The following is a 43,248-nucleotide window of genomic DNA, read 5'->3' as shown; positions in this document are numbered from 1 at the left end:
TTTTTGTGTAAACCTATTTTAGGACAAGACATTTTGACCCCCTTAATCCCCCAAAGGGGGACTTTGTTGCTACAAATAGTTAATAGTCTGGCTCCTCCCCGTTGGGGAGGTTGGGAGGGATGCTCTTTGTTGCTTTATCTGACAATTTCATTTTTCAATTTTTCCTTATCAGTTAGTTCATATTTGATCTCTACGAAAGGTTCAGTTTTTTTGACCCCTAAATTCCCGCAAGGGGGACTTTGTCGTAACAAGTGGTTAGCTGCCAATCTCCTCCCCGTTGGGGAGGTTGGGAGAAGTCAATAATTCAATATTTAATTTTATTTTTCTGATAACTTCATCGATATCGCTTTCGACTTCTTCGTTGGTAAACCGGATCACTTTGTATCCCATCATTTCCAAAAATTCTGTTCGTTCTTTGTCTCTGTGTTTTTGTTTTAAATGGATTTTACCATCCACTTCAACGATTAATTTAATAGACAAAGCTACAAAATCGGGTATAAACGTTTCAATTACATGTTGCCGTCTGAATTTTACTCCTAACTTTTTGCCCCTAAGTTGCTGCCATAGCAATTTTTCCGAAGAAGTCATAGACAATAGCAAGTATCTTCTTGCATCACTGTATTGTCGATAGAAATCAGCATTTGCAGTATGCCAGCCTGGTCGTTTATTTTTATCGTTGTTGTCCATTCATAATGTTGTTGACGCCCTAAATCCCCCAAAGGGGGACTTTGTCGTAACAAGTGGTTAGCTGCCAATCTCCTCCCCGTTGGGGAGGTTGGGAGGGGTCTTAAATCTACATCCTTTGTGTTTTATCATGGTACTCACTTCCTAAAACGTAATATGATCCGGGTGTCCTCCGATGCGCTTGTTCTGGTCGAGTGCATCGATTTTGTCCATGTCTTCGGGCGAAAGCTCAAAACCAAAAATAGCCGCATTGGCAATGATCCGCTCCGGTGTTACGGATTTGGGAATGGTGACCACGCCTTTCTGAATGTCCCAGCGAAGTACGATCTGAACCGGAGTTTTTCCGTATTTGGCCGCCAGCTCTTGCATAAGGGGAACATCGTTTACCCGTCCTTTCATAATGGGCGACCAGGCTTCGAGCTGGATGCCTTTCTTTTGACAGTAAGCCAGCAGATCGGGCTGAATGAGTTCGGGATGAAACTCTACCTGGTTAACCGCTGGCATTACCTTGCAATGTGGCAGAAAATCGTCTAAATGATGCACCAGAAAATTGCTGACACCGATTGCTTTCATTCTGCCTTTTTGATAAAGTTCCTCCATTGCTTTCCAGGTTTCTTTCGATCTTTCTCCCTTGGGCCAGTGAATCAGGTACAGATCGAGGTAATCGGTCTGCAATTTCTCCAGGCTCTCCTCAAAAGCCGCCATGGTGGTGGAATAGCCCTGGTCGGCGTTCCACACTTTGGACGTCAGAAAAATATCTTCGCGCGGAATACCACTTTCGCGGATGGCCTTCCCAACACCCCTTTCATTTTTATAAATAGCTGCGGTGTCAATGCTTTTGTAGCCGTTGGCAAGCGCCACTTTTACTGCATTTTCCACTTCCGTTCCTTCTTTTGATAAAAACACTCCCAGTCCCAGCCAGGGCATTTTCAAGCCGTTGTTCAGTGTTGTTGTGGATGATAAATTCATTTTGCTTAATTTTTGAATGCTACCTAAAATAACTATTTTCCACCGAAAAGAAATCATCGTTTCGGATCGATTCAGAATATGCCCGAAAAAATTAGATTTGCATAAAGATTGCAATGAATCAATCAGTAACTACAAAATAAGAGGTACATGAAACAGGCAGAAAGCAGATTTGAACAGAATAAAAATATTGGACTGCCCGTTTCGATTAAAACCACCGGAAACAAATTAATGTAAGATGAAAGTATTCAAGTTTGGAGGAGCTTCGGTAAAAAGCGCCGGGGCTGTAAGAAATGTTTGTGATATTATTCAGCGTGAACCTGAACAACTGGCTGTGGTAATTTCGGCCATGGGAAACAGCACCAACCTGTTGGAAACGCTGGTGAGAGCGTATTACGATCAAAGCGATCGGAAGTGGGAGATTGCAAAGCAGTTCAAAGAGTATCACATGGAAGTGATCGAAGGACTGTTTGGCGAAAAAGGCATGCCACAGGGAGTGTATGAGTTGTTCAACGAGTTGGAGCACAAACTGAAAACCCGCCCCGCGTACGATTACAACTTTGAATACGACCAGATAATTTGTTACGGTGAACTGATCTCGACCCGCATTGTAAGTGATTATATGAATGCAGCGGGGCAGCCTAACAAATGGATGGATGTGCGCAGCAGCCTGAAAACCAACGATACTTACCGCGATGCCAAAGTGGATTGGGAATGGACCGACGAGCTGGTAAAGGAAGATTTTAATTTCAGCGATACACAGGTGTATATTACACAAGGGTTTATGGCATCGACCAGCACCAACATGACCACTACTCTGGGAAGGGAGGGTTCCGATTTCACTGCCGCTATTTTGGGAAGTGTTCTGGAAGCCGAGAGTGTTTCGATCTGGAAAGATGTACCGGGAATCATGAGTGCCGATCCGAAAAAAATGAAGGATTCGGTGTTTATCAGCGAGTTGTCGTATAAAGAAGCGGTGGAAATGACGCACTCGGGAGCCAAAGTAATTCACCCGAAGACCATGCAGCCCTTGCACAATAAAGGCATCCCCTTGTTGGTACGCTCTTTTGTTTCGCCCGATGATCCAGGAACCGTTATTCACAAAATCGATCACCGGATTGAATTGCCACCGATCTTTATTTTGAAAGAAAACCAGGTGTTGATCACCTTGTCGGCCAAAGATTTTTCGATTATTTCGATCAACGACATCGACCGTGTGGTGAATTTCCTGATCGGAAAACTGATCAAGGTAACGCTGATGCAACAGTCAGCCATCGACCTGAACATTGTAGCCGATGCAACCGACGAAGACCTGGAAGAAGTGTTTGGCGAACTTTCGGAACACTATAAAATCAGGTACAATACCGGGTTAACGCTGGTTACCATACGTCATTACACCGAAGATGTACTCGACTGGATGGTAAAAGAAAAAGATATTTACCTGGAACAACACAGCCGTTTGACTGCCCGGATGCTGATAAAAGAGTAAGCCGGCAAACAGATTCAGGATATTTATTGGCAAGTTGTTTTTTCTTGTAATTTTAGAGACCAATTGCTGACCTATAAAAAAACTACTTCAGAATGAAGCAAAAGAAAATCCTGCCTTATCTTATCGGACTTGTGGTTGTTGCGATTATTTTCCTTGTGATAGGAAAGAAAAAAGGGTGGTTTGGTGAAGACTTTACCATCAGCGTGGCCACACAGAAAGTGGAAAGTAAAACCATTACCGAGTTTATAACTGCCAACGGAAAAATTCAGCCGGAAACCGAGGTGAAGATCAGCCCCGATGTTGCGGGTGAGATCGTGGAATTGTATGTGGAAGAAGGCGATGAAGTTGCCCAGGGCAAACTGCTTTGTGTGATCAAACCCGAGATTTACATTTCGGCAGTAAACCGCTCCGAAGCTGCAGTGAATTCTGCGAAAGCCCGGTTGGCCCAGGCCAAAGCCCAGCTGATTGAACGGGAACTTTCGTACAAACGATCGAAAGAACTTTATGACAAGGGAACCATTCCGGTGGCTGAATTTGAAACCGCAGAAGCTGCTTACAAAGTGGCCGAGTCGGAAGTGATGGCCGCCGAATATTCAGTTCGCAGTGCTGAAGCTTCGTTGTCGGAAGCACAGGAACAGCTGACCAAAACCAAGATTTATGCACCGATTCCGGGAACCATTTCGGCTTTGAACGTTGAAAAAGGCGAACGCGTGGTTGGAACCAGCATGATGTCGGGAACCGATATGATGACGGTGGCCGATCTTGAAAAAATGGAAGTGCAGGTAGAGGTGAACGAAAACGACATTGTAAAGGTAATGAAAGGCGATACCGCGCTGGTGGAAGTGGATGCTTACCTGAACCGCAAGTTCAAAGGGATTGTAACCGAAATCGCCAACTCGGCGAGTACCACTGGAACCACTGCCGACCAGGTGACCAACTTCGATGTAAAGGTGCTGCTTTTGAAGGATTCTTACGCCGATCTGATTAAGCCGGAAGAAGGCAACCGTTATCCGTTCCGTCCCGGAATGTCAGCTACGGTTGATATTTTGACAGAGACCCGCGATAATGTGATTTCGGTGCCGATATCGTCCGTTACCACCCGCATTAAAAAAGAAGGCGGCGGTACCGAAGAGATTGCCGAAGAGACAGAGACCACAACACCCACCGAAACCACCGAAGAAAGTGCAACGCGCGAGGAAAAACAGGAGGTAGTGTTTGTTTTGAACGGCGACCGGGCTAAGAAAGTGGAAGTAACCACCGGTATTCAGGACAACGCTAGCATTGAAATTCTGAAAGGTTTAGCTGAAGGTGATCAGGTTATTACTGCGCCTTACAACGCGATAAACCGTACGCTGAAAGACAGTATGCTGGTAAAAGTGGTAAAAGAAGAAGAGCTCTTCAAAGCTGAAAAGTAAACCTAACAATTCAATTACAATAGAATTGCAACGGAAATGCCGCCAGTCGGTGTTTCCGTTTTTTTATGATAAAAAAAGCCTTCTTTGCACTTTGTCCTTTTGGTACTGCATCTTATCATAATAAATTTTCAGAATAGAAATTCACTTGCTTTCTTTAACTAAAACTTCTAATCAACCTGTTATGAAATATTGGATAATTCTTTTCTTCGCATTTGCATTTCTGTCTACCTCGGCATCTGCACAGAAAGATTTAACTAAAAAAGAGGTAAAAGATATAGTCGAAAAGTATTTTGTTACGAAAGAGGTACCAACCAGGTATTATTCAAATATTCTTATCCGGCTTGATGGAAACCTTACATCGGGCGACTCTGCTTTTGTTCAGCAACTTATAGATAGCCTTAATCTCTATATTGATAAATGGGAGGTGTACCTAATTCAGGAAGGAACTTGCAACCTGATTCTGGAAATAAATAAACCGGATAGTGAAGCCTATCCCCGAGTACGCCTTGGAAATCACAATAACCAGGAAATCATTTTAACAACTCAGCCAATCAATATTCCCGAAGGAGTTAAGGCTGAAGAAAGAAATCAAATTCTGTATTACCATGTAATAAGGAGTTTGGTGAATTACTCTCAAACACCTGAATTAATGACCAAGCTTCCATTAAGTGTTTTTACCGTGACAACACCAGAAAACGTTGTGGTTGATAATTTCGTTGATTTTCATGTTATTCGGGAGGTTTATTCCGCTAAGTATGATGAAAAGTTAAAGACATCCAGATCAAAGAAGGTTGTTGATAAGCGTAAAATTCCCCTAAATCCTGCGAAGTTAAAATATGCAACATCGATAGCACTCCTTACTAATATTCTTTCAATATTGATTACTACTTTGTTTTTTATATTTCTTCTTAATCGAGGAGTTTTCAAACGTCACAATTATGTTTTTTGGGAGTATTTTAAACAAGGTTGTTGGGTATTGTTTACGGCACTTCTTTACCTTTCTTTAAATCTGTTTCTGTCATACTTGATTCCTAATTCTTCTATTATTACCACTTTATATGCAGCTTTGTCGAAGGAGCTTATAAAAGTGCTTTTAATATTCGCGGCGGTTAGTTTTGCTTCAATTGTGATTATATATTTTGCTGAGAAAAAGATACTGGAGGATAATAAATCACTAGTAGTTTCGATTTTGTTTCCGTTTGTGACAACCCTGCTTGTTCCTACAACATTGATATTGATTTTATTCTTACTTTTTGTGGAGACCGATAAATCCAAGAATCCATTTGATGTTGTTACTATTTTACTTTCGACTAAGACTGTATTTATATTGATCGCGATTTTTAGAGTATTCTTCATTTTCTTTAACAGGAAATCAGAAAGTATCATCAACCAAAAAGATGTGGAACTGGCCCGGATGAGTGAGATGCACCGGAAAGCAGAACTGCAGTCGTTGCGGGCGAAGATCAATCCGCATTTTCTGTATAATTCTCTAAATTCAATTGCCAGCCTGGCTTCCATCGATCCAAAGAAAACCGAGCAAATGGCTCTGTCGCTTTCCGATTTTTTCAAATACTCGATCAACCGCGAACAAAAGCAAACCAACCCTCTTTCCGACGAATTAAAAGCCGTTGAGACCTACCTCAATATTGAAAAGGTGCGTTTTGGCGAGCGGCTCGCTTATTCGCTTGAATGCCCGGAAGAGTTGAAATCGGTACAGATACCACAGCTACTGATTCAACCGCTGGTAGAAAATGCAGTAAAGCACGGCGTTTCAAAACTATTGGAAAATGGTGAAGTCCGGATTGTTGTTTTCGAATTGGAATTTAATAAAATCAGCATCCGTGTTTACGACAACGGCCCCAGTTTTCCGGATGGGCCAATGAGTGGTTTTGGTATCCGAAACACCCACGAACGCTTGCAACTGATCTATGGTAGCAAAGCCAGCATTAACTGGCAGAACGACCCGGAAAAGTATATTGAATTTGTTTTACCTAAACACCTCGCATAAAATGAATACAACGACTAAATACCGCACCATTATTGCCGATGACGAACAACTGGCCAGAGAAAGGTTGAAAAAACTGCTTGTGCCTTTTTCTGAAACGATTGAAGTTATTGGCGAAGCAAAAAACGGAGTCGAATGCAAAGCGATGATTGATTCCCTTAAGCCGGATCTGATTTTTCTGGATATTCAAATGCCCGGGTTAAATGGTTTTGAGGTGTTGCAACAAATTGAACATTCGCCGTTGGTTATCTTTTGTACGGCCCACGATGAGTTTGCATTGAAAGCCTTTGAAACGCACAGTGTTGATTACCTGGTGAAGCCGGTAAAAGCAGAGCGGATGGAGCAATCGATCGAAAAACTGGTGTTTTTGCGCCAACGTACCGACCGTCAGCAGTTGCTTGCCCTGATTAATGAAGTCACTGCACAATCATTCCATAATGAAATAACCACGATTCCGGTTAAGTTGGGCGACAGAATGCTGATCCTGAATGTCGAGGATATCTCGTATTTCCAGGCCGAGGAAAAATATGTGACCATTCATTCCATAAACGGGAAACGCTATGTTTCTGACTATTCCCTTAAAGACCTGGAAGATAAACTTACTGGTAATTTTGTCCGCATTCAGCGAGCTTTACTGGTAAACCGTATGCTCGTGAAGGAAGTCGTAAAGCACACCAATTCCCGATGTAAAATACGGATGAACGATTTAAATCAGTCGCTGCTGGTTTCCGGACGAAACTATGTGGATCAAATAAAAAGCCTTACTGTTTTGAAATAGCTATTCTCCCGCGAAATAATTCCGGCTGTTTAGTACCGTCAGGTTATTGGCGTGGGCGCGGTTAACAGTAAGTACAGAATGTTCGGCTACTTCTTTGTTGTTATATATGTATTGTTTGCTTAATGCGATCTTTTTTATCAGCAGATTCTCATAGCTTACGATAAAAACATAGTTTACATTACTGTAAAAGTCAGCATTGGATTTACTGATTCCCAATCCTCTTCCCTGCGTATTGTTTTTGGCTGACTGGACATTGACCGCAATACTTTTTACCGAATAGTCTTCTTTATTAATGAATATGCTTCCATCTAACAAAGTAGCATAAAAATCTCCCGATCCTTCAAGCGTTGGCTTATTCTGAACAAAGCCAATTTCCCAGTATTCTTTCCCATCAATGTTGGGTTGACTTTCCAGTTTCAGTGTGTAGTCGTTCAGAAGGGCAGGATTTAAAATTCCGGATGCAGACCGGACCCAGTCCAGGTTAAGCAACTCGTCGATTCCCAGTTGCGCGGTAGAGAAGGTGTAGTCTTCTTTCCCGGCTGGTTTGGTTACTTTGTATTTACGCGAAAGAAATGCATTTTCGGGAGACGGTGTAGAGTACCCGTTTTTATCATAAATAAGTACCTTGGCACTCACATCTTTCAGAACAGAATCTTCCCTCGATTGTAGGACAGACAGATCGCAGTGCAGGTTAAACGGGCCGGCGCCGTAATTATACCGAATGTTTTCCGAAGCCATTCGCAGGATGCGGATCAACACCATGTTTTGGCCGGCAACATCCACTTTGTCCACATCGTACGATTGCGGCCTGAGCTTTACAATGTTAAACTCTTTGCCAAATAACTCTGTCAATGGAAACTGCCGGTTTTGAAAGCCAACGGCGGAGAAGAAAATATTTTTTGATTTCAGGTCTTCCGGAATTTTTAATTCAAAGTTTCCCTCTTCGTCACTGGCTGTTCCGTATAAAGTTCCTTCCAGTCCAATGTTGGTGTAGGAAACCGGCTGATTGCTTTCTGCATTAATTACTTTTCCTTTTAAAACGTGTGCAACCTTACTCCCTTGCTGGGCAAAAGAGAGAAGCGACAAATGGGCTAGTATGATAAAGCTGAATATTGTTTTCGTTTTCATTGTTCTGAAATTTTATGTTCTGTTTTCCGTGGTCTACAATTTTTGCGCCGTTCAGTCCGAAAGAGGCATTGTTTTTGCTAAAACACCTTAAAAATAAAAAATTAATACCATTCACCTCTTTAAAACGTTATCAATTCAAAATAGTATATGTTAAGGACCGAATATGTTGAAAAAACGGGTGATTATCAATTTAAACTGAAAGCAGCAAGTTCCGGCGTCTTGGCATTAATTATTATATTTGTTTCATTCATCAAAAACAGAAAATTATGAATCGCACATACCTGATCATTTTACTGGCTATACTGGCTGTTTCGGTGTCATCCTGTGTTTCGAAAAAGAAATACGTTGAAATGGAAAACGGTCGTTTAAAAGCTGAAGAGCTTTCGCGAAAGCTTGATGCCGAAAACAAAGACAAAGCTGCCAGAATTAAGGCCCTGATTGCTGATTTTGAAGCGATGAAAAACGAGTTGATGGAAAGTAATGCCATGAAAGATCAATACATCGATTCGTTAAAGGGAGAAATAAGCAATATGATGGCTAATCTGAACAAGCAAACCCGCTCGCTGGAAGAAACCAGTTTTAACCTCGACTTTGAGAAACAGCGGTTAAGCAATGCTTTGGAATCGAAAGAAAAGAACATACAGTCGCTTCAGGCAAAGGTTGACAGACTTGAAAATGAAATGTCGGGAAAAGACCTTCAGCTGGAGGAAAAGAATTTCGAAATCAACAAGTTAAACGACCAGGCAAAAGTATTACAGGGGCAGATCAGTGCCGGACAGTCGAGTGCACAGAACCTGCAGTCGCAACTTGAGAAAGTTAAGTCGGATGCGGCAAAGCTGCAACAGGAAATGGTCGAAAAAGATGCGACCATCACCAAGTTGCAAAACCAGGTGAAGCTTCTGAAAAGTGAGATAGGACAATAGAACTCGTAAGCCAGATAAATCAAAAGCCCTGCAATTTTGCAGGGCTTTTTTGTGCGGAAGAGTCAACCTAACTGCTGTTTATTGTTCTATGAAAAAAACTGCAATGATTATTTGTCGTTGTTTAGAACCACCTGCTGCTCTTTGGCTTTCATAAACCACATGCGGTCGCTTACCTCGTAATAAAGGTCTTTAACTTCCGGGTTGGCGGCCACCTCTGCTTTGGTGTAGGGAAAATAAGGAACAATGTAGTCATCCCCTTGTTCCCAATTGGCCGGGGTGTAAACGTACATGCGGTCGGTCGTTTGAAGTGCCTGCACCAATCGTACAATTTCCTGCATATTTCGTCCAACCTGAACGGGATAGAAGTTAATAGCCCTGACTACGTTTTTGTCGTCGATGATGAATACGCCGCGAATATCGCGGTTGGTGCTGGTGGGTTCATGCAACATACCGTATTTTCGAGAGGCAACACCATCCACATCCTCAATCAGCGGGAAATGAATGTCGATTTTGCCATGGTTTTTGTAGTTAATATCTTCCAGATGAGCTTTCCACATATTGTGCACCGCTACATTGTCGGTGGAAATAACAGCTACTTTGACCCCCATTTTGTTGAACTGGGGTTGTAGATTAGCCAACTCGAGTAACTCAGATGAGCACACAGGAGTGAAATCAGCCGGGTGGCTAAAGAGGACTTTCCAACTGGAGCCAAAATCATCCGGAAATGTAATTTTTCCGTCAGTGGATTGAGCTTTGATGCTGGGAGCTTTAGATCCGATAAGAGGAATTTGGTTGCCTTCTGCCAAGACTGTACCCGCAACAAGGACGACAGCCATTACGGCTAGCATTAATTGTTTCATGACTTTGAGATTTAAATTGTTTAATATGCTTATGCAAGTTACACTAGTGTAAATCTCAAAGTGTGTGTTAAAGAACATCTAAGTGCTGGTCAGATTGTTATAGTTCTAGATATTAATTTGTCATTCTTGAATAGAAATTTCAAATCAATACTATTTAATGCTGTTTTGCTTTGATTCGATATTTTATTTAATGTATTACTTTCGAAATGATATAATCATCCTCTTGAAATAAAATACAAAATAGTATTTTATTAACATCTATTATTGATTTAGTTGAATTATGAATTCAAACATTCAAAAACATTATTTTAACCCATAGTCGATTTTGAAAAGCTGGTAGTATTCAACAATGGAAGCACGAACCTGATACTCGGAAGCGGTGTAGGGAAGTACATTCTGGCCGTTAAACCACACCATAAAGGTGTCGGCATAGGCTTCATTCAGTCCGGTTAGTTTGATCACCATTTCCTTGTTGTAATTCAAGGAGTGCATCTCCCAGTTGCGCATCACGGCCATGTCCTCGCGTACGGCACGTTTCCGTTTTTCCTTTTTACTAAGGTGGTATTGCCAAAATGAAACGGGATTGAAAAAAGCAGCCAGTACCGGAGGCTTTTCATTAAATGCATCTCCGCGTAACTCCGGTGGAATCACCGTTGGTTGTCCGTGTTCAAAATAATCAAGTTGCCGCGATTGCCCTTCCACCGTAACTTCTCCTACACGGTAGAGAACAGGCTCCATGTAGAAGTTGAGTGTTTCGAATCCGGTGTAATAAGATGGTATTTTGAGGACTGTTTTTTTATAGCCAACCGATGTTACTTCGAGACTGTCGATATTCAGCATTTCCAACGAAAAGTAACCATCGTTGTTGGTAATGGTTCCGCTGTGGGTACGATGCAAAACAATGTTGGCATAAGGGACGGCCGAGCTGTCGGCTGTGCTTAATAACCTTGCCTTTAGCTCAATCAACATTGGATCAACAGAAGTATCCTGAGCCTGAATACCGGAAAAAATAGACAGGAAAATTAGTATGGCCAGTATTTTTCGCATAAGAGCAGTTTCGAAACTTCTACAAAACTATGCAAAAGATTGACTTGGGAACTGAAATAACAAATTTTAACCGGCTTTTAACAGAAGTTAAGAAGGTAGTGTGTTCGCAGAAATTAATCATAGCATGACTCGAAGCCATGCTATGATTAATTGGATTTATTTCATCGAAGCAATTCGTTCTTCCAGTACTTTAATTTTTGCCTCGGCATCGGCTTGTTTGGCTTTTTCCTTGGCAACTACTGCTTCGGGTGCCCCACTAACAAAACGCTCGTTACTCAGTTTCTTCATCACCGATGTCAGGAAGCCCTGGGTGTATTTCAGTTCTTCTTCGAGTTTTTTCAGCTCTTCTTCCGCATCAATAAATCCTTCCATCGGAACGTAAAAGTTGGTCGATTTTACGCGGAAGGATGCGGCGCCCTGAACTTCTTCAGTTATCATTTCGAAAGAAGAAAGGTTGGCCATCTTCAATATTACACTGTTGAATTGCGGCTCAAAACCTTTGTCTCCCGCCTGTACTTTTAATTCGAGTGTGTCTTTATTCGGAATGTTTTTATCGGTACGGATTTTACGAATACCGGAGATCGCTTCTTTTACATTTTCAAAAGCGGCGAGTAAAGCTTCGTCGTATTTCTCAGCTTTTGGTAGCTGGCTGATCATAATGCTTTCACCGTCTTTCCTTTCGGTTAGCATTTGCCAGATTTCTTCGGTGATAAACGGCATAAACGGATGCATCAGGCGCAACATCTGGTCGAACAACTCCACCACTTCGTTGTAGGTTTTCGCATCAATCGGCTGTTGATAAGCAGGTTTTACCATTTCGAGCAACCAGCCCGAAAACTCGTCGCGAACAGTGGTGTAAACCGTCATCAATGCTTCTGAAATACGAAACTGATCAAACTGGTTGTTCAAGGTTGCAACCACCTCTCCCAGTTTGTTGTTAAACCACTCAATAGCCAATTTGGAATGTTCCGGCTGTTCGATGTTGGCAGAAACTTCCCAGTTTTTCACCAGGCGGAAAGCATTCCAGATTTTGGTTGCAAAACCGGAGCCCTGTTGCGGCAGGCTTTCGTCAAAAAGTAAATCGCCACCGGCAGGCGAGCAAAGCAGCATGCCCACGCGAACACCATCGGCACCGTACTTGGCAATCAAATCCAGCGGATCGGGTGAGTTACCCAGCGACTTCGACATTTTCCGGCGTTGTGCATCCCGTACCATCCCTGTGAAATACACATTCTTATATGGTAGTTCATTACGGTACTCGTAACCTGCAATAATCATACGGGCCACCCAAAAGAAAATAATATCAGGCGCTGTTACCAGGTCAGAAGTGGGGTAATAATAATTTACCTCTTCGTTTTCTGGATCGCGGATACCATCGAAAACAGAGATGGGCCACAACCAGCTTGAGAACCAGGTATCCAGTGCATCTTCATCCTGTTTCAGGTCAGCAGCTGTTAAACTTGCATTCCCCGATTTTTCACGGGCCAGTTTCAGTGCTTCTTCTGCGGTTTCTGCACAAACAAAAGTTCCGTCGGGCAGATAATACACCGGAATCTGGTGTCCCCACCACAACTGGCGGCTGATACACCAATCCTTGATGTTGCCCATCCAGTGTTTGTATATGTTTTTGAATTTCGCCGGATGGAACTGGATGTTGTCATTCATCACGTTCTCCAGCGCCGGTTTTACCAGTTCGTCCATTTTCAGGAACCACTGTGCCGAAAGTTTTGGCTCGATGATCACATCGGTCCTTTCCGAGAAACCCACCTTATTAGTATAATCCTCCACCTTTGCGAGGTTGCCCGCTTTCTCCAATTCCGGAATAATGATGTTACGGACATCAAAACGATCCTGGCCGATAAACATTTCGGCTTTTTCGCTTAAGGTTCCGTCGTCGTTAAAAATATCGATTGAAGGCAGGTTATGTTTCAACCCGATCTCGTAGTCGTTAATATCGTGTGCCGGTGTAATTTTTAAACAACCGGTACCAAATTCCATGTCCACGTATTCATCCTGAATAATCGGGATTGAACGATTGAGAAGCGGTACTAAAACGCGTTTTCCTTTGAGGTGTGAAAAACGTTCATCTGCCGGATTCACACAAACGGCCGTGTCACCCAAAATTGTTTCAGGGCGTGTGGTTGCAATGGTAACAAAACCATCTTCACCTTCAATTTTGTAGTTTAGGTAATACAGTTTTCCCTGCATTTCCTTGTAGATCACTTCTTCGTCGGAAAGTGCCGTTTTGGCAGCCGGATCCCAGTTAACCATGCGTACGCCTCGATAAACCAGTCCTTTGTTGAACAAGTCGACAAAAACCTTGATCACCGATTCGCTGCGGGCTTCGTCCATGGTAAACGCAGTGCGGTCCCAGTCACACGAAGCACCCAGTTTTTTCAATTGCTCCAGGATGATGCCGCCGTGTTTGTCGGTCCATTCCCAGGCATGTTTTAAGAATTCGTCACGCGAAAGATCGTATTTGTCAATTCCTTCAGCACGCAGTTTGTTTACCACTTTTGCTTCGGTGGCAATTGATGCGTGGTCGGTGCCGGGTACCCAACAGGCATTTTTGCCGGTCATGCGTGCACGACGCACCAAAATATCCTGAATGGTATTGTTCAGCATATGTCCCATGTGCAAAACTCCGGTTACGTTGGGCGGAGGTATTACAATGGTGTAAGGCTCTCTTTCATCGGGGGTAGAATGGAAATATTGGTTGTCCATCCAGTATTTGTACCACTTATCTTCAACCGCTGACGGGTTGTACTTGCTAGGAATTTCCATGTTTTTCTCTTTCAGAATTCTACGAAAAAATTTGAGGTGCAAATGTACAATGAAAAGTTCAGAGTTCAATGTTTGAAAGACAGAGTTTAACTTAGGGTTATGCCTTGTTGATGAGCAACAAACCCCGACTTGGGTGGCAAGCTTAGCTTTCATAAAAGCTTTCAGAGTATGCGACGATGTAAACTCTCCGTAATGCAACATCAATTGATTAAAATTTCTACATTTGATTCTGCTAATTTTAAAGAGCTATTCTTATGTATTTTGTCAGGGTGATACTGGTGGTCGTAGTTATTTTATTACTGATCTTTATCGTTTTAGGCATCCGGGATATTTACCGAAACAACAAATAGGAGGATGTTGGCTGTGACTGCACGGCATACTTTATTTTTCGAACACTCGTTTCTAAAACTTTCTTTGCTATAAAAACAAAAACCCGGCGTTAACGTCGGGCATCACTTAAATTCTGTTGAATATTTTATACTTGATCGCAATGGTAATCTTTACTCTTGCTGCTGTGTGTCAAAGAAAAAAGGGCAGAACATTATGGACGCTTTTTTGAAGATGACTGATAATTACAAACCCCTAAACACAAAACCAATCATAAATACTGTTGTTCTACCCTTATAGTTTATCTTTAATTGTTTTTGTAACCGTCAAATAACAGTTACGTCATGCAAGGTACAAAAAAGAAAAATAAAAACCTAATGGTCTTTTATCCTAAAATCATTCCAATTATTGTCGCACTCATTAATGATGCCAGCGTGCCTGCCAACAGCGCAGGAACCCCGTATTTTGAAAGCAATACCCTTCTTGACGGAGCAAGAGCTCCGATCCCTCCAATCTGGATTCCGATGGAAGAAAAGTTGGCAAAGCCGCATAAAATATAGGTAGCCATTATAATTGATTTGGTCTCGGTAAAGGCACCGGCCGCTTTTAAGTCAGCCAAGCTGATGTAGCCGATAAATTCCGTCAGAATAAGTTTTTCTCCCAAAAGGCGCCCAACCACTGCGATGTCTTCCGGTGTTACTCCAATCAGCCACATAAGTGGCGCAAAGGTGTAACCCAAAATAAACTGCAATGAAAGCTCGTGGTATTTTCCATCGGTAATTTCGGCAATTACCTCGTTCAGATGCGTCCAGCTTCCTATTTTTCCGATGGTGTAATTAAACATGGCAATAAAGGCGATAAAAGCCAGTAGCATGGCACCAACATTTACGGCGAGTTTCACTCCTTCGGTTGTTCCGTTGGAAATGGCATCCAGCACATTGCTTCCGATTTTTTCTTTGCTTACTTCAATTTGTTTATTGATTTCTTCGGTGGGAGGCACCAGCATTTTCGAAAACACGATGGCAGCAGGCGCAGCCATTACCGAAGCGGTTAACAAATGCTTGGCAAATTCCAGACGCAAAACCGGATCGTCGCCTCCAAGCAGTGCAATGTAGGCTGCCAAAACCCCTCCGGCCAATGTAGCCATTCCGCCTGTCATAACAAGCAGTATCTCTGACTTGCTCATCTTATCGAGGTAGGCTTTGATCATCAGCGGAGATTCGGTTTGTCCGAGAAATATATTTCCGGCTACAGAGAGCGCTTCCGCACCTGATATTTTCAGTGCTTTAGTGAATACCCATGCTAACCCGTACACCACTTTCTGGATAATGCCCCAGTAAAACAATAAACTGGTTAATGCCGAGAAAAAGATGATGGTGGGCAAAACCTGGAAAAGAAAGATGTAGCCATAAGTGTCGGCATTCATCAGATCGCCCAAAAGAAAGGTGCTTCCTTCTTTTGTGAAGTCAAGAATTTTAACAAATATCTTTCCCAGTACTTCAAAAGTGATCTGTATGGCGGGAATGTATAGGATTCCCAGCGCCAGAAAAACTTGAATAAGCAAGCCAACTCCAACGGTTTTCCAGGGGATGTTCTTTCGGTCGCGGCTAAAAATAAAACCGATAAAGATTAAAACTGCCATCCCGAGCAGACCCCTTAACAGGGTAACAATGGAAAAAGGGTGTTCCCGTTTTTTGGCTAAAAGGATGATGGCCTTGTCTTTGGCGTTCTCCGGTTCGACAGAAGCAACCGTAGTTGTTATACTTTCTGCAGATTCTTCAACCTGAATCTGGCTATTGGTAAGCTGTATACTTGAATCTTGCTGGGCGAATGCCGGCTGAAAAAAGAAAATGCCGGTAAGTATTACCAGCAAGAATAAAACTTGTTTCATCCTTTTAACGTGTTTGTCTTATTTTCACATAGTAGGTGTCCGGCAGTTGGCTAAAACCTGGAATTTGAACCCGGACCGTTTACCGTTATTTCTCTCTTTTATTTAACTCGTCTCTTATCAAAGAGGCTTTTTCGTAATCTTCATTCTGAATGGCTTCGTCCAGCAACTCCAGCAACTCGTTGGTTGAATAATGCGCATATGACGACGGAACCGGTTCATCGTAATCTTCATCAAAAATGCTTCTTACCGGCGACTCTTCATCTTCCTGTTCCAACACAATTCCGGCTTTTTTTAATATTTCTTCCGAAGTATAAATGGGGCAACGGAACCGGAGTGCCAGGGCAACTGCATCAGAAGTGCGGGAATCCACCTTTATTTCTTTGCCGCCCATTTCACACAATAGCTCCGAATAGAAAATTCCTTCCTCCAGCTTGTAAATAGTTACTTCCAGAAGCGAAATATCAAAAGCAAGGGCGATGTTTTTTATTAAATCGTGGGTAAGCGGCCGGGGAGGTTTTAAGCCTTCCAACTGAATAGCAATAGCCTGTGCTTCTACAGGCCCGATAATGATCGGAATTCTCCTTTCTCCATTCTCCTCCGCCAAAACCAATGCGTATGCCCCTGATTGTGTTTGGCTTACGGAAAGTCCCAAAATGTTCAAACGAATTTTTTGCATATTCTGCCTGGCCTGATTTTCAGTGAAAACAAATATAAGAATCATTTTGGTTTATCGCCGAAATTGAATGTGTTTTATTGGAAGGGCTGAAAATAACCGGATTTAATCTGTTTAGTAAGCGCTTTGTTTTGACGCTTTTATGATAGTTGATTCCAACAGACTCTTTATTTTTATATGAATGTAGTTTTTTCGGAACGATTGCGACTAACAGGGTGAAAAACAAAACAAAAGTGCAACGGTCAACCAAAAAAGAATTCAGCGAGCGGATCAGGGAACATCAGGGGATCATCCACAAGGTAACGATGGTGTATACCGATGGACCCGCTGACCGTGAAGATCTTTTTCAGGAGATATGTTTGCAGCTCTGGAAATCGTATCCACGGTTCAGGGGCGAGGCAAAGTTTAGTACCTGGATGTACAGGGTGGCGTTAAATACAGCCATCAGCAATGTTCGAAAAAACAGAAACAAGCCCGTCCATGAATTTTTAAACGAGAACGTGCAGCTTATTGATGAGATTCAGCTTGATGGAGATCAGGTTCGGCTTTTGTACCGGGCAATTGCTGCACTCAACCGGATTGACAAAGCAATCATTTTACTGTGGCTCGACGAAAAAAGTTATGACGAGATTGCCTCTGTCATGGGGACTTCTATAAGTAATGTGAGTGTGAAACTGGTCCGAATCAAGCGCCGGCTGGAAGCTTTGATCAGGGACGCTGAGAAACACGAATTATGAAATGCTCAATTTGAATGAAATGAACGACGAAAAATTAAAAGCCATGTGGAGCAAAGCAGAGAAACTGGCCGGGACTTCAGATTACAAAAGTCCGGCTATCGAACAATTTATATCGGGCAGGTCGAACGATGCCGCCTCAAAGATCCGAAATATGATCATTTTGGACATTGCCCTGAAAACGTTAGTGTTGGCGGTTCTTATAGTCGATTTTGTGCTCTTTTGGGGAACTTTCCATGTGATGGTCGTTACTGTGGCAGGAGCAGTGATGCTTATCCCGCTTCTTTTTTATCAAAAGAAACTACTAAACCGGTTTACTCTGACAGCTTACAACGGGCAAAGCACACGCGACAAACTTGCATCGATGCTAACTTACCTGAAGACCCGCTTTTTTACCACTTTACTGTTGGTTGCTATTACTTATTTGTTTGGATTTATTGCCGGATCGCTGGCCTATTTTTATGCTGCTTATGGATATGTGAGGCAGCTTGATGGGGTAGACGTGATGGTTTTTCTGGGGTTTATTGTCATAGGAATATTGTTCAATTTTCTGGTTAACCGGGCACAGGTCAACTATCAGATTAAACACCTGGAGCTTTGTTTGTCCGATCTCAATGAAAATAACCTGGCATTGGTTTCTGAAAACATTGAGCTGCAACGGAAGCAGGATCGGAGTAATAAAATCTTACTGGCATTGGTAGTCATAGTAGGTTTTGTTTTGCTGGTAGCCGTTTTTATGAACGTGTGATTCTATGCTTGAATCTTTCAGAGGGTGGTTTTGAAAGGAAAAGTGCTTTTCGATTGAAGAAAAACAGAAAAAGTATCGTATAGAACTACAGCGTATCTTTTTTAAGTTCAACCAAAAATCTACAGCCATGAGTTACAAAGTTCATCATTTCGAAGTAAAGATGGGAAAGGACGATCTGAAACTGGAGCATTTTCTGAATAGTTTGCGAGGCGAAGTGGTTTCTATTGTTCCCAATGTGAAACCTATTTTCAGGCCTATGGGAGCTACTGCCAAAGTTGATTTTCTACTGATCATTGAAAAGCGTTGAAAATTGCAGGTAATTTATTCTCAATAATTTGCTAATTATCTAAAAATAACTACTTTTGCAGTCCGAATTTTGAATCGTTCAGGCTCGAATAAGTGAAACTCAGCAGGGTATCCGCCTGACGGTGTAAACGTTAAAAGTAAAATTATGTACGCGATTGTTGAAATTGCAGGACAGCAATTCAAGGTTGAAAAAGACAAAAAACTTTTCGTGCATCGCCTGGATGTTGAAGAAGGAACATCGGTTGATTTCGAAAAAGTATTGTTGGTTGACAACGACGGTAAAGTTGCCGTAGGTACTCCCACCGTAAAAGGTGCAAAAGTGACAGCTAAAGTGCTGGAGCATGTGAAAGGTGAAAAGGTAATTGTTTTCAAAAAGAAACGTCGTAAGACTTACCAGAAAATGAACGGTCACCGTCAGTATTTCACTCAGATTCAGGTTGAAACCATTGTTGGATAATTAATAAAGAAAATTTACCATGGCTCATAAGAAAGGTGTAGGTAGTTCGAAGAACGGACGCGAATCGGAAAGTAAACGACTGGGAGTAAAAATTTACGGAGGTCAGTTTGCAAAAGCTGGTAATATTTTAGTTCGCCAGCGTGGTACATCACATCATCCCGGAGAAAATGTAGGAATCGGTAAAGACCATACGCTTTTTGCATTGATCGACGGAACTGTTGTGTTCCAAAAGAAAAGAAAAAATCGCTCGTATGTATCGGTAGCTCCGATTGTTGAAGTGGAAGCAGCAGTTGCTGAAGCTCCGGCAAAAAAAGCAGCTCCGAAAGCTGAAGCTCCAAAAGCAGCAGCCGAAGGCGACGATTTAACAAAATTAACAGGTGTTGGTCCAAAATTGGCTGAAATCCTGGCAGAAGGTGGTTTTGCATCGTATGCCGCAGTAGCTGCTGCTTCTGCTGAAGATATTCAGAAAGTATTGGAAACTGCCGGAAGCCGTTACGCTTCAAAAGATCCTGCTCCATGGATCGAAGAAGCTAAAGGTTTGGCTTAATACTGAAACAATCAGGAACAAAGACCTGAAGAAGATATGGAAAGCTCTCACTTTTAGTGAGAGCTTTTTTTATGTCTGAACGTTTCCCCTTGTAACTCATTAATTAACATAATTTGGTTTAAAAAAGCATTAATAATTTGGAAGCGGAAAAAAGGAGCAAGAAGTAATTTGTTTATCTTTCGCCAGTTAGACCAGAAAATGCCATGATGAATTGAGTCAATATGTTCCGTAACTACTTAACACCCTTCATAATCCTGTTCTTCTTTGCTGCCAATGCAGCAGAAACAAAAGCTTTTACTGATGCAGATACAGCCCGGTTAACACAGGTTTTGTCTTGTGCCTATGAGTTGCAGGAGACCAACAAAGATTCAGCGTACGTACTTTTTAAAAGTGCTTTATCGGTGGCTGACGATATAATCAGTCAATCCAATTATTCCGAGGAGGTCATCGACGAAGTGATTTTCCGAAAAGCAAAGGCTCTTCATGATATTGCTGATTATTATTACGGGCAAAAGTACGACTACGATCAGGCCCGCGAATATCTTGTTCAAACGATTGAATTAACCCAAGAACTTTCAGACAACGAACCGGATGAGATTCAGAAAGAAATTTATCTGAAAGCACTGACCAACTCAATGCTTACCCTGGGGGCTGTTTATTTTAATAAAGCAGACTTTCATAATTCGGCTGAATATTACAATCGGGCGTTGGAAAAAGCAATGCTTATCAATGACAGTCTGATGCAGTCGAGGGCATTGCTCAATTTAGGAATGGTTTTAAATAACCGTGGCATGTATGTCGAAGCCATTCAAAACTACTATACTGCGATTGGCATATTTGAGAAGTTCAGCGATAAAAAGGGTGTTGCTATTTGTAACCTAAGCATTGGGAACATCATGAGGAGACAGGATTCTCCGGAGAAAGCAATCGATAGCTACACCAAGGCATTGGAGGCATTTAATGAATTGAACGATGAACGTGGCGTTTCGTCGTGTTATAATAACCTGGCCATTTGTTATTCAGATCTCGAGGATTACGACAAGGCGCTTGAACTGTATAACAAGTCGCTGGAAATGGATCTGCAAAGCGGAAGAGAAGCAAAAGCGGCTTTCACTTACGCAAACATTGCCGCCTTGTATGAAGCGAAGAAAGAATTCGGCACCGCTATCGATTATGTGAAAAAATCGATGCAGCTGAACAAAAAGAATCAAACGCCCCGGAATTTGCTGGGAAGCTACCTGAATCTTTCGGGTACGTATTTGTCGATGGTCGAGGATTCTCCCGATGTACTTCGCAGCAAGCCCGGATACCTTGATACCATTGTGGACTATGGCGAAAAAGGCCTGTTGCTGGCCGATTCGCTGGATTTGATTGTTGAAAAAGCGGCAGCCCTGAATACGCTCAAAGCAGGCTATTCGCTGAAAAAAAACTACCGGAAAGCTTATGAGTTGTCTTCAGAATTAAGTGTGCTTCGTGACTCTATTTTTGATAGCGAGAAAACAAAAGTGATGGCGGAAGCAGAGGCCAAATATGAAACGGAGAAAAAGGAGCAGCAAATTAAACAACAAAAGCACGAACTGGAGCACCAGCAAATGGAGTTGACGAATGCCCGGCGCTTTCGCAATCTGTTGGGTGCCATTGTACTTTTGATGGCTGTGGTGATTTTTCTGGTGTACTATCATTACACGCGAAATAAGAGAGCACACAAAATACTGGATGAAAAAAGTAATTTAATTGAGCGGCAAAACGGGAAGATTACCCGGCAAAAAGATCAGTTGGAGGCAGCCAATCAGCAGCTTACTGAGTTAATTCGTTTCAAGGAGAAACTCACCGGAATGATCGTTCACGACCTGAAGAATCCATTGAACAACATCCTGAACAGTCACCATATTGACGACCTGGCGTTTCGGGAACAACTCATCCGGCAGTCGGGTTTTGATATGCTGAATCTGACTCAAAATATTTTGGATGTTTATCGCCTGGAAGAATCCCGGATGACAATCACGAAAGAGCCGTGCAGCGTGTTGGAAATATTACAGGAAAATACACTGGAGCTAACACTGTACATTGCGGAAAAAAAACTTGCCCTTGATTTTCCGGAAGACGAGCCGATGGTTTATGCCGATGCCAAACTGTTGAGACGGATATTCTCGAATTTGTTGAGCAACGCGGTAAAGTATGCAAAGTCAAACAGTACCATAACGGTAACGAAGCAAATGGAAAGTGATAAGATGGTTCGGTTGGGGGTTCATAATTTTGGGCCTGCAATTCCTCCCGTGCAGCAGGAAAATATTTTTAAGAGATTCCGGCAATACGAGTCACGCGATATGGGAGCGAACACTTCAACCGGTCTGGGGCTGTCGTTTTGTAAAATGGCGGTCGAAATCCACGGTGGGGAAATCGGGGTGCAATCCGACGAGAAAGGAACCCAATTCTGGTTTACACTGCCCGGACAGTAAATCGCCCAAGTCTTTTGTGGGGCCAATCAGAATAAGAAGTTAATCAATAAGAACTTAATCTGATTTTACGATTGTAATTGCAATGTTCTGCCGCAACATTTATTAAATTTGCGCTTCAATAAAAACAGATTGACATGCTCAACTTAAAATTTATTCAGGACAATCCGGAGCTGGTGGTTGAAAAACTTAAACGCAAAAAATTTGACGCTTCGGAGATTGTCGCCCAAATTATCGAACTCTATCAGCAAAAAAATAAACTGCAGGGGCAGGCCGATCAGGCAAAAGCCGAAATGAACAAAATATCGAAGGAAATTGGTATGATGTTCAAAGACGGCAAGCACGAAGAAGCCAACGCAGCCAAAGAGCGCACTTCAGAACTCAAGGAAAATATCAAACAATACGATACCGATTTTGCAACCATTGAGGACAAAGTGTACCAATTGCAGGTGCAGTTGCCCAATATGCCCAGCGACCTTGTTCCGGCCGGGAAAGGTGCCGACGACAACGAAATTGTGAAAACCGGTGGTGAAAAACCTTCGATGCAGGCCGAGGCACTGCCTCACTGGGATCTGGCGGCCAAATACAACCTGATTGATTTTGAATTGGGTGTTAAGCTTACGGGTGCAGGTTTCCCTGTTTATCGCGGGAAAGGTGCGCAGTTGCAGCGTGCGCTTATCAATTTCTTTTTGGCAGAAGCCACCAAAGCCGGTTACGAAGAAATTCAGCCTCCGTTGATGGTGAACGAAGATTCAGGTTTTGGAACCGGTCAGTTGCCCGACAAAGAAGGACAGATGTACCACGTTACCGAAGATAATCTTTACCTGATTCCGACGGCCGAAGTTCCGGTAACCAACATTTACCGCGATGTGATTCTGGATGCCAAAGATCTTCCGTATAAAAACACAGCATACAGCGCGTGTTTTCGTCGCGAAGCCGGCTCGTACGGAAAAGACGTTCGCGGGTTGAACCGTTTGCACCAGTTCGATAAAGTGGAAATCGTTCAGATTGCTCACCCCGATAAATCATACGAAACGCTTGATCAGATGGTGGCGCATGTGGAAGGCTTGGTACAAAAATTAGGTTTGCCGTACCGCATTCTTCGCTTGTGTGGTGGCGATATGAGTTTTACTTCGGCACTTACTTACGATTTTGAAGTGTACTCGGCGGCCCAGGAAAAATGGCTGGAAGTGAGTTCGGTTTCCAACTTCGAAGCATTTCAGGCCAACCGCTTGAAATTGCGTTACCGCGAAGATGGTGTGAAAAAGCCGCAAATTGCTCACACGCTTAACGGAAGTGCGCTGGCATTGCCACGTATCGTAGCCGCTTTGCTCGAAAATAACCAGACTCCCGAAGGAATTAAAATCCCGGAAGCACTGGTTCCGTTTACCGGGTTCGAGATGATTAATTAATAGTGATAAATTATTCACCCCTTGACTTCAAGTCAGGTGGTAAATATGAATAATATTACCGAAAGCTGTCGTTTGTGACAGCTTTTTTTGTATCTATACATTCATTCTAAATGCCTGAAAAACAAATGTTATGGAAGAGGCCCACAAGAAAGAACTCATAGCGGCAATTCAAACCCAGTTGCAACGGGTGAAGGAACTGTGCGAAGCAGACGACGTTCCACCGGAAATAAAGGTGCACGAAATACGAAAATCGTTTAAGCGACAGAGCGCCCTGCTCAAACTGTTTCCTGCGGAGCTTCAGTCCGAAGTGGATAACTTCAGAAAGCCACTGCGAATTATTGCGCGGCGGCTGACCCTGGGGCGCGAGTCAACTGTAAACCTGCAACTGCTCGATCGCCTTGTCGCTGAAACAGGTGGGCTCGACGAAAGTTCGAATGCCATACTCAAAGCAAAACTTATCCAGACCAACGAAGAGAGCCTCGACGAATTGATTGCGAAGGAGAAGGTGCTGGATGACATTCTTCGCCTGATGAACGACGGACAGGAAACGCTGCTTCCCTTGTTAATCTCCACCGATTATTCCGTTTTTGTTTTTGATGAAATTCGGGGCACTTTTCAGAAAAGCAAAGATTGGTACCGGTTTATTGCATCGGGTTACGATGCTGAACTCTATCATAACCTGCGAAAACAGATGAAAACGCTGTGGTACCAATCAGAGATCGAAGCGCCGGGACAAACCGAAGTGCCGGGAACCGTGCTCGAAAAACTTCATTGCATTACCGATCAACTCGGCGACGATCACGACTGGTACATCTTTATCAAGGAGATCAGCCGGGAGATGTATGACCTGAGCATCGACGACATCCGTAAAATGAAACAACTGGTTCGTGATGCCCAGGATCTGAACTTACTTTCGCTTAATCAAAACCTGGCCGACTTTTTTAGCCTGTCAGGAGAACAATACATCGAATTGCTCCGCCGGCTTTAATTGACCGTTACTTCATCGGCAAAAATCCAGACCGGTAAACCTGCTGCATTGTGCCAGGCCGGTGCCTTGGCTACATTCTTCGCCTTTATTTTGATGTACCGGGCTGTTGTCGGATGATTTTGCACCTCAAACAATTCAATGTCGTTTCTTTTGCTTTCCGGTGAGATCGGATGTTGCGTTGAAACGGTTTCCAGCAGAGTATATTTCGTGCCGTCGTTAGAAGTAGAAAAACTTACTTGCTCCGGGAAAAACACAATGTGGTTGGTCACCTGGAGAAAGGCGATGGAGACGTAACTGAATTCCTTAACTTCGCCCAAATCGATCACGGCTTCCAGGTTGTTGCCCTCGAAACCCAGCCAGTTGGCATAAAAACTTGTTCCGCCAAAAGCTCCGTCGGTCAGTACCTGCGGATTCTCATCGGCGTATTTTTTAGGCTGGGTCAGCAATTGCACTTTCGCCCCGCGGGCCAGGTTCTTTTGTCCTGCGCGTTTCAGAAGCGTTTGATAAGCCCCGAGGTATTCATCTACCGTATAACCCATTTCGTTCATCAGGGTGATGTTTTCATCCCGGCAACTTTGTTCGAAACGTTGAAGATGTTGGCTCAGCACTTTGTTTATTTGACCATCATCGAGCAAGCGAAATTCATCCGACATTCCGTTTCGTGCCATTTCCAGCGATGCGTAATCGGTACTTATGCGGGCAGCTCTCACGCGCTTTAAAACTTCCGGTTTGGAAGCGACGGCTTCTTCTGCCTGGTCGAAAAGGGTGTTGTATTCCTGCAGTAATTCCGGTTTCAGAAAAGAAGTAAAAGCCTGTGCCGGATCGCCATACAGATAGAGGAAAAAGTCAGGTTGTTTGGCTAGTTCCTCGTGTATCCGCTTGACGTATTTTTCAACAAAAGGTCCTGCTTCTTCGTAATAACCGTTGGTAAATTCCGAAATCAATTCATCGGTTTCCAAATCGGGGTTCCAAAGCAATTTGGCGGTTAACCACGAACGTAACTCAAACAGCTCGCTGGGATTGTGACTGTGTTGTTCAAAAATCCAGGTGGCGTTGTTATCTCTGAAAAAGCGGATATTGGGCTGCAAAGTCATGATGTTGGGGAAAGGAGCGAGGAAATTAGTGAATTGCGTGGTGTAATCCCATATCCGGATGTTTTCGGTAAGCGCTTTCCAGCCCACCAGGTCTTCGGCAAAATCGGTGCATTTTTCTTCGATGGGCGCACTGCGGTCGCACTCAATCGAACAAAGGGTGATCAGAACATTGTCGAGCGGCTTGGTTTTGCAAGGTTTTCGTGTGTGCTGATAGGCCAGTGTCGAAATGGTTTTGTCGGGAAACTCTTTGGCAACCGCATTTACAAAACGGATCATCGAACCACTGGGCGATCCTTCCTCTGCGTCTGTTTGGCTGCAGGCTTCACATTGGCAATACTGGGTATTGTCGTCCTGGCTAACCGAAACAACCTGCTGGTCGGGATATCTTTCAAACCAGGTTCGCACCGAATCGATCACGATGTTCAGCACCTCTTCATTGCTCAGACACAATTGTGTTTGTTTGCGTATGCCGTCACGCAGCGCAAAATATTCGGGGTGGCTGTGAAAAAACTTTTCTCCGGGAACCAGGCGATGAAAAGTGTGTACCCGGGCAATCGGCACATAATTGGGAAAGGTATCATGACTGACCTTTAGCTTATCAGCAAAATCAGGATTTTCATAAAACAGCCGCGAATGTACCGTTCGTGTCGTAATGTTGGGCGTGTAAACATAGTTCAGTTCTGCGGGAACGGAGAGGGTGGAAGCTGCCGGTACTTTCTCCGCCGCAGGCGAAAACCACTGGCAATCCAGTTCATTTTCAAGGAAAGCATAAACGGCATACAGCGCACTTTGCCCGTCGGCACCCGAAATAACCAGATTTTTGCCCTCACAAAAATAAGAGACTGTATGGGGCGTGAGGTTGGCATCAGTTTGAATACGGATGACCGGTTTTGCCGCATCGGCATTTTTCCCGGATGTTATGGGAAGTTTTGCCGAAGAAATCTCCAGCAGGTATTTTTGAAGCTCTCCGGCGGCTTTTTCAAGTGTGGCCTCCGCATTGTCAGGAACTTGTATCTCGTAATTGCTTTGCCCGTTTTTGACCAGCGTTAACTCGTTTTTACGGGTGCACGAAAAAAGAACGAGGAGAAGGGAGGCAACAAGGAAAAGCGATTTGTTCATAGTTAGATGATTTAAAAATTACAAAACAATGCCGGGCATTAGGAGGGGGCAGCAGGCGGAAGCTCAACTTTACGGATAATCGATTTGTCCTTGCAATTATCCAGCAGGGTCAGGTTCGTCATGCGCAACAGGGGGTGTTTGAATTCCGGGGCAATTTCAACCAGCGGAACCAGCACAAACAGCCGGTCCTGGATACGCGGGTGCGGCACTGTCAGCGACTGGGTTTCAAAATAGGCGTCATCAAAATATAGGATATCGATGTCCATCGGGCGCGAGGTGTAACGCTCATCGCTTTCCTGGGCGGGTTTTCGACCCAGCATTTCTTCTATTTCCTTGATGCGCCAAAGCAATTCTTCGGCTTCCAGCGCCGTTTCAATTTCCACTACCTGGTTCCAGAAATTATCTTCCGAAGAAAACCCCCAGGGAGGCGCTTCGTACAGCGAAGATGCCTGTTTTATCGCGCCCAGCATTTTGGCAATAAGCCGGTGAACCCGGATGAAATTTTCTTCCTTATTGCCGATATTTCCCCCTAAACCCAGAAAAACCTTGTGCATAGAATTATATCTTTGTAATGATGCTGAAAAAGCCTTACCAATATTGCAACAAACAATACCTGAACAAAAATAAAAAACAGCTGTGAGATTGCCGGCATGCTGCGGGATATTTAACCCGAAGAAAATGCAGGTAGCACGGCAGCAGGTTGCAAAGGGAAGGTTGGTTTTGAATGTAAAATAGTAATTGAAAATTTATAAGATGAAGGAATTTTTTAAGTACGTACTGGCAACCATCGTCGGATTAATTGCCGTTTCATTTGTCGGGATTTTTCTGATGATCATGGTTTTCAGTGCCTTGGTAGCCTCTACCGAAAAGCAGGTTAGCGTGGCCGATAATTCAATGTTGGTGATCGATCTCACCCGCCAGGTGGTGGACCGCGCCACCAACGACCCTTTTGAAGACCTTGAGTTGCCCACCATGTTTAGCAGTGTAAAAACCATTGGGCTCGACAACATTGCCGAGGCGTTGCAAAATGCGGTTAATGACGACCGCATCAAAGGTGTTTACCTGGATTTAGCAATGATTAACGGCGGTATGGCATCGGTGGAAGAGATCCGGAATGCACTGATCGCCTTTAAAGACAGTTGTGACAAACCTGTGTATGCCTGCGCCGACAAAGGAATTCTGGGCCAGAAAGCTTACTACCTGGCAACGGTAGCCGATAAAATTGTGGTACACCCCGAAGTGTCGGTCGATTTTCGCGGATTGGGTGGCGAAATGATGTTTTATACCCAGGCTTTGAAGAAAATCGGTATTGAAATGCAGGTGGTACGCCACGGAAAATTTAAAGCAGCGGTGGAGCCTTTTATGCTCGACAAAATGAGCGAGGAAAACCGCGAGCAGCAGCTTACCTACATGGGCAGCCTGTGGAATCACATGTTAAAAGGAATTTCAGCCGAACGTGGTCTTTCCATTGAAGAGCTGAATAAACTGGCCGATGAGGTGCAGACCTTTAGCAAAGGAAGAAAAGCAGTGGAAAAAGGCCTGGTGGATGCCGCTTCGTACAAAGACGAAGTGCTCGACGACCTGCGCGAAATAACCGGTATTGAAGGGACCGAAGGTGTTCCTGTAATCGGGGTGAAAGAGTATGTGAAAGCTCCTTCAAGCGGAAAAGGGAAAAAGTACAGCCGGAATAAAATTGCAGTGATTTATGCCAGCGGCGAGATCGGTGTTTCGCTTAGCGGCGACGAAGCCATTGAAGGCGATAAACTGGGCCGCGAAATCCGAAAAGTACGCCAGGACAGCAGCTACAAAGCCATTGTGCTTCGCGTGGATTCTCCCGGAGGCGCTGTGTTTGATTCGGAAACCATTTGGCGCGAGGTAAAACTGGCCGCCGAAGAAAAAACCATGGTGGTGTCGTTTGGCGATTTGGCTGCCTCGGGTGGTTACTACATTTCGTGTGCCGCCGATAAAATTGTGGCCAGCCCGAATACCATCACCGGATCGATCGGGATTTTTGGTACCATCCCGAATTTTGGCGGATTACTTAACGACAAACTGGGCATTACCACCGATGTGGTAAAAACCAACGAGAATTCGGATCTGCTCACACTTACGCGCCCGATGACTCCCTACGAACGCCAGATGATGCAGAATACCATTGAAGAAGGTTACGATACCTTTATTTCGCATGTGGCGGAAGGACGTGGCATGACCAAGGAAGCGGTGGACGAAGTTGGCCAGGGCCGTGTATGGAGTGGTGAAAACGCACTGGAACTGGGCCTGATCGACCAGTTTGGCGGTTTGCAGGATGCGATTAAACTGGCCGCCGAAATAGAAGGCCTGGATAGCTATCGCACGGTTCCGCTGCCAACACAGGTGAGCCCGTTCGAAGAAATGTTGAAAATGGGCGGAGGCAGTGTTCGCGCACGTATCCTTAAAAACGAACTGGGTGACAAATACCGTTACTACGAATATTTCAAAAAAGCGACGCATATGAATGGAGTAATGGCCCGTATGCCTTACGATATTTATCTGAATTAGCCGGATTTCCGGAAACAAAAAAGAGCCGTTCTTTACTTAAAGGAACGGCTCTTTTTGTCGGGACCGTTTCTAACGTTAAGTGCTTCGAAGCGGTGAAAACCGGAAGGGTATCCGGCTAATTAAACCATGCATCTACCAGGGCTTTGTTGGCTTCGTACCATTTCCGGGCACCGGTTTCTTCTCCGTCGGCTTTGATGGCAGCCATCAGTGCATACAGTTGTTGCTCTTTCAGGTTAAAGTTTTGAAAGAATTTAGCGGCCTCCGGTTTATCTTCCTCAAATCCGCGACGCGAGATAATGGCACAAACATCCTGTGGGTAAACGCCTTTGGGATCGGCCAGGTATTTCAGGTCGAAGTTGGCCCACATATAATGCGGTTTCCATCCGGTTACCACAATCCACTCTTTTTTCTTTACGGCTTTGTCGAGGCTGGCAACCATGGCCGGTCCGCTCGATGTTACCTGTTCGAAATCGAGGTTGTAGGCCTCAATGGCTTTCAGGGTGTTGGCATGAATACCGGCCCCGCTTCCGATGCCGATAATTTCGCCGTCAAACTGGTCCTTATTGGCATTTAATTCATCGATCGAGTTAATGTCAACATACGATGGCACTACCAGTCCGGTGGTTCCGCCGCTAAAAGCTTCGCCCAGTTTTACCAGTTTGTCGCCGTAATCGGCCCAGTAATCCTTGTGGGTGTTGGGCAGCCAGGCATCGAGGAAAACATCGCCTTTCGAATTGCTTTTGGACAACTCGCCGTAAATGAGGCCAGGTTCCAGGTTGGTGAGCTCTACTTTGTATCCGTGTGCTTCGAGGGCGGCCTGCGCCAGGTGGGTAAAGGCAATTCCTTCGGCCCAGTTGGGGTATAAAATACTCACCTGCTTTTCGGCGGTTTTGCTTGTTTTTTTCTGTCCGCTGTTGGTGCACGAGGTAAAAGCTGCTACCAGTGCTACCACCACCATCAGAATTCCAAATTTTCTACATTTCAACATAACTTATTTTTTTAATGATTACTATTTTTTTGCAATGGATTGTGTAATGCGGTCCAGGATAATGGCCAGGACTACAATCCCAAGTCCGGCCTCAAAACCTTTGGCAATATTGTTTTGCTGGATTCCTTGGTAAACGATGCTTCCAAGTCCTTTGGCGCCTACCATCGAGGCAATTACCACCATCGACAGGGCCAGCAGGATCACCTGGTTGATACCGGCCAGGATGGTTGTTTTGGCCAGTGGCAACTGTATCTTGAAAAGGATTTGCTTTTCGGTGGCACCAAAGGCATAACCGGCTTCGATTACATCCGACGGAACATTGCGGATTCCCAGGCTGGTAAGACGAACGGCGGGAGGCAGCGAGAAAATCACGGTGGCAATCACTCCCGGGGTGTTGCCCACACTGAAAAAGAAGATGGCCGGAATCAGGTAAACAAAGGCCGGCATGGTTTGCATCAGGTCGAGGATGGGCCGGATAATGGCGTTTGCCGTGTTACTGCGCGCCGACCATATGCCCAGCGGAATCCCGAAAATTAAGGCAATTACTGTAGATACAATCACCAGGGTAGTGGTTTGGATGGCTTCTTTCCAGTAGCCCATGGCCCATACCAGCAGCAAGCCCAGGATAACAAAGGCGGTCATGCCGGCGGCTTTGCTTGCACCTTCTTTAGTAAAAGCTTTTTTTCCGGCTTTGGCATAATAGGCTCCGATGGTGATCAGGGCAATAATTACGTAAAACGGAAGGATCAGAAAAACACTGTTGATGCTGTCCACGGTCCACGAAATAAGGTTGTCGATCGCTCCCCAAAGCCCCGAAAAGTTTTCTTCGAGGGCATTGATCCCGATCTCGATGTATTTTCCTATGTCAATTAACTTTTCCATATCAGATTTCGTTTGCTTTTTCTTTTAACTCCATTACTTCATCCATTTCGTAGCGGGTGGCTTCAATAATCAGCGAGGTTTGCGAAACAATCCCCAGCAGTCTTCCCGAGTCTTCATCCACCACCGCAACGGGGTAACGGATACCTGTAATCAGCGGAAGCATTTCTTCCACGGTGTAATTTTTATATACACTGGGCACTTCGGTTTTCAGGGCTTTTTCGATGGTGGTCTCTTTGGCTTTTTCCAGCTTCAGAACGTCGTGCACCCATACGTAGCCCAAAAATTTCTTGCTGTCGTCTTCCACAGGCAGGATATCAAGGCCCACCGAACGCATTTTTCGCAACACTCCCTTGGGGCCTTCTTTGTTGATTTCCACCACGGTGTTCTTTTTAAACATCAGTGTTTCGGCGGTAATGATCGATTTGCGGTCCACTTTTTCCACAAACGCTTCCACGTAATCGCTGGCCGGGTTGGTGAGTATGTCTTCCGCGGTTCCGATCTGCTCCACCACACCGTCTTTCATAATGGCAATGCGGTCGCCGATTTTGATGGCTTCATCCAGGTCGTGGGTGATAAACACGATGGTTTTGTGCAGTTTGTTCTGGATTTGCAGCAACTCGTCCTGCATGTCCGATTTAATCAGTGGGTCGAGTGCCGAAAACGCCTCGTCCATCAGCAAAACCTCGGGATCGTTGGCCAGTGCCCTGGCCAGTCCTACGCGTTGCTGCATTCCGCCCGACAATTCCGACGGAAGTTGCGCTTCGTAGCCTTTCAACCCAACGGTTTCCAGTGCCTGAATGGCTCTCTTTTCGCGGCTTTCTTTTTCTTCGCCCCTGATTTCGAGACCAAAGGCTGCATTTTCCAGGATGGTGCGGTGCGGCAACAGGCCAAACTTCTGGAAAACCATACTCATTTTGGTGCGCCGGGTTTCGAGCAGTTCTTTGTTCGATTCGCGGGTTATGTCAAAATCGTCAATAAAAACTTTTCCCGAAGTAGGGTCGTTCAGGCGGTTCAGGCAACGGATCAGGGTTGACTTTCCGCTGCCCGACAGACCCATGATAACGAAGATCTCGCCTTCTTTAATCTCAAGGTTGGCATTGTTTACGCCAACCGTACATTTGGTTCTTTTCAGGATTTCGTCTTTCGAAATTCCCTGCTGAAGTAATTTTAACGCTTCCTGTTTTCGTTTGCCAAAAATCAGCGTCAAATTCTCCACATGAATTTTTGTTTTTCTTTTGTCTGACATAACTCCGCGTTTTGAATTAAAAGTAGTACCCGATATTGATGTTAAAGCGCATTTCCCAGTCGGCATCCGGTGTTCCGGCAGCCAGTGCGTCGGTCCACACGGGGCCGAGCCATGGCTGGTTTTTCCCCTGTGCAGCGTCTATGTAGGTATAAACATTACCGGCAGTAATTAAAACGCCGGTTACGTTCATGTAAGAGTCATGAAAATCGTTCCGCTTTTTGTCCATATACCCGAAGTCGTCGTAAAATTGCAGGCTCGAAATGGGGCCCCACTCAACCGGCAGCGTATAAGCCACGCCCAGCGTGTAAGTGGTGGCTTCAGCGGCAACCAGGTAAGGCGCACCGTAGGCTGTCATGGCAATTACATCGTTTGTTTGACCAGCCGGATTTTCAGTATTGTACTTGTATTTCGAAGCCTGTGCTTTTACATTCCATCTTCCGGCCGTTAATTCGTAATGGCCTGCCAAGGCCCAATGGTCGCCGGTGTTTTCGGTGTCGAGGTTGTAAATGCCTCCGTACTGTGCCGAAACTCCCAGCATGTGATGGCTGTTGTTGCCCGCGAATTTACGCGCCACTTTCAGGTTCAGTTGGTTGATTTCCTTGTTGCGGTACAGCCCGTCGCCCGATGAACCCACATCGTACGAATACCGGCTGTCGGAAACATCGGAATTGCTTCCAAAGCCCAGTTCTTCGGCATTTTTAAAGAAAGCCACCGCATACAGCCATTCTTCGCTGTTGTGTGTGTATTTCAGTCCCATATCGTGGTCGTCTTCCAGGCCCATGTAATAATTCAGGCTGAAAAACCAGTTGTGCGAATTGTACTGGGTGATGCCAAACGGAACTTGTGTTAATCCGATTTGAAGGTTGTTTTCGGGCGTAAAGTCGTAGCCCAGCCAGCCTTGTTTTAGCATTCCTCCTCCAAAACCTTCGGAATACAAACGGTATTCAGCATTGAGTTTTACACCTTTGTATTTGGCTTTGGCGTTGATACGAAAAACATCGTAGCCAAAGTCGCCGCCGCGTTTTTTCTGTCCTTCTTTCCACGACGACAGGTTGTAATTAAAGCGGAGCGCACCGCCAACATGAAGCTCAGGCTTGTCCTGGGCAAACAATGAAAGAACCGGCATTGCCATAAACAGCAATACCATTTTAAGTTTTAAAACCATAAAATAATACTAGTAGATTAATAAAAAACGGAAGGGGGGAAATAAAAGCAGGGGAAGATTAGCAGCCCGGAGGAATGAATTTATCGAGCTGATTTCGGAAAACTAAGTTGAAGGCAGTAAATACCCTCTCGTTTCTTCTTTCGTGACTTTTAATGTTTTTGCAATTCATTGTGGGCAAAGATACAACAATGAAACAGTTCTGCGAAACAAGGACCCCTTTCCGGGGCTTTGGTAATGTGCTATTAACAATGTTGGGTGGGATTTTTGAAGGCTTGTCCGTTTAAATGGTTATTTGGATCACCAAAATTTCGAAAACATAAAGGGCTAAAGTTGGATTTGCAAAGATGCAGGGACTTCGTTTTTAGGTGCACCCTTTTTTCTTATCTTCGTGCATCAAACAGAAATCAATTACATGTTAAAAATCCTCTTGTATCCTCTTTCTTGGTTGTACGGACTGGCGGTTTACCTCCGGAACAATGCCTACGATTTACACATCCTTAAATCGAAGGAATTTGATGTTCCGGTGATTTCCATCGGCAATATTACGGTGGGAGGAACCGGCAAAACTCCGCATGTGGAATACCTGGCCGACCTGCTAAAGGAAAAATACCGGGTAGCCACGCTGAGCCGGGGGTACAAGCGAAATACCAAAGGCTTTCGTTGGGTGGAAACAACTTCTACTGCGCTCGAAGTGGGCGACGAGCCTTTGCAGATCAAACACAAACACCCCGATGTCAGGGTTTCGGTGTGCGAAAACCGCGTGGAGGGTGTGGAGCAGCTGCTAAGCACAACCGACGGCCTTGTGCCGGATGTGGTATTGCTGGACGACGCGTTTCAGCATCGCCGGATCACCCCGGGAATCAATATTCTGCTAATCGATTACAATCGCCCGGTAAAAGACGACCGGCTGCTGCCGTTGGGGCGTTTGCGCGAAAGTGCCCGGCAAATGCGGCGGGCCAACATCATTATATTTACCAAGTGCCCCGATGAGGTAACCCCCATTATGCGGCGTATTCTTCAGAACGATGTGGGCTTGTTGCCCTACCAAAGCCTGTTTTTTACCAAGCTTGAATACGGGAAACTGACCCCGGTATTTGATGGCCCGCAACTTGGCAAATCGTTTTTGGAAGAGCGAAAATATGCCCTGCTGGTGGTTACGGGTATTGCAGCCCCACAACCGCTGTTGAAATACCTGGAGCGTTTTTCGGGACAGGTGAAAAGCCTGGCGTTTAGCGATCATCATCATTATTCGCGCGACGATATCCACCAAATTGAAAGCACATTTGCATCGATGGATGCAGAAAAAAAGATAATTATCACAACCGAAAAGGATGCCATGCGTTTGAAAGATAGCGCCCACCTGAGTGAAGAGGTGAAGGCAGCGTGGTACTACCTTCCGGTAAAAGTGAGTTTTCTGGAAGAAGAAAAAAAGTCGTTTAACAAGAAGATTTTAAATTATGTTGGAGAAAATAAAAGCCACCGCGAGCTTTATAAAAGAAAGAATTCAGGCCAGTCCTGAAGTAGGAATTATCCTGGGAACCGGTTTGGGTGGACTGGTAAAAGAGATCGAGATCATCGATTCCATTCCGTACAACGAAATTCCTGATTTTCCGGTTTCAACGGTTGACGGGCACGCCGGCCGCCTGATTTACGGTAAGCTGGGCGACCGCGAAGTGCTGGCCATGCAGGGCCGCTTTCACTATTACGAAGGCTACAACATGAAAGAAGTAACCTTCCCGGTGCGGGTGCTGAAATACGTGGGAATTACCCACCTGTTTGTATCCAATGCCAGCGGCGGTTTGAATCCCGACTGGAAGGTAGGGGAGATCGTGGTGATCAACGACCACATCAACCATTTCCCGGAGCATCCGTTGCGCGGGAAAAACCTGGCCGAACTGGGGCCGCGTTTCCCCGACATGAGCAAGTGTTACAACAAACGCCTGCGCAACCGTGCAAAACTGATTGCCGCAGAGCACAACATCGATATAAAGGAAGGTGTGTATGTGGGAGTGTCAGGGCCTACTTTTGAAACGCCTGCCGAGTACCGGATGTTCCGTATTCTGGGGGCCGACATCGTGGGAATGTCAACCGTTCCCGAAGTAATTGTGGCGGTGCACATGGGCTTGAAAGTGTTTGGTATTTCCATCGTCACCGACAGTGGCGTTCCGGGAGAAATTGTGGAAATCTCGCACGAAGAAGTACAAGAAGTGGCCATGAAAGCCGAGCCTAAAATGACCCTGATCATGCGCGAGCTGATTAAGAGTTTGTAGTTCAAAGTTCAGGGTTTAGAGTTCAGAGTTCAAAGTTATCGGGAGGAAAATGGGGGAAGGATAACGGTTTAAAAATACATCAGCATGAAGAATAAAATCGGCCTTATTTTTTTCGTTTTATGGATTGGAATGAGTTGCTCCGCGCCAAAAACAAGCGAAGTGGAACTGGTGATCGATTCGAAATCGGAACTGGGTGAAGGAGCGATCTGGAACTACCGGACCGGCGAGCTGATGTGGGTGAACATAAAAGGAAAGATCCTGAATTTTTACAACCCGGTTTCGGGTTTAAACAAGGAGATGCTGACCGGACAAATGGTGGGCACGGTGGTTCCCTCCGAATCGGGGCAGGTGCTGGTAGCTTTGCAGAACGGCATTTACAGCCTCGACCCTGAAACAGGCACTAAAAAGCTGCTGGCAGATCCCGAAGCCGACAAACCCGATAACCGCTTTAATGACGGTAAATGCGATCCGGCAGGCCGCCTATGGGCCGGGACAATGAGCTTGGTGGGAGCGAAGCAGGCAGGGGCGCTATATCGTTTTGATCCCGACACTTCGGTCCATAAAATGGTGGATGGCGTGGGAACCTCGAACGGCATTGTGTGGTCGGCCGACAAAACAAAAATGTATTACATCGATACGCCCACGCGCCAGGTGATGGGCTACGATTACGACAATGAAACGGGAGCCATCAGCCATCCGAAAGTGGCGGTTGAAATTCCTGAAGGTGCCGGATACCCCGACGGAATGACCATTGATGAAGAGGACAACCTATGGGTGGCCTTGTGGGGCGGCTCGGCGGTGGCTTGTTTTAATCCCGAAAACGGTGACCTGATCCGGAAAATTGAGGTGCCCGCCAAAAATGTTACGTCCTGTGCCTTTGGCGGAAACGACCTGGGGACTTTGTACATTACCACGGCGCGCGAATCGACCAGCGAAGAAGATTTGCAGAAATTTCCGCATGCCGGCGGTGTGTTTAAAATCCGTCCCGGGGTAAAAGGAGTAAAGGCTTTTTTCTTTAACGATCTTCCCTAATTCTAAACCAAAATGGATCTGATAATCCTTGCACTGGCGCCGGTTGTAATAGTGGCTGCCTACATTTATTTCCGCGATAAGTACGAAAAAGAACCCATCCGACTGTTGATTTTTGCCTTGCTGGCGGGGGCGCTTACCGTTATCCCGATTTTGGTGCTTGAGTCTTTTCTGAGTGATTTGGGCGCGGGGCTTTCACACTATCAGTCGGCCGCCTGGAACGCTTTTGTGGTGGCTGCTTTTTCCGAAGAACTGTTCAAGTACATTGCGCTGTATCTGCTGATCTGGAAAAGCCCCGAGTTTAACGAGAAGTTCGATGGGATTGTTTATGCCACCTATGTTTCGCTGGGTTTTGCCGCGGTAGAAAACATTTTGTACGTAAGCGGCGGAGGCCTGGTAACCGGTGTTATGCGTGCCTTAACCGCTGTTCCGGCACATGCCATCTTTGGCATTACCATGGGCTTTTATTTCGGAATGGCGCGTTTTTACCAAAAGGAAAGCCGCAGCCTCAAACAAAAGGCCTTGCTGTTTCCCATCCTCTTGCACGGAATTTACGATTTTATCCTGTTTACCGGCCTGGCTTGGCTGACAGTGGTCTTTGTCGCATTTGTCGTTTTCCTGTACATTTCAGGGTTAAAACGAATGCGCCAACTCTCGCGGATTTCGATCTACAATACTGACTATGCTTTGCTGAACGAAAAACTTTCAAAACCTGAATAAATGGATCTACCTGTTTACGCCGATGTGGTAAAAGCGCACCAAATTGTACAAAAGTACGCACACCGGACTCCGGTTCTCTCGTCTTCGGGCATCAATAAAATGGTGGGGGCCGAATTGTATTTCAAGTGCGAGAATTTTCAGAAAGTGGGAGCTTTTAAATTCAGGGGAGCCTGCAACGCTGTTTTTTCGCTTTCGGAGGCAGAAGCGGCGCACGGAGTCGGCACCCATTCTTCAGGAAACCATGCGGCGGCGCTGGCACTGGCGGCAAGCATGCGCGGGATTGCGGCGCACATTGTGATGCCCATCAACGCACCCGATATTAAAAAGAAAGCGGTGGCCGGGTACGGAGCCAACATTACTTTTTGCAAACCCACGCAGGAGGCACGCGAGAGCACACTGGCGGCAATTATTGCCGAAACAGGAGCAACGGAGATTCACCCCTACAATAATTTTAATGTGATTGCGGGACAGGGAACAGCAGCGAAAGAACTGATTGAAGACAAAGGTGAATTTGACATTATTCTGGCGCCGGTAGGAGGTGGCGGTTTGCTAAGCGGAACAGCCATAACTGCGAAACATTTGCTTCCTGCGTGCCGGGTAATTGCGGCGGAACCCGCAGGTGCCGACGATGCTTACCGTTCGTTTCAATCCAAAACCCGCGTCCCGTCGGTGGAGCCCAAAACCATTGCCGATGGTTTGCTGACCTCGCTGGGGGAGCGAAATTTTGCCATCATTCTGGACAAGGTGGACGACATTGTGACGGTATCGGAAGAAAACATTGTGGCGGCCATGCGCCTGATTTGGGAGCGGATGAAAATCATTATCGAACCTTCGTCGGCAGTACCGCTGGCCGCTATTCTTGAAAAGAAAGTAGATGTTCAGAATAAAAAAGTGGGCATCATTCTTTCCGGTGGTAATTTGGATTTGGGGAATTTACCGTTTTGAATAAGATGTTTCATTTGCAGGAAACAAGCGTACTATTTTTGTGGCTCTTTCAATTTGAAGGAGATACTTAAAGAATATAGTGTATCCGTGACAAACGGAGGATGGAACAGCCTAATTCTTCCCCTCTTTATAACGATTAGCTGTTTAAGTGACTATATTGTGTGTTGGCAACTGGTTTTTCATACTATGTCAAGTCAAAATAATAATCTGATTTTTCGTTTCTATTAATATGCAAATCTAAGTGAGTTCTCTGAGCGAGATATGCTCTGAATCTTAATACGTCTGAGTCATTACCTATTGCTTGTCTGTATATTTTCTTTCCAGATTTATAAATTATATAATTCATCTCCACTTTCTCTCGTTTCACACCGTTGTCATTCGAAAAAGAATCAAGTCCCTGAATTCTCCAACCTGAGGATTTAGGGACTTCTTTGTAATAGGGGGCAGTCCTAATATCAATGTCCTTTACTTCTATTTTTTTAGTTATCCATCCGCTATAAAGTGAGTCATCTTTGGTCAAATCAATAACACTCAATCTTTCTACATAACTATGAAGTTTATTTAAGCCATACCCAATTATCACCAAAGCGGCTATAGCTAAAAGAAGATATATTCTGGGTACTTGGTTTCCGGTATATCTTGTTAAAAAGATAACTATAAGAAAAATAGCAAGTCCTATTAATCCTATTAATCCAAGAATAATCCATTGAAGAATATTATTGAAATTAATGTTATTCATTTACCTTCTTTCAGTTTTTTTAAAACTTGTTGCCAACGTATATGTATATACACTTTTAAAATTCACGCTAAATTTTGCTTTAGAATTTTGTATTTCAGAGTCATATGCGTTTTTAAATGCTTGTAAGTATTTAAAACAGTTGTAAGTGCTTACAATCACTTGCCAATTTAACAAAAAACTCCTTATCTAACTTGATTACAATCAGTGCTTCTCATCATTATTTTTTGAGAAAAACACAAAAGGTAACGGAATCCTGATGGTTGAGATTAAATACTTGCCCAAATAAGCTCGAAGCTCGTGGCTAACAGCTTGTAGCTAGTAATTTAAAACATCGGTGCCACTACATGCGCCAGCGATTCCCTCAGTTTATACAAGCCCGGGCGTTGCTGCCATATCTTGAGGTTGACTTCTTCTGAATTTTTGAGATCGTTAAAAAAGTGGCCCTCCAATTCGGAAGAAAACTCGCGGCTGTACATAAATGCATTGGCTTCGAAGTTGGTTTCAAAGCTGCGAAAATCGAAGTTGCTGGTGCCGATCGTGGAGAAGCCATCGTCCACCAGCATGTATTTGCTGTGAATAAAGCCGGCTTTAAAAAGGTAAATGCGGACACCGGCTTCCAGCAGTTCCTCCACGTAAGAAAAAGTACACCATTTCGACAAACGGGCATCCGACTTTTCGGGGATGATGATGCGAACGTCCACCTGGCTGAGGGCAGCTGTTTTTAGCGCCATCAGCATTTCGGCCGGCGGCATCAGGTAGGGAGTGACGATGTAAACCCGCTTTTTTGCGTTGATAATGGCGGCAAAAAAGGCCTGGGCAATTCCTTCCCAGTCGTAATCGGGGCCTCCGGCACAAATTTGTATGGGAGTTCCCGGAGCCTCAGTAAATACAGAGAAATATTTCCGGCCAACAATGTTTTGTTGAGACACAAAATACCAGTCGGCAGCAAATATAATTTGTAGCGTAGCCACAGCATCGCCTTCAATTTTCAGGTGCATGTCGTACCAGGGGCCGGCTTTCGGGTGGCCTTTCAGGTAATGGTCGGCAATGTTTACGCCACCGATAAACCCGGTTTTCCCGTCGATAACCACAATCTTCCGGTGGTTGCGGTAGTTGACCTTTGATGTTAGCCGGGGAAAGCGAACTTCCATAAAGGGATAAATCTCGATGCCGCTTTTCCGTAGCTCGCGGTAGAATTTCTTGGGAAGTTCCCAGCTTCCCACATCGTCTACAATAATGCGGACTTCCACTCCTTCGGCGCGTTTTTTCAGCAGTAATTCCTTGAAACGGGTCCCGATAACGTCGTTGGCAAAAATGTAATATTCAAGATGAATATGGTGCTTGGCACTTTCAATCGCTTCCAAAAGAGCCTCGAATGTATTTTCTCCGTTCACCAGAATTTTTGTTTGGTTGCCGGTGGTAAGCAGCGCATAAGAACTGTTCAGCATTAAACGGATCAGGTTCTGGTGGTCGGCAACTTCTTTTTGCTGCACACTTTGTTCAAACTGCCGTAGCTGTTGCGTACTTACGCGGCGCAGTTCTTTTAAACCCTTTAGTCCGCGCACCGAAAACATTTTCCGTTTCCGGTATTCCTGGCCAAACACCAGGTAGAACAAAACTCCAAAAATGGGCAGTAGAATCAAGGCGAGTATCCAGGCCGCCGTTTTATAAGGCGAGCGCTTTTCAAGAATGATCATAATGGCAACAGGAATTGCCGTGATTACGAATGCGAAATAAAACCATCCGGAGAATTGGTTCCAGTCAAACATTTTTTTCAAATTTGGATTAATATAAAAGTCTGCATTTTGCTTTATAAAAACAATAATCAGCTTAAATTCGTATCAGGAATTGGCTAAAGGTATTAAAAAATGAAACGAGCATTCTTCATACTGGTAATAATGGTTGCGGTGTTGGCGTGCAATACGCAGCGTAAGGCGGTGGAAGTGAATAAAAACAACGTTGAAATTGCTTCGGAGGATTCGGTGGAATACGATGTGGAAACGTTTGACCAGAAGTTTGAAACGTGGTACCAGCTTCAGAATACCCCGTCGAAATACCGTTCGCAAAGCTATTACGAAAACTGGAACCGTCAGTATGTTTCAGAGTGGAATGCCCGGTGTGCCCATCCTTCCCGGAACTGGAATTTTGAACCGGTGATTGGTTACGAACCCGGTGAGGATTATGGTTTTGAGTTGAACCACAAACTGTTCTACTATTTTATGTATGTCGAGAATGTGTTAAAGATAAAGATCGTTGCCAGCGGGCCGAGGATCTATGAACCCTGATCCCGGTTTCTGACAAGCTGCAACAGGTCGTTCCCGATGGTTTCTTTAGTTGCATTTCGTAAGTCGAGCAGCGGAGCCGGAACTCCGGCGCCAAAGGTTTTTGCCCCGGTGTAAACCTGTGCTTCGTCCCAAAGGTTTGCGTCGATAAAACTTTGCAGCAACTGCCGGCCGCCTTCCACAATCAGCGATAAAATATTTTTGCGGTACAACAGGTTTAAAACCTGTCCCGGAACGTTTTTCTGAAAATCAATAAGATGGTATTCCGTATTTCCCCGGACTTCATTTTTTAGCGTGTTAAAAACCAGCGTGGGTGTTGACTGATCAAAAAGCTTCAGGTTTTGGGAAAGACGAAGTTCCCGGTCAAGTACCATTCTGAGCGGATTTTTGCCTTCGCAATGACGCACGGTGAGCGAAGGATCGTCTTTTTCAGCCGTGCGGGTTCCCACCATGATGGCGTCTTCTTCGGCCCGAAGCTGATGCACCCGGAGCAAAGCTTCTTTTCCGGTGATCCAGGTGGGCTCTCCAAAAGCAGCCGAGTCGCGGTCCACATCCAAAAAGCCATCCTGTGTTTGGGCCCATTTCAGAATAATGTAAGGCCTTTGTTTTTGGTGAAAAGTAAAAAAACGTTTGTTCAGTTCGCGGCATTCGTCTCTCAGAACATCCAGTGTAACTTCAATCCCTGCTTTTTGTAGTTTTTCAATCCCTTTTCCGGCCACTTCAGCAAACGGATCGATGGTGCCGATCACCACTTTGGGTATCTTTTTCTCCACGATCAGATCGGAGCAGGGCGGTGTTTTGCCAAAATGCGCGCAGGGCTCGAGCGTTACATACAGGGTACTTTCGGTCAGAAGTTCAGGATTTGTAACCGAACGAACCGCATTAACCTCGGCATGTGCTTCGCCGCAGCGTTCGTGGTATCCTTCGCCAATAATGGTGTTGTTGTGCACAATCACGCAGCCTACCATTGGGTTGGGTGAAACCGAACCGGCTCCCTTGCGAGCCAGTTCCAGGCATCGCTGCATGTATTTTTCGTCAGTGTTCATTCGGCCGGAAAAATTAACTTTGCAGCACAAAAATAAACAATGCGGACTACTATTCAATACATCGAATCGGAATTGAAGGATTTCTACCCGCCGTCTGAAATCAGCGCTTTTGTCCGGCTGATTATGGAATCGGTGTTTGCTTTGTCGTACACCGACATGATTCTTCAAAAAGACCGGGTTTTTAATGCAGAGGAACAGGAACGCGCAAGGAAAATCGTTGAGCGCCTGAAAACCTATGAACCGCTTCAGTACATTTTGGGTGAAACCGAATTTTATGGGTTAAAGCTGAAAGTCAATCCGGGAGTACTGATTCCGCGTCCGGAAACCGAGGAATTGGTCAACTGGATACTGGAAAGTGGAGTTGCAGAGAATGCCCGTGTATTGGATATCGGGACCGGAAGCGGCTGCATTGCCCTGGCCTTAAAAGCCGGCGCTCCCAAAGCCGTTGTTCAGGGGGTGGATATTTCGGAAGAGGCTTTGCAAACTGCAAGAACCAATGCCAGCCTGAACGAGCTGGAGGTTGAATTCAGCAGAGCCGATATTCTGAATTGGAAGGAATATTCGTGG

The 43,248-nt window shown here is 44.8% G+C and carries 38 protein-coding genes and 1 pseudogene (1 of these 39 cut by a window edge); 22 read left to right on the top strand and 17 right to left on the bottom strand.

Annotated features, from left to right (window positions below; translation table 11 throughout):
• Positions 1–255: 255 nt before the first annotated feature.
• Both INQ51_RS22410 and INQ51_RS22405 read right to left on the bottom strand, forming a co-directional pair.
• Positions 256–687 carry an endonuclease domain-containing protein gene (locus tag INQ51_RS22410; protein WP_233380226.1) on the bottom strand — a complete coding sequence of 144 codons (432 nt, stop codon included), beginning with the start codon at positions 685–687 and terminating at the stop codon, positions 256–258.
• A 141-nt stretch (positions 688–828) separates the two neighbouring features.
• A complete protein-coding gene (locus INQ51_RS22405; protein ID WP_233380225.1) occupies positions 829–1,653 on the bottom strand; it encodes an aldo/keto reductase in 825 nt (274 codons plus the stop codon).
• A 235-nt stretch (positions 1,654–1,888) separates the two neighbouring features.
• On the opposite strand from INQ51_RS22405, the gene INQ51_RS22400 reads away from it, so the two are divergent.
• From INQ51_RS22400 to INQ51_RS22385, 4 genes are all read left to right on the top strand, one after another.
• Positions 1,889–3,139 carry an aspartate kinase gene (locus tag INQ51_RS22400; protein WP_233380224.1) on the top strand — a complete coding sequence of 417 codons (1,251 nt, stop codon included), beginning with the start codon at positions 1,889–1,891 and terminating at the stop codon, positions 3,137–3,139.
• Between the two features lie 92 nt (positions 3,140–3,231).
• Complete coding sequence (locus INQ51_RS22395; RefSeq protein WP_233380223.1) at positions 3,232–4,554, top strand: efflux RND transporter periplasmic adaptor subunit; 1,323 nt, start codon at positions 3,232–3,234, stop codon at positions 4,552–4,554.
• A 181-nt stretch (positions 4,555–4,735) separates the two neighbouring features.
• On the top strand, positions 4,736–6,562 hold the full coding sequence (locus INQ51_RS22390; RefSeq protein WP_233380222.1) for a sensor histidine kinase: 1,827 nt from the start codon (positions 4,736–4,738) through the stop codon (positions 6,560–6,562).
• Position 6,563: 1 nt separating this feature from the next.
• Positions 6,564–7,337 (top strand): LytR/AlgR family response regulator transcription factor, encoded by a 774-nt coding sequence (locus tag INQ51_RS22385; RefSeq protein ID WP_233380221.1) that lies wholly within the window; start codon positions 6,564–6,566, stop codon positions 7,335–7,337.
• On the opposite strand, the gene INQ51_RS22380 is transcribed toward INQ51_RS22385, so the two are convergent.
• Positions 7,338–8,465, bottom strand: a complete 1,128-nt coding sequence (locus INQ51_RS22380) for a carboxypeptidase-like regulatory domain-containing protein (protein ID WP_233380220.1) — start codon at positions 8,463–8,465, stop codon at positions 7,338–7,340.
• Between the two features lie 266 nt (positions 8,466–8,731).
• Here INQ51_RS22380 and INQ51_RS22375 point away from each other — a divergent pair, with 266 nt between their 5' ends.
• The gene (locus INQ51_RS22375) at positions 8,732–9,388 is read left to right on the top strand and encodes a hypothetical protein (protein ID WP_233380219.1); all 657 of its coding nucleotides are present in this window, start codon (positions 8,732–8,734) and stop codon (positions 9,386–9,388) included.
• Positions 9,389–9,495: 107 nt separating this feature from the next.
• On the opposite strand, the gene INQ51_RS22370 is transcribed toward INQ51_RS22375, so the two are convergent.
• From INQ51_RS22370 to INQ51_RS22350, 5 genes are all read right to left on the bottom strand, one after another.
• Positions 9,496–10,248, bottom strand: a complete 753-nt coding sequence (locus INQ51_RS22370) for a redoxin domain-containing protein (protein WP_233380218.1) — start codon at positions 10,246–10,248, stop codon at positions 9,496–9,498.
• A 303-nt stretch (positions 10,249–10,551) separates the two neighbouring features.
• Positions 10,552–11,295, bottom strand: coding sequence for a carboxypeptidase-like regulatory domain-containing protein (locus INQ51_RS22365; protein ID WP_233380217.1), 744 nt, complete (start codon positions 11,293–11,295; stop codon positions 10,552–10,554).
• Positions 11,296–11,451: 156 nt separating this feature from the next.
• Complete coding sequence (locus INQ51_RS22360) at positions 11,452–14,079, bottom strand: valine--tRNA ligase (protein WP_233380216.1); 2,628 nt, start codon at positions 14,077–14,079, stop codon at positions 11,452–11,454.
• 712 nt (positions 14,080–14,791) lie between these two features.
• The gene (locus INQ51_RS22355) at positions 14,792–16,297 is read right to left on the bottom strand and encodes a NupC/NupG family nucleoside CNT transporter (RefSeq protein WP_233380215.1); all 1,506 of its coding nucleotides are present in this window, start codon (positions 16,295–16,297) and stop codon (positions 14,792–14,794) included.
• Between the two features lie 85 nt (positions 16,298–16,382).
• Positions 16,383–16,973, bottom strand: a complete 591-nt coding sequence (locus INQ51_RS22350) for a bifunctional nuclease family protein (protein ID WP_233380214.1) — start codon at positions 16,971–16,973, stop codon at positions 16,383–16,385.
• Positions 16,974–17,185: 212 nt separating this feature from the next.
• Here INQ51_RS22350 and INQ51_RS22345 point away from each other — a divergent pair, with 212 nt between their 5' ends.
• The 9 genes and pseudogenes from INQ51_RS22345 to INQ51_RS22310 all read left to right on the top strand — a co-directional run bounded on the left by INQ51_RS22345 (position 17,186) and on the right by INQ51_RS22310 (position 24,618).
• Complete coding sequence (locus INQ51_RS22345; RefSeq protein WP_233380213.1) at positions 17,186–17,707, top strand: RNA polymerase sigma factor; 522 nt, start codon at positions 17,186–17,188, stop codon at positions 17,705–17,707.
• Between the two features lie 19 nt (positions 17,708–17,726).
• Complete coding sequence (locus INQ51_RS22340) at positions 17,727–18,452, top strand: hypothetical protein (protein WP_233380212.1); 726 nt, start codon at positions 17,727–17,729, stop codon at positions 18,450–18,452.
• A 127-nt stretch (positions 18,453–18,579) separates the two neighbouring features.
• Complete coding sequence (locus INQ51_RS22335) at positions 18,580–18,759, top strand: hypothetical protein (RefSeq protein ID WP_233380211.1); 180 nt, start codon at positions 18,580–18,582, stop codon at positions 18,757–18,759.
• Positions 18,760–18,903: 144 nt separating this feature from the next.
• Positions 18,904–19,215, top strand: coding sequence for a 50S ribosomal protein L21 (rplU, locus tag INQ51_RS22330; protein ID WP_119436883.1), 312 nt, complete (start codon positions 18,904–18,906; stop codon positions 19,213–19,215).
• A gap of 19 nt (positions 19,216–19,234) precedes the next feature.
• Positions 19,235–19,492, top strand: a pseudogene (rpmA, locus tag INQ51_RS22325) (50S ribosomal protein L27); the annotation flags it as partial.
• Positions 19,493–19,762: a helix-hairpin-helix domain-containing protein gene (locus tag INQ51_RS22585; protein ID WP_317207979.1), complete on the top strand. Its 270-nt coding sequence runs from the start codon at positions 19,493–19,495 to the stop codon at positions 19,760–19,762.
• 221 nt (positions 19,763–19,983) lie between these two features.
• Positions 19,984–22,221, top strand: a complete 2,238-nt coding sequence (locus INQ51_RS22320) for a tetratricopeptide repeat protein (RefSeq protein WP_233380210.1) — start codon at positions 19,984–19,986, stop codon at positions 22,219–22,221.
• A 134-nt stretch (positions 22,222–22,355) separates the two neighbouring features.
• Positions 22,356–23,630 (top strand): serine--tRNA ligase, encoded by a 1,275-nt coding sequence (gene serS / locus INQ51_RS22315; protein ID WP_233380209.1) that lies wholly within the window; start codon positions 22,356–22,358, stop codon positions 23,628–23,630.
• Positions 23,631–23,760: 130 nt separating this feature from the next.
• Positions 23,761–24,618 carry a CHAD domain-containing protein gene (locus INQ51_RS22310; protein ID WP_233380208.1) on the top strand — a complete coding sequence of 286 codons (858 nt, stop codon included), beginning with the start codon at positions 23,761–23,763 and terminating at the stop codon, positions 24,616–24,618.
• Here INQ51_RS22310 and INQ51_RS22305 read toward each other — a convergent pair.
• Positions 24,615–26,831 (bottom strand): DUF4838 domain-containing protein, encoded by a 2,217-nt coding sequence (locus INQ51_RS22305; protein ID WP_233380207.1) that lies wholly within the window; start codon positions 26,829–26,831, stop codon positions 24,615–24,617. The genes INQ51_RS22310 and INQ51_RS22305 overlap by 4 nt on opposite strands.
• A 38-nt stretch (positions 26,832–26,869) precedes the next feature.
• Positions 26,870–27,385, bottom strand: a complete 516-nt coding sequence (gene folK, locus INQ51_RS22300) for a 2-amino-4-hydroxy-6-hydroxymethyldihydropteridine diphosphokinase (protein ID WP_233380206.1) — start codon at positions 27,383–27,385, stop codon at positions 26,870–26,872.
• A 199-nt stretch (positions 27,386–27,584) separates the two neighbouring features.
• Between folK and sppA the strand changes: the two genes are divergently transcribed.
• Entirely contained in the window at positions 27,585–29,369 is a 1,785-nt protein-coding gene (gene sppA / locus INQ51_RS22295) for a signal peptide peptidase SppA (protein WP_233380205.1), read from the top strand.
• A gap of 115 nt (positions 29,370–29,484) precedes the next feature.
• Here the strand turns inward: sppA and INQ51_RS22290 are convergent, their stop codons facing one another.
• The 4 genes from INQ51_RS22290 to INQ51_RS22275 are packed head-to-tail and all read right to left on the bottom strand — an operon-like array spanning position 29,485 to position 33,650.
• A complete protein-coding gene (locus INQ51_RS22290; protein ID WP_233380204.1) occupies positions 29,485–30,357 on the bottom strand; it encodes a glycine betaine ABC transporter substrate-binding protein in 873 nt (290 codons plus the stop codon).
• Between the two features lie 21 nt (positions 30,358–30,378).
• Positions 30,379–31,239: an ABC transporter permease gene (locus INQ51_RS22285; RefSeq protein WP_233380203.1), complete on the bottom strand. Its 861-nt coding sequence runs from the start codon at positions 31,237–31,239 to the stop codon at positions 30,379–30,381.
• Between the two features lies 1 nt (position 31,240).
• Positions 31,241–32,485, bottom strand: coding sequence for a glycine betaine/L-proline ABC transporter ATP-binding protein (locus tag INQ51_RS22280; protein WP_233380202.1), 1,245 nt, complete (start codon positions 32,483–32,485; stop codon positions 31,241–31,243).
• Positions 32,486–32,501: 16 nt separating this feature from the next.
• Entirely contained in the window at positions 32,502–33,650 is a 1,149-nt protein-coding gene (locus tag INQ51_RS22275; protein WP_233380201.1) for an OprO/OprP family phosphate-selective porin, read from the bottom strand.
• Positions 33,651–34,062: 412 nt separating this feature from the next.
• Here INQ51_RS22275 and lpxK point away from each other — a divergent pair, with 412 nt between their 5' ends.
• From lpxK to INQ51_RS22250, 5 genes are all read left to right on the top strand, one after another.
• Positions 34,063–35,169: a tetraacyldisaccharide 4'-kinase gene (lpxK, locus tag INQ51_RS22270; RefSeq protein ID WP_233380200.1), complete on the top strand. Its 1,107-nt coding sequence runs from the start codon at positions 34,063–34,065 to the stop codon at positions 35,167–35,169.
• Positions 35,108–35,920 (top strand): purine-nucleoside phosphorylase, encoded by an 813-nt coding sequence (locus INQ51_RS22265; RefSeq protein ID WP_119436896.1) that lies wholly within the window; start codon positions 35,108–35,110, stop codon positions 35,918–35,920. Before lpxK ends, INQ51_RS22265 begins: the two co-directional genes overlap by 62 nt.
• Before the next feature lie 84 nt (positions 35,921–36,004).
• Positions 36,005–36,952 carry an SMP-30/gluconolactonase/LRE family protein gene (locus INQ51_RS22260; RefSeq protein WP_233380199.1) on the top strand — a complete coding sequence of 316 codons (948 nt, stop codon included), beginning with the start codon at positions 36,005–36,007 and terminating at the stop codon, positions 36,950–36,952.
• 12 nt (positions 36,953–36,964) lie between these two features.
• Positions 36,965–37,669, top strand: a complete 705-nt coding sequence (locus tag INQ51_RS22255) for a PrsW family glutamic-type intramembrane protease (protein ID WP_233380198.1) — start codon at positions 36,965–36,967, stop codon at positions 37,667–37,669.
• A complete protein-coding gene (locus INQ51_RS22250) occupies positions 37,670–38,614 on the top strand; it encodes a pyridoxal-phosphate dependent enzyme (RefSeq protein ID WP_233380197.1) in 945 nt (314 codons plus the stop codon).
• 184 nt (positions 38,615–38,798) lie between these two features.
• Here the strand turns inward: INQ51_RS22250 and INQ51_RS22245 are convergent, their stop codons facing one another.
• On the bottom strand, positions 38,799–39,353 hold the full coding sequence (locus INQ51_RS22245) for a hypothetical protein (protein WP_233380196.1): 555 nt from the start codon (positions 39,351–39,353) through the stop codon (positions 38,799–38,801).
• A 323-nt stretch (positions 39,354–39,676) separates the two neighbouring features.
• Positions 39,677–41,122 carry a cardiolipin synthase gene (gene cls, locus INQ51_RS22240; protein WP_233380195.1) on the bottom strand — a complete coding sequence of 482 codons (1,446 nt, stop codon included), beginning with the start codon at positions 41,120–41,122 and terminating at the stop codon, positions 39,677–39,679.
• 99 nt (positions 41,123–41,221) lie between these two features.
• Between cls and INQ51_RS22235 the strand changes: the two genes are divergently transcribed.
• Complete coding sequence (locus INQ51_RS22235) at positions 41,222–41,638, top strand: DUF6146 family protein (RefSeq protein ID WP_233380194.1); 417 nt, start codon at positions 41,222–41,224, stop codon at positions 41,636–41,638.
• Here the strand turns inward: INQ51_RS22235 and ribD are convergent.
• Positions 41,626–42,681: a bifunctional diaminohydroxyphosphoribosylaminopyrimidine deaminase/5-amino-6-(5-phosphoribosylamino)uracil reductase RibD gene (gene ribD / locus INQ51_RS22230; protein WP_233380193.1), complete on the bottom strand. Its 1,056-nt coding sequence runs from the start codon at positions 42,679–42,681 to the stop codon at positions 41,626–41,628. The two genes, INQ51_RS22235 and ribD, sit on opposite strands and share 13 nt — an antisense overlap.
• Before the next feature lie 39 nt (positions 42,682–42,720).
• Here ribD and prmC point away from each other — a divergent pair, with 39 nt between their 5' ends.
• On the top strand, positions 42,721–43,248 hold the 5' portion of the coding sequence (prmC, locus tag INQ51_RS22225; protein WP_233380192.1) for a peptide chain release factor N(5)-glutamine methyltransferase. It continues 312 nt past the right edge of the window; the window shows 528 of its 840 coding nt (coding positions 1–528); it begins with the start codon at positions 42,721–42,723; its stop codon lies off the right edge, out of view.

The organism is Maribellus sp. CM-23 (genome assembly GCF_021354595.1).
Classification (GTDB): domain Bacteria; phylum Bacteroidota; class Bacteroidia; order Bacteroidales; family Prolixibacteraceae; genus Draconibacterium.
This window is presented reverse-complemented; position numbering and strand designations above follow the sequence as displayed.

Bases quoted from the DNA above. Each gene is read 5' to 3' on its own strand.
- INQ51_RS22320 (WP_233380210.1), top strand. From the start codon at position 19,984: ATGTTCCGTAACTACTTAACACCCTTCATAATCCTGTTCTTCTTTGCT.
- INQ51_RS22305 (WP_233380207.1), bottom strand. From the start codon at position 26,831: ATGAACAAATCGCTTTTCCTTGTTGCCTCCCTTCTCCTCGTTCTTTTT.
- INQ51_RS22280 (WP_233380202.1), bottom strand. From the start codon at position 32,485: ATGTCAGACAAAAGAAAAACAAAAATTCATGTGGAGAATTTGACGCTG.
- INQ51_RS22265 (WP_119436896.1), top strand. From the start codon at position 35,108: ATGTTGGAGAAAATAAAAGCCACCGCGAGCTTTATAAAAGAAAGAATT.
- INQ51_RS22250 (WP_233380197.1), top strand. From the start codon at position 37,670: ATGGATCTACCTGTTTACGCCGATGTGGTAAAAGCGCACCAAATTGTA.
- folK (WP_233380206.1), bottom strand. From the start codon at position 27,385: ATGCACAAGGTTTTTCTGGGTTTAGGGGGAAATATCGGCAATAAGGAA.
- INQ51_RS22410 (WP_233380226.1), bottom strand. From the start codon at position 687: ATGGACAACAACGATAAAAATAAACGACCAGGCTGGCATACTGCAAAT.
- INQ51_RS22350 (WP_233380214.1), bottom strand. From the start codon at position 16,973: ATGCAAAAAATTCGTTTGAACATTTTGGGACTTTCCGTAAGCCAAACA.
- sppA (WP_233380205.1), top strand. From the start codon at position 27,585: ATGAAGGAATTTTTTAAGTACGTACTGGCAACCATCGTCGGATTAATT.
- cls (WP_233380195.1), bottom strand. From the start codon at position 41,122: ATGTTTGACTGGAACCAATTCTCCGGATGGTTTTATTTCGCATTCGTA.
- INQ51_RS22385 (WP_233380221.1), top strand. From the start codon at position 6,564: ATGAATACAACGACTAAATACCGCACCATTATTGCCGATGACGAACAA.
- rplU (WP_119436883.1), top strand. From the start codon at position 18,904: ATGTACGCGATTGTTGAAATTGCAGGACAGCAATTCAAGGTTGAAAAA.
- INQ51_RS22235 (WP_233380194.1), top strand. From the start codon at position 41,222: ATGAAACGAGCATTCTTCATACTGGTAATAATGGTTGCGGTGTTGGCG.
- INQ51_RS22390 (WP_233380222.1), top strand. From the start codon at position 4,736: ATGAAATATTGGATAATTCTTTTCTTCGCATTTGCATTTCTGTCTACC.
- INQ51_RS22255 (WP_233380198.1), top strand. From the start codon at position 36,965: ATGGATCTGATAATCCTTGCACTGGCGCCGGTTGTAATAGTGGCTGCC.
- INQ51_RS22380 (WP_233380220.1), bottom strand. From the start codon at position 8,465: ATGAAAACGAAAACAATATTCAGCTTTATCATACTAGCCCATTTGTCG.
- INQ51_RS22340 (WP_233380212.1), top strand. From the start codon at position 17,727: ATGAACGACGAAAAATTAAAAGCCATGTGGAGCAAAGCAGAGAAACTG.
- INQ51_RS22360 (WP_233380216.1), bottom strand. From the start codon at position 14,079: ATGGAAATTCCTAGCAAGTACAACCCGTCAGCGGTTGAAGATAAGTGG.
- INQ51_RS22260 (WP_233380199.1), top strand. From the start codon at position 36,005: ATGAAGAATAAAATCGGCCTTATTTTTTTCGTTTTATGGATTGGAATG.
- INQ51_RS22355 (WP_233380215.1), bottom strand. From the start codon at position 16,297: ATGAAACAAGTTTTATTCTTGCTGGTAATACTTACCGGCATTTTCTTT.
- INQ51_RS22405 (WP_233380225.1), bottom strand. From the start codon at position 1,653: ATGAATTTATCATCCACAACAACACTGAACAACGGCTTGAAAATGCCC.
- INQ51_RS22335 (WP_233380211.1), top strand. From the start codon at position 18,580: ATGAGTTACAAAGTTCATCATTTCGAAGTAAAGATGGGAAAGGACGAT.
- INQ51_RS22285 (WP_233380203.1), bottom strand. From the start codon at position 31,239: ATGGAAAAGTTAATTGACATAGGAAAATACATCGAGATCGGGATCAAT.
- INQ51_RS22370 (WP_233380218.1), bottom strand. From the start codon at position 10,248: ATGAAACAATTAATGCTAGCCGTAATGGCTGTCGTCCTTGTTGCGGGT.
- INQ51_RS22375 (WP_233380219.1), top strand. From the start codon at position 8,732: ATGAATCGCACATACCTGATCATTTTACTGGCTATACTGGCTGTTTCG.
- INQ51_RS22245 (WP_233380196.1), bottom strand. From the start codon at position 39,353: ATGAATAACATTAATTTCAATAATATTCTTCAATGGATTATTCTTGGA.
- ribD (WP_233380193.1), bottom strand. From the start codon at position 42,681: ATGAACACTGACGAAAAATACATGCAGCGATGCCTGGAACTGGCTCGC.
- INQ51_RS22395 (WP_233380223.1), top strand. From the start codon at position 3,232: ATGAAGCAAAAGAAAATCCTGCCTTATCTTATCGGACTTGTGGTTGTT.
- INQ51_RS22275 (WP_233380201.1), bottom strand. From the start codon at position 33,650: ATGGTTTTAAAACTTAAAATGGTATTGCTGTTTATGGCAATGCCGGTT.
- INQ51_RS22365 (WP_233380217.1), bottom strand. From the start codon at position 11,295: ATGCGAAAAATACTGGCCATACTAATTTTCCTGTCTATTTTTTCCGGT.
- INQ51_RS22400 (WP_233380224.1), top strand. From the start codon at position 1,889: ATGAAAGTATTCAAGTTTGGAGGAGCTTCGGTAAAAAGCGCCGGGGCT.
- serS (WP_233380209.1), top strand. From the start codon at position 22,356: ATGCTCAACTTAAAATTTATTCAGGACAATCCGGAGCTGGTGGTTGAA.
- lpxK (WP_233380200.1), top strand. From the start codon at position 34,063: ATGTTAAAAATCCTCTTGTATCCTCTTTCTTGGTTGTACGGACTGGCG.
- INQ51_RS22310 (WP_233380208.1), top strand. From the start codon at position 23,761: ATGGAAGAGGCCCACAAGAAAGAACTCATAGCGGCAATTCAAACCCAG.
- INQ51_RS22290 (WP_233380204.1), bottom strand. From the start codon at position 30,357: ATGTTGAAATGTAGAAAATTTGGAATTCTGATGGTGGTGGTAGCACTG.